A 57,671-nucleotide genomic window follows, 5' to 3' on the forward strand; every position below is an offset into this window, starting at 1 on the left:
GGCCTGAACGTGGATGCGGCAACGATCGCCTCTCCGCCAGCATGTGCGACAAGGATTTCGTGGCCGTTCAGTTTCAGGAGCGCGGCGAGGCTGTAGGCCGCATCGACGTTATCGTCGACGATCAGGATCCGATGCGTGCCAACCGCGGAACGCGCTGCCACGTCCATCGGGCCGGGACTCTCGCGCAAGGAGGCGGTGCCGAGCGGCAGCCGGACCGTGAAGGTACAGCCCTTCCCTTCCCCTTCGCTGGCCGCGATAACCGATCCGCCGTGCAGCGTCACCAGCTGGCGCACCAGCGCCAAACCGATGCCAAGGCCGCCTTGCGACTGGCCCAGGCTACGCTCGACCTGGCTGAACATGTTGAATACGTTGTCGAGTGCTTCTTTTGGTATGCCGATGCCGTTGTCGGTCACCGTCACCACGGCATCGCTTCCCTCTTTTCCGATCACGACCGAAATTTTCCCGCCCTTCGGCGTGTACTTCGCTGCATTCGTCAGCAGGTTGCTGATGACCTGGCCGACACGTACCGCGTCCGCCTCCACGTGCAACGGTTCATCGTACACGCGCAGGTGCAGCTCGTGCCGCGCCGCCTCGACCGCGGGCAAGCTGGTCTCGACGGCGTTGGCGACGCTGTCGTTCAGGTCGATCACCGCTTTCTTGAGCTCGATTTTGCCGGTGGTGATGCGCGCGATGTCCAGCAGGTCGTCGATCAGGTGGATCATGTGGTTCGTCTGGCGCGCGATCATGTCGTGTATGTGCAGGACCGTTGCCGGACTGTCCGCCCGCATCCGGATGATTTCCAGGCCCGTGCGGATCGGCGCCAGCGGATTGCGCAGCTCATGTGCCAACACCGCCAGGAATTCGCTCTTGCGCCGGCTTTCCCGGTCCAGGTCCTCGGCCAAACGGCGGGTGTTTTCCTCGTCCTTCTTGCGAATCGTCGTATCCTTGAAGATCACGGCGACCTTGTTCTCTCCGGGCTCGCCGATCAGGAATACGTTGACGTCGAACCATTTGCCAAGCGGTGGAGTATAGCGTTCGAACTGTTCCGACCTGCCTGTGCGTACCACCCTGCCATATACGTCGAACCATTCAGGGGGAATATCCGGCAGCAGCGCCCGGACCGTCTTTCCAACCACGTCGGACATGCCGGTCTGGCGTTGGAATACCGGATTTGTCTCCAGGTATCGGCAGTCGGACACCACGCCTGCCGCATCGAACAGCACCTCGAGAATGCAGAAGCCGGATTCCATTTCGTTGAACAGCGCGCGGTACTTCTCGTCGGATGAAACCAGCGCGGCTTCGGTACGCTTGAGTGCATCGACATTCGTGATCACCACGACACATCCGGAAACGGCACCGTCGCCGTCGAGGATTGGTACAGCCGCGACCTGGGTCCAGACGTCGACACCGTCGGCCCGGGTGTACAACGCCTCCATGCCGGGAACGGTGCGCTCTCCCCGCAATGCGCGCATTGCCGGGCTGTCGTTGGGCTCCACCGGTCTTCCGTCCGGATACACCGCGTGCCATCGGCTCATGCAGGCAGAGTCCATCGCCGGAAGCTTACGCGTGGGGAAATAGCGCAGCATTTCCTGATTACCCAGCACGATGTCGCCAGCCTGGTCTGCCACCCCGACACCGACCGGAAGGCTCTCGAATATCGCCAGCAGCCGGGCTTCGCTTTCTTGCAGTGCCGACTGCGCGCGCGCCGCATCCACTGCCAGCCAGGTGCGTTCGGCGACGTCCCGCACCAGGGCGACGTCGGAGGCGTGCCAGGTGCGGGGTTCGGCGCTATGCACAGTCAGCACCGTTTCCAGCCTCCCGGCGCGCACCAGCGGCACAGCCAGGTTGGCGCGGACGCCAATGTGGGCGTAGTTGTGCGCCACCGGCGCCGTCAGCGGGTGCTGTTCGATATCGTGGACCACCATCGCCTCATCGCGCCGCAGCAGGTCGATAATGCCGGGCCCGAAGTCGTTGAGGATACGGGTTTCGCCAGCCAGGCTTGCTACGCCGGGCGCATTCCATCCGCGGCGAATGATGAAACGGCCGTTCGCATCGTCGACTTCCGCGTACAGCACGCGCGACACGCCCAGCTGGCGACCGAGCATCTCGCTGGCGGCGGTGACGATATCGTCCGGAGTCGACAGGGTGCGGAAGCGGTCGGCCAGGGCGAGCTCGAATGTGACGCGGCGTTCGTCGGCCACGCGCGTAGTGGTTTCGAAGCCGGCGTTGAACATGCCGAGCACCCTGCCGCTGCGATCCCTGACCGGCGAAAACGACAAAGTGAAGTAGCGCTGCTCCGGCACGCCATCCGGCGAGGTGGTGAACGGTACGTTTTCGAAATAGGCCGGGATGCCGGCCATTGCGTTTTCGATGATGGGGCCTGTTTCGGGCCAGAGTTCGGGCCATGTCTCGCGAAACGGTTGCCCCAGCGCGGCGGGATGGCGCCCGCCCAGCAGGTAGATGTAGGCGTCGTTGTACCAGTACGAGTGATCGGCGCCCCATAGCACGACCGCGGGATATTGAACCTGCAGTATCAGGTCCATCATCGTATGCAGTTCCGGCGCCCATTGGGCCGGCGGCCCGACGGAAGAGGAAGCCCAGTCGAAATTGCGGAGCAGCTGCCGTACCTGACCTTCGCCAGTGAAAAAATCGCTTTGCATTGAGATCGTTCGGCGCTGGCGGGTCCTGGTTGTAAATACGGACCAGGTGACCGGCCCCTGAAAAAGTTGGGATAGTACCAGTTTTCGCCGCCCGCATAGCGAGCGGCCGAATCGGGGGCTGCCCTGTTGACGTTATGTTTCGATACCGTCAAAAACCGATTTCGATCACCAGAAACGAAAAACCCGCGATCTCACAGGGAGTTTCGCGGGTTTATCAACATCCTTGGGACATCACACTACTTGTTCTTGGCGGAGAGAGGGGGATTCGAACCCCCGATAGGCTATGAACCTATACACGCTTTCCAGGCGTGCGACTTCAACCACTCATCCATCTCTCCTGCATCTTGCAGTCCCCACGCGGATACGGCTGGGCGGGGAGCCGCAGATTATAGCAAAGGATTTGGGGCTTACCAAGGGGTTTGATGTGGAGGGGCAAATTCTGGAGCCTCCGCCAGCGCAGTATGCGTCCCCGGGAAGGGGACGCCATCTGGCCGCTACCACCGTCGTTACCTCGGAGCGGGGCAAAGATCGGGGGACGGTACTGCCGCCTTGGCGCCTGCGGGGACAGTCCCCGTCCCTTTGCTTACGCGGTTTGCTTCAGCTGCTCGAGGATGGCGGGGTTTTCCAGCGTCGAGATGTCCTGGCTGATCTCTTCGCCTTTCGCCAGTACGCGCAGGAGGCGGCGCATGATCTTGCCCGAGCGCGTCTTCGGGAGGTTGTCGCCGAAGCGGATTTCCTTGGGCTTGGCGATCGGGCCGATCTCCTTGGCGACCCAGTTGCGCAGGTCGGCGGCGACCTTCTTGGCATCCTCGCCGGTCGGGCGCGCGCCCTTCAGGACGACGAAGGCGCAGATGGATTCGCCGGTGGTGTCGTCCGGCTTGCCGACAACTGCTGCCTCGGCCACCAGCGGATTCGCGACCAGTGCCGATTCGATTTCCATCGTACCCATGCGGTGGCCGGAGACGTTCAGGACATCATCGATGCGGCCGGTGATGGTGAAGTAGCCCGTCTCGCGGTTGCGCACGGCGCCGTCGCCGGCCAGGTACATGGTGCCGCCCAGTTCAGCCGGGAAGTAGCTGTTCTTGAAGCGCTCCGGGTTGTTCCAGATGGTGCGGATCATGGATGGCCATGGGCGCTTGACGACCAGGATGCCGCCCTGCCCGTTCGGTACGTCCTGGCCCGCTTCGTCGACGATGGCGGTCATGATGCCCGGCAGCGGCAGCGTGCACGAACCCGGCACCATCGGCGTGGCGCCCGGCAGCGGGGTGATCATGTGGCCGCCGGTCTCGGTCTGCCAGAAGGTGTCGACGATCGGCGCTTTTTCGCGGCCGACGTTCTTGTAGTACCACATCCATGCTTCCGGGTTGATCGGCTCGCCCACGGTGCCCAGCAGGCGCAGCGATGCGAGGCTGAAGTTCTTCGGATGCACCGACGGATCGACGTCGGACGCCTTGATCAGTGAGCGGATCGCGGTCGGCGCAGTGTAGAAGATGGTGACCTTGTGCTTGTCGATGGTCTGCCAGAAGCGGCCGGCATTCGGGTAGGTCGGCACGCCTTCGAACACGAGTTCGGTCGCGCCCACGGCCAGCGGACCATACACGATGTAGGCGTGGCCGGTGACCCAGCCGATGTCGGCGGTGCACCAGAACACGTCGTCGGGCTTGATGTCGAAGGTCCACTTCATGGTCAGCACGGACCACAGCAGGAAGCCGCCGGTCGAGTGCTGCACGCCTTTCGGGGTGCCGGTGGAGCCGGAGGTGTACAGGATGAACAGCGGATGCTCGGCATCAACCCATTCAGGTTCGCAGGTGTCCGACTGCTTGTCGGCCAGTTCGTGCAGCCACTGGTCGCGCCCTTCGGTCCAGGCGACGTTGCCGCCGGTGCGGCGGTAGACGATGACGTTCTTGATGGTCTCGCAGCCGCCCAGCGCCAGCGCTTCGTCCACGATGGATTTGAGGGGCAGCGATTTGCCGCCCCGCACCTGCTCGTCGGCCGTGATGACGGCGACCGCGCCGGCGTCGATGATGCGCTCCTGCAGCGATTTGGCGGAGAAGCCGCCAAACACCACGGAGTGCGTCGCGCCGATACGCGCGCAGGCCTGCATGGCGGCCACGCCTTCCACCGACATCGGCATGTAGATGATGACGCGGTCGCCCTTCTTGACGCCGCGCTCCTTCAGGCCGTTGGCGATGCGGCACACGCGCGACAGCAGCTCGCGGTAGCTGATGCGCACGTCCTTGCCGTCGTCGGACTCGAAGATCAGGGCGGTCTTGTCGCCCTTCCCTGCCAGCACGTGGCGGTCCAGGCAGTTGTAGGAGGCGTTCAGCTCGCCGTCGGCGAACCATTTGTAGAACGGGACGTTCGATTCGTCCAGCACCTGGGTGAACGGCTTGTGCCATTCGATGTGCTCGCGCGCCAGTCGGGCCCAGAAGCCTTCGTAGTCGGCTTCGGCCTCGGCGCACAGCTTGCGGTAGGCGTCCATGCCCGAGATCGTCGCGTTGCGCACAAACTCTTCAGGCGGGTTGAACACGCGGTTTTCGATCAATCCTTCTTGCTGCGTGGTGTCGGCGGCCATATCTCTGTCTCCGTTGTGTTCTCGTTGCGATAAAAGATTCGAATTATGACAACCATACTTCAGGTGGCTTACGAAGCGCTTACAGAGCAGGTCGCCCTTTCAGGAGGGATGATTCTACCAATGTTATCGGGTTGACAGGGGTCGGCGGCCGGGGCTGGTCGCGTGTAAAATGGTAGGGTTGATTAATCTCAAAACGGCTTCCTTCATGCACGATCCAGTAGACTCCCCGAAACTACGCCCCCTCCCCAACCTGATCTTCATGAGCCGCTGGCTCCAGCTGCCGCTGTACCTGGGCCTGATCCTGGCGCAGTGCGTGTACGTCTTCCATTTCTGGGTCGAGCTGGTGGACCTGGTCGGCGCAGCGATGGGCAACCAGGCGGCGCTGGAACATATCCTCAATGCGGTCACCGTCGATGGCGGCGTCCGCCCGACCAAGCTAAATGAAACCACCATCATGCTGGTGGTGCTGGGCCTGATCGATGTGGTGATGATCTCGAACCTGTTGATCATGGTGATCGTGGGCGGCTACGAGACCTTTGTCTCTCGCCTAGGCCTGGAAGGCCATCGCGACCAGCCGGAGTGGCTGTCGCACGTGAACGCCTCGGTCCTCAAGACCAAGCTGGCGATGGCGATCATCGGCATCTCGTCGATCCACCTGCTCAAGACCTTTATTAACGCGGCATCCTATCCGGAGATGGTCGTGTTCCAGCAGACCATGATCCACGTGGTGTTCCTGCTGTCGGCCATCGCGATTGCGTACACCGACCGCATCACCTCGCTCACGCAGGCACAGATCGCGCATCCTCCAAAACACTAAGTCCTTTCAAGAGAATCACATGACCGTCATTAAGCAAGACGACCTGATCGAATCGGTCGCAGCCGCACTGCAGTACATCAGCTACTACCACCCTGCCGACTACATCGAGCACCTGGCGCGCGCCTACGAGGCGGAGCAGAGCCCGGCGGCCAAGGATGCGATCGCGCAGATCCTGACCAACTCGCGCATGTGCGCCGAGGGCAAGCGCCCGATCTGCCAGGACACCGGCATGGTCAACGTGTTCCTCAAGATCGGCATGGGCGTGCGCTTCGAAGGCTTCAGCGGTACCGTGACCGATGCGGTCAACGAAGGCGTGCGCCGCGCGTACAACTTCGCAGACAACAAGCTGCGCGCGTCGATCGTGGCGGACCCGCACTTCGAGCGCAAGAACACCAAGGACAACACCCCGGCCGTGGTGCACATGGAGCTGGTGGAAGGCGACAAGCTGGACGTGTCGGTCGCGGCCAAGGGCGGCGGCTCGGAGAACAAGACCAAGTTCGTGATGCTCAACCCGTCCGACTCGCTGGTCGACTGGGTGCTCAAGACCGTGCCGCTGATGGGCGCCGGATGGTGCCCGCCAGGCATGCTGGGCATCGGCATCGGCGGCAGCGCCGAGAAGGCCATGCTGCTGGCGAAAGAGTCGCTGATGGAAGACATCGACATGTATGAGCTCAAGAAGCGCGGCCCGCAGAACAAGGTCGAAGAGCTGCGTATCGAGCTGTGCGACAAGATCAATGCGCTGGGCATCGGCGCGCAGGGCCTGGGCGGCCTGACCACGGTGCTGGACGTGAAGATCAACATGTACCCGACCCACGCCGCATCCAAGCCGGTCGCGATGATCCCGAACTGCGCCGCGACGCGCCACGCGCACTTCGTGCTGGATGGCTCCGGTCCGTCGTACATCGAGCCGCCTGCGCTGTCCTCCTGGCCGAACGTCAGCTGGGCCGCGGATACGGAGAAGTCCAAGCGGGTCGACCTGAATACGCTCACCAAAGAGGAAGTCGCGTCGTGGAAGCCGGGCCAGACCCTGCTTCTGAACGGCAAGATGCTGACCGGCCGCGACGCCGCGCACAAGCGCATCCAGGACATGCTGTCGAAAGGCGAGAAGCTGCCGGTCGACTTTACCAACCGCGTGATCTACTACGTCGGCCCGGTCGACCCGGTCGGCGAAGAAGCGGTCGGCCCGGCAGGTCCTACCACGGCAACGCGAATGGACAAGTTCACCGAGATGATGCTGGCGCAGACCGGCCTGATCTCGATGGTGGGCAAGGCCGAGCGCGGCCCGGCGGCGATCGAATCGATCAAGCAGCACCAGTCGGCCTACCTGATGGCGGTCGGCGGCGCAGCCTACCTGGTGTCGAAGGCGATCAAGACCGCGAAAGTGGTCGGCTTCGAAGACCTGGGCATGGAAGCGATCTACGAGTTCGACGTGGTCGACATGCCGGTGACGGTAGCCGTCGATTCGCAAGGCACTTCGGTCCACAACACCGGTCCGAAAGAGTGGCAAGTCAAGATCGAGTCGCTAAAAGCCACCGCCGCCACCGCCGCCTGATCCCTCCCCACCGTCATCCCAGCTTAGGCTGGAATCCATACTGAGCCGGCACAACGCCGGCTCAGTATGGCCCTCCCCGCACCAAAGCCCTCATTCCGCACGTCTTGCCGTGCGCCAGCGTTCGACGCTACCATGACCGCATGATTTCTTCCTCCTCGTCCGCCGACGCACCGGTCGGCATTTTCGATTCCGGTGTCGGCGGCTTGTCCGTGCTGCGGCACATCCGGTCGCTGCTGCCGAACGAGCACCTCCTGTACTTTGCGGACTCGGGCTTCGCGCCTTACGGCGACAAGCCGGAACAGGTTGTGGCCGAGCGGTCGCTCGCGATCGCCCGCTTCCTGGTGGCGCATGGCGCCAAGGCGCTGGTCGTGGCGTGCAATACCGCGACCGTGGCCGCGATCCGGCTGCTGCGCGAACACTATCCGGACATGCCCATCGTGGGCGTCGAACCCGGCCTCAAGCCGGCGGCCGCGGTCTCGCGCAACGGCAAGGTCGGCGTGCTGGCGACCGACGGCACCCTGTGCGGCGAAAAGTTCCGGCTGCTGATGGAACAGGTATCGGCGTCCAGCAGCGCCGAATTCCTGCTGCGCGGCTGCACGGGCCTGGCCGACCAGATCGAGCTGGGCGAACTCGGTTCGGAGGCAACGATTTCCCTGCTGGAGCGTTACGTGGCGCCGCTGCTGGACCAGGGCGCGGACACGCTGGTGCTCGGCTGCACGCACTATCCTTTCGTGCAGTCGGCCATCGAGGACATCGTGCGGCGCCATGCGGGACGTGAGGTCGCGCTCATCGACACCGGCGACGCCGTCGCACGCCAGCTGGAGCGCCTGCTGGCGGCGGCGTCGCTGCTGCGCGCGCCGGACGGCGCCGCGTCGCTCACCGGCTACACCAGCGCCAGCGCCGCTACCTTGCGTGCAGCGTTCGACAATCTTTTGGGCTACGCTGGCGCCGTGGAAGAAGCCGAACTGCCGTAAAAACCGGCAGTGGACGATTACTCTTCAGTTTATTTGCCAGTTCGCGCAGACCTTTGTATAATAGCTAGCTGTCCCGCAAGCATTGCGGGAAATAAGTAGTTCAGTGGTGGCTGTAGCTCAGTTGGTAGAGTCCAGGATTGTGATTCCTGTTGTCGTGGGTTCGAGTCCCATCAGCCACCCCAAAACATTCAAGCACTAGCCCAGCTCTCCGGACCTGGGCTTTTTGTTTTCCGCCTCCAGTTGGAAAATAGCAGCCCCCTGCATCGTCCAGAGCGGCGCCGTGCTCAGAAGACTTGCACGTTTCCTGCCGCGATTACGGCGAATACTCATCGATGTTCTTGCCGTCGTCCAGCCCCGTATCGAGCTTCAACGTTTCGGTCATCCGCAGTGCCGCAATCACGCCGGAACCAAACGTGAGCGCAGCCACCAGCCATACAGCCGCATGCAGCCCCAGGAGGTCGGCAGTGAAGCCGGCCACCACCGCTCCTCCCGCATAGCCGAGGTCGCGCCACAGCCGGTAGTCCGACCGGGCGCGGGAGGTGGGGCGCCGCACCGGTTCGTTCGCCATGCCGACGACGCTTTTCTACGGCAAAGATGGGCGCCTGGTCCTCCGCCACATGGGTGAACTCGACCGTGAAGGTCTGGACAAGCGCCTGCGGATGCTCGAAGGGCCTGGCACAGGGTTCAAGCGCTGACGAGTGGCCGGCGGATCCCGCTGCGACCGATTACCCCGCCATCGACGGCAGGGCGAGACGCGTCGTTTGCGAAGCCCGGCCGTCCAGGCGCAGCGAATGCGCAGCCGGCTCCGGCGCGAGCTTGAAGGTGCCGACAACCGCCAGCAATTCCTGAGCCTGCACTTGCATCGAGTCGGCCGCCGCGGCGGCTTCTTCGACGAGCGCCGCATTCTGCTGCGTGACCTGGTCCATTTGTGCGATGGCCTGGTTGACCTGCGCGATTCCTGCGCTCTGCTCCTGTCCGGCGAGTGTGATCTCGGCCATGATGTCGGTGACGCGCTTCACGCTGGCGACAACCTCGGTCATGGTATCGCCCGCTACATTGACAAGCTTGCTACCGGCATCAACCTTCCCAACCGAGTCGCCGATCAGCGTCTTGATTTCCTTGGCCGCCGCCGCGCTGCGCTGCGCCAGGTTGCGGACCTCGGATGCGACGACCGCGAATCCGCGGCCCTGCTCGCCCGCGCGCGCGGCTTCCACCGCCGCATTCAGCGCCAGGATATTGGTTTGGAATGCGATCCCGTCGATCACCCCGATGATGTCGGCAATGCGCTTGGCGGCCTCGTTGATCGCTCCCATTGTGCCGACTACCTCCCCCACCACCTGACCGCCCTTCAGCGCGACTTCCGACGCCGTCGTGGCCAGTTCGTTGGCATGTCGGACGCTCTCGGTGTTCTGCTGCACTGTGCTGGTGAGTTCCTCCATTGAAGCCGCCGTCTCCTCGAGCGAGCTGGCCTGCTCTTCGGTGCGCGCCGACAGGTCCAGGTTACCCGCCGCGATCTCGCCTGACGCAGTCGTAATTGTGTCTGTACCGTCGCGAACCTTTTGTACGAGGGTCGTCAGGCTGTTCTGCATCTGGCGCATGGCGTACATCAGACTCGTCCGGTTGCGCTCGTCATCAAGGGCAATTTGCACGGTCAGGTCACCGGCCGCGATCGAATCCGCGATGCTCGCGGCATAGTCCGGCTCGCCGCCAAGCTGGCGGGTGATGCTACGGGTGAGCCAGAACGCCACGGCGCCGCCAACGACGATGGCGAAGGCGGCAAGTGCCAGGCTGGCGGCAAACATGGTCTGGGTACGCGTGAACAGTTCGGTCTTGACCTGCTCTGCCGCCGCGTTCTTTTGCTTCAGGATCTTCAGCAGTTCGCCACGCATTTCGCGCCACACCGGGGTTTCCTCGCCATTCAGGATGACGACGCTGGATGCGGCATCGCTTTTTACCAGCCCAAGGATGCGGTCCTGTACCGCTGCGCGCTGCTGATGCAGGGTTTCCAGCCTGGTGAGCGCGGCACCTGCAGCGGCATCGGCCCGCGCCAGCGCGCGAGCGGATTTCAGGGCGCTATCGAAGTCCTTGCGCGCAGCCGCCAGGTTCTTGTAGCCAGTTTCGTTATCCGGTGCGAGGACAACATTGCGCAGCGCTTGCCCCATCTGCAGGCCTTGCGCGTACATCGCGTTTGACTCGGCCAGGAAAGCCTGGTCCTGGTCCACAAAGTTGCCAAAGCGCGCTGTCGCATCGCGCATCCCGGCGATAGCGACGGCCAATGCGATCGCGAACAACACAAAAACAATGGCCATGCATAGGGCCATCTTGTTCCGAAGTTTCATCCGTTCCTCTTGTAATTTCTGGTCAGCTGCTTGCACAGCGGAAAGGAAAAATTATCAGAGGAAACAGAAGATTCCGGAAGGAAATTATGATGAATGGCGGCTTCTTTTCTGTCGGTGACGCGACCGCGCAACAACGCTTTGCAAACAACTAACCTGCGCGTTCAGCCCGCCCGAGCAGCTGCTCAGTCTTGCGGTCGACCGCCTCCAGTGCCGCAATGCCCTGAATCGTCTTGCACGCGATCCCGCGTATCGGCCCAGAGCGTCTCGGCGCGATTGCCGGTGCGACAGAATCCAAACACGGGCTTGGGCGCAGCTGCATAGAGGGCGGCAAAGGCGTCGCGGTCAGCAGGCGTGATCTTGCCCGGTACGACCGGGAGATGCAGCGCCTGGATACCGTGCTTTTGCGCTTCGGCGGCGATCTCCTCGAACGCTGGCTGGTCACTGCCCTCGCCGTCGGGTCGATTGCAGACCAATGTTGCGAATCCCTTCTCCTTCAAATGGGCGACATCTGCTGGCAATAGTTGTGGGCCCACTGCATAGTCCTTGCTGAGGTAACGGATAGTCATGGTGCTCTCCTGGCGTCGGTCAAAAACACATTATATTGAAAAATATATTGTATGTCGATATAATGTGTTCCAGTAGATTAACCGAGGTAGCTATGCCGGACACACAAGAACTCAACTTGCAAGACATGCAGGCTGCTGCGGCGCAGGCGTGCGCTCTCCTGAAAGTACTGGGCAATCCCGACCGGTTGATGCTGTTGTGCCAGCTGACCCAAGGTGAATATTGCGTCAGCGAGCTGGAGACCATGCTAGGAATCGCCCAGCCGACGCTGTCCCAGCAGCTCGGCATATTGCGCGAGGAAGACCTGGTCAGTACGCGCCGCGAAGGAAAGCAGATTTTCTACCGCATCGACAGCAACGAAGCGCTGGCAGTAATGCAGGTCCTGTACCAGCAGTTCTGCCTGCCTGCTAAAGGAGTACGACCATGAACATCGACTGGGGCAACTTGGGAACCTGTGAGAGGCAGCTTGATATTGTCCGCACCGCACCCCGGCATCGGAGTTCGCCATGCTGACGGCCACCCTGCTCGGTCTCGTCGTTGGGCTGATTCTGGCACTGACCGGGGCCGGAGGCGGCATCCTTGCCGTGCCCCTGCTGGTGTTCGGTACCGGAATCGGCGTTGCCGACGCTGGACCGATCGGCCTGCTGGCGGTAGGGATGGCGGCAGCCTTGGGGGCGATCCTCGGCTTACGGGACGGACAAGTGCGCTACCGGGCCGCCCTGCTGATCGCTGCGGCTGGCATGCTGCTGTCGCCGCTCGGCCTTTGGGCAGCGCGCCTGGTCGATGGCCGCTGGCTGGGCCTGCTGTTCTCCATGACACTGCTTTACGTGGCTTTCCGGACCTGGCGGCAGGCTGCCGGGCCGGCAGCCGCTCGCGGACCGGCCAAGCTTGTCTGCGTGCGCGGGGAACAGACTGGCCGCTTTATCTGGACCCTGCCGTGCATGCGGGCGCTCGGCCTGTCAGGCGCCCTTGCCGGCCTGCTCTCCGGCTTGCTTGGCGTCGGCGGGGGCTTCGTCATGGTGCCGGCCCTGCAACGCTACACCGACCTGACGGTGAAATCGGCTGTCGCGACATCCCTTGGCGTCATTGCCATCATTTCCATGGCGGGGGTCGCCACCTCGGCGGCGCAGGGAGGTATTGATTGGTCGACTGCGGCGCCATTTGCGGGAGGTGCCCTCGCCGGGATGCTGGGCGGCCGTTCGCTTGCAGCAAGGGTCGCGGGCCCGGCTTTGCAAAAGGCGTTCGCCGTGGTCTCGGCCTTGGTCGCGCTCGGCATGGCCGCCAAGGCCCTGCTCTTTTGATTGCAGTACATGGTATTTTTTGGAGAACAAAATGAACCTGAGTCCTATCCAGCTGTTCGATACTGAATCGTCCACCTTCACCTACCTCCTGGTCGCGCCGGGCGAAAAGGAAGCGGTCATCATTGACCCGGTGGAGCGCCACTGGGAACGCGACCTCCAGCATCTCCAGCGCCTGGGCTTGACGCTGCGTTACGTGCTCGAGACGCACGCGCATGCTGATCATGTTACCTCTGCCGGCAGGCTGTGCAAGCTGACTGGCGCGGTCGCTGCGGTCCCAAGCGGTTGCGGGATCGCCCCCGCCGAGATACAGCTGAAGGACGGCGAGGCGATCTTCTTCGGGACAAGCGAAGAGATCCGGGTCCTGCATACGCCGGGCCATACTGCCGGCAGCATGAGCTACGTCTGGCGCGGCAATGTCTTTACAGGCGATACACTACTCATCGACGGCTGCGGACGAACCGACTTCCAGAGCGGCAGCGCGGAAGCCCTGTACGACAGCGTCAACAATAAGCTGTTCACGCTGCCGGACGACACTCTCATGTGGCCGGGCCATGACTACAAGGGCCAGGCGGTGTCGACGATCGGCTGGGAAAAGCGTCATAACGCACGCCTGGCCAACCGGAGCCGGGCTGATTTCGTTCAACTGATGGGTGAGCTCAACTTGCCCAAGCCGAAGCTGATCGACTTGGCCGTGCCCGCGAATCAAAACCTCGGCTTGCCCCATGGTGGCTAGGGAAGCCGCCAGTCGACCTATCGGGTGAGGGAAGAAATCCGCTAGTTGGTTCGGACCCGTCGGTCCGTCCCACACATAGGACGGTTACAAGCGCAAGCCTGCAGCCGCTTCTGGTTTTCGGGACGGCTGCCCGGCAAGGCCGGGCAGGCTCGGCGGAATCGTCGATCAGGCAGCGGCGGACATCGCACGGCACGCGTCCGCGCAGCGGCGGCACGCTGCGGCGCACTCCTGGCAGTGGTCCATCTGGTGCTTACCGCATTCGTCGCCGCACGCCGCGCAGACGTCGGCGCACTGGCGGCACAGGGCTGCGGCAAACTCACTGCCGCGCGCCATGCAGGCAGACGCCAGGCGGCACAGCTGGGCGCAGTCCATGTCCAGCGCGATGCAGCGCGCCATCATCTTGACGTCGTTTTCGCCCAGGCAGGCTGCCGCACAGTGGTCGCATGCCGCCGCGCAGGCATCGCACGCATCGATACATTCCTGAAATTTTTCATGGGACATCGCAGCTCCTCCGTTGTATGGGTGGGAACCCTTGAGTCTACGGCTGCGCGCCTGACCCCGACACACGTTTCGTTTCGTTAAAGTGACCGCTTCCGCTGACGTCTTCCACCTGTAATGCAACAATTGCGCCCCTGTGCTACATTGGCCGCCTTCCAACAATGGCACGGCGCCAGGCCCGTGTCCCCATCCAGACAGATCCGACGATGAGCAGTCCCCTTTCGCACGCCAGCCGCGACGCCACTACCACCCTGCCCGCTGGCGACAGCCGCTACGAAGACCTGCTGCGCCTGTTCGAACAGGCGCCCGGCTTCGTCACCTTCTTCCGCGGTCCGCACCACGTGTACGAGTTGCAGAATGCAGCGCACGCGCGGCTGGCCGAGTACCGGGACATCATCGGCAAGCCAGTGCGCGAGGCACTGCCCGAACTGGAAGGACAGGGTTTTTTCGAACTGCTCGACCAGGTGTACCAGTCCGGCGTGCCCTACGTCGGCCGCGCCCTTCCAATCACCGTCAAGCCGGAGGGCGGCGCGCCAGCGGAAGAACGCTTCCTCGACCTTGTATACCAGCCGATCGTTGACGACAACGCCGCCGTGATCGGCATCATCTCGCAGGGGAACGACGTCACCGAACAGGTGCAGGCCCAGGCAGAAGTCCGGCGCAAGCAGGCAGAGCTTGAGGCGCTGGTCGAAGAGCGCACCCGTACGTTGGAAGACACGCGCTCTGCCCTGATGCTGGCGCGCCAGCTCCAAACCGACAAGAACAACCTGTTGCAGCTGTTCGGACAGGCGCCCGGCTTCATTGCCGTGCTGCGCGGCCCGGATCACGTGTTCGAATTGACCAACGAGTCATACGACCGCCTGATTGCCCATCGCGAGGTGATCGGCAAGACCGTACGCGGGGCGCTACCGGAACTGCGCGGCCAGGGTTTCTTCGAACTGCTGGACAAGGTGTACGAGACCGGGGAACCGTTCATCGGCTTCGACATGGAAGTCCAGGTGGGCGATCCGCTGGAAACGACTTACCTCGACTTCATCTATCAGCCACTGTTTGGCCCGGATAACAAGCCGAACGGCATTTTCGTGCACGGCAACGACGTCACGGAGCGCAAGCTCGCGCGGGACGAAGTCAAGCGCTACCAGAATACGCTGGAGACGCTGGTGGCCGAACGCACGCAGGCACTGGAAGAAACCCGCGCAGCGCTACTGCAATCGCAAAAGCTCGAGTCCATCGGCAAGCTGACCGGCGGAGTGGCGCACGACTTCAACAATGTGCTGCAGATTGTAGGCGGCAACCTGCAGTTGCTGGAGTCCTGCCTGGGCGGCAACCGGCAGGCCCAGGCTCGCCTGCAGGCGGCCGTCGACGCCGTGCAGCGCGGCGCCACGCTGGCCTCGCAACTGCTCGCTTTCGCACGGCGCCAGCCGCTGCGCCCCCGCGTGCTGGACCTGGGGCGCAGCCTGGCCACCTTTGAAGGCCTGCTGCACCAGGCAATCGGCGAAGGCGTCGAGGTGCACTCCACGGTGAGCGATGGGCTGTGGCGCGCGCTGGTGGACCCGCACCTGCTCGAGAACGCGGTGCTCAACCTGGTGCTGAACGCGTCCGACGCCATGCAGGAAGACGGCCGCCTGTTCATCGAGATCGCCAACGCGACGCTGGACCAGCAATATGTGGCCACACACCCCGATGCTGCGGCCGGCGAGTACGTGATGCTGGCGGTGACCGACAACGGCAGCGGCATGGACCCGGCCATCAAGGAACGCGCGATCGAGCCGTTCTTCACGACCAAGCCCGAACACCAGGGCACCGGCCTTGGCCTGTCGATGGTGTACGGCTTCGTCAAGCAGAGCGGCGGCCACCTGCATATCGACAGCGAACCAGACTGCGGCACCACGGTGCGGATGTACTTCCCGCGCTCGTTTGCGGCGGAGACCGAGATGCCGCTGCCCGACAGCGGCCCCGCGGTGGGCGGCAGCGAAACCATCCTGGTGGTGGAAGACGACAAGGCGGTGCAGGCAACCGTGGTGGCAATGCTGACCGACCTGGGCTACAGCGTGCTCAAGGCCGACAATGGCGAAAGCGCGCTGGCGATCCTGCGCTCGGGCGTCTCGCTGGACCTGCTGTTCACCGACGTTGTGATGCCGGGCGTTCCGCGCAGCCCGGAGCTGGCGCAGATGGCGCGCGAGCTGGCGCCCGGTATCCGGGTGCTGTTCACGTCCGGCTATACCCAGGATGTGATCAGCCAGGGCGGACGCCTCGATCCCGGCGTGCAGCTGCTCAGCAAGCCGTACGGCCGCGAGCAGCTGGCGCGCAAGCTGCGCGAGGTGCTGGCGGACCATGCACCGGCGGCGCAGGCGGCCGGCGCGCCGGCGGTGCCGGATGTACCCGCGCCGGCGCCGCAAGCCTCCGCCGGCACAGCCGCAGCGCGGCCCGCCGGCCCGCGCCGGGTGCTGGTGGTCGAGGACAATGCCGACGCGCGCGAGATGGTATGCGATGTGCTCGCGGCCTTCGGCTACGACCGCGACGCGGTGGCCACAGCCGAGGAAGCGCTCGCCCGCCTCGAAGCCAGCCCGTTCGACGTGGTCTTCAGCGACTACATCCTGCCGGGCATGAACGGCGTCGAACTGGCCAGGGAAACGCGGCGCCGCTTCCCGCATGTGAAAGTGGTGCTGACCTCGGGCTACGGCGAATCGCTCGCCGACGCGCACCCGGGCCAGTTCACCGTCCTGCCCAAACCGTACGAACTCGACGCCCTCCAGGCCCTGCTCGACGCCTGATACGGCTGCGCCCCCGCCACCGGCTGCGGGGCGCCCACGCCGTGGCGGAATCGGCCCATTCATGGCCGATTCCGCCATGCCGCCCTCCCATCGCGGCGCTCTATTATTTACACGGCGCAATTTCCTCCAATTGTGTGTATGCACTTGGCCGATATGGCATAAAATCGGCCGGCTTAGCACTCAATAATTACATTTGGTTAACTTCCACCGGAGCCTGAATGAGCACGACTACTACCGGCCACCTGGCCAACGTACTGAAGACCCATGAAAACGCCCTGCTGGACGGCTGGCTGAACGGCATGCTGTCGCGCATGGTCCGCCGCGACAAGAACGCGGAAACGGAACTGCGCGCAGTCGCATCGCGCTTCCTGCCGCTGGTTGCCGCCGCCGCCGCCAAAGGCAACAGCTATGACATCGACACCCCGGCCTGGAGCGAAGTGCGCCAGCAGCTGGCCGACCTGTCGGCCACCCGCGTGCGCCAGGGCTACACCCCGATCGAGACCGCCACCTTCGTGTTCTCGCTGAAGGAGCCGGTGTTCGCGCTGCTGCGCGATTCGGTCGACGATTCGCGCGAACTGGTCGACGAGACTTCGTCGGTCGGCGCGCTGTTCGACCAGCTCGGCCTGTACACCATCGAAGAATTCACCAAGTCGCGCGAGCAGGTCATCATGCGCCAGCAGCAGGAGCTGCTGGAGCTGTCCACCCCGGTGGTGCAGCTGTGGCGCGACGTGCTGGCCCTGCCGCTGATTGGCACGCTCGACAGCGCGCGCACGCAGGTGGTCATGGAGAACCTGCTGCAAAAGATTATCGAGACCGGCGCCTCGATCGCGATCATCGACATCACCGGCGTGCCGACCGTGGACACCCTGGTGGCCCAGCACCTGCTCAAGACGGTGGCGGCCGCGCGCCTGATGGGCGCCGACTGCATCATCTCCGGCATCCGTCCGCAGATCGCACAGACCATCGTGCACCTGGGCGTCAACCTGGAGGATGTGATCACCAAGGCCAGCCTGGCCGACGCGTTCCTCGTCGCGCTCAAGCGCGTCGGCGCGAACGTGACGTATTCGCAGGAACTGGCGTAAAGGTTGGCTTCCATGGAACGCATCCCCATTCTCAAGATGGGCAACCTGCTGCTGGTCACGATCCAAGTGGACATGCATGACCGCCTGGCGATGACGCTGCAGGATGACCTCACCTCCCGCATCGTGCGCGACCGCGCGCGCGGTGTCCTGATCGACATCTCGGCGCTGGACATCGTCGACTCGTTCATCGGCCGCATGATCAGTAACACCGCCGCCATGGCGCGCATCCTGGATGCGCACACGGTGCTGGTCGGGATGCAGCCTGCGGTGGCGATCACCCTGGTCGAACTCGGACTCACGCTGCATGGCGTGAAGACGGCGCTCAACGTCGAGCAAGGCATGAAGATGCTGCAACGGGACTCATAAGGACGGCATGGCCAACGAGGCAGATGTGAAAATAATGCCGTTGCGCTCGGACGAGGACGTGGTGCGCCTGCGCCAGCTGGTGCGCGAACAGATGGTCGCGGCCGGGTTCTCGCTGATCGACCAGACCAAGATCGTCACCGCGTCGAGCGAGCTGGCGCGCAACACGCTGCGCTATGGCGGCGGCGGCGAGGCGCGCGTGATCGCGGTCACCAACGGCATGCGGCGCGGACTGGCGCTGGAGTTCATCGACGAGGGTCCGGGCATCCCGGATATCGCGCTCGCGCTCAAGGATGGCTACACCACAGGCGGCGGCATGGGCCTCGGTCTGTCCGGAGCCAAGCGTCTGTCCGACGAATTTGAAATCGAATCGGCGCCCGGCGCCGGCACTACTGTAAAGATCCGCAAATGGAAACCGTTTTAAGTGCGGATTGCCGCCAGCAGGCGTTCGCGCTGGCGGAAGGCACGCAGGTGGCATCGACCCGGCGCGCGGCGCTGGAACTGGCCGCCGCCGCGGGCTTTGGCGAGATCACCGCGGGCCAGCTGGCGCTGCTGGTGACCGAATCGGCCACCAATATCCTCAAGCACGCCGGCCACGGCGAAATCCTGCTCCGTCCCACCGCGCGCGCGGGCGTGCAAGGCGTGGAAGTGATCGCGCTCGACCACGGGGCGGGCATCCGCGACCTGGCCGGCAGCATGGCAGACGGCACCTCCACCGCCGGAAGCTATGGCGTGGGCCTGGGCGCGATCGAACGCATGGCCTCCGAGTTCGACATCTACACCGCGCCCGGCAAGGGCACGGTGCTGTACATGGTCCTGTGGGCGGGCGATACGCCGCCGCAGGACAGTTTCCAGGTCGGCGTGGTGTGCCAGCCGATCGCCGGCGAATCGGCCTGCGGCGACAGCTGGAGCGTGTCGTGCGCGCCGACCCAGGCCACCCTCGTGGTGGCCGATGGGCTGGGCCATGGCCCGCTGGCGGCGCAGGCGTCCGGCGCGGCTGCCGCTGCCATCGCGCGCGAACCGGGCCTGCCCCCGTCCACGCTGCTGGAACACGCGCATGGCATGCTGCGCTCGACGCGCGGCGCCGCCGTGTCGGTGGCGCAGGTGGACACCCATGAGGAGGAGGTGCGTTTCGCCGGCGTCGGCAACGTCGCGGCGCACCTGTTCAATGCCGGTGAACGCAAGCAGCTGGTGTCGCACAACGGCATCGTGGGCAGCAATATGCGCAAGGTGCAGCAATTCTCGATGCCGTGGAACCCCGGCGCGATGATCGTGATGCACTCGGACGGCCTGGCCTCGCGCTGGGACCTGGACCAGTACCCCGGCCTGGTGTCGCGCCATCCGGCTTTGATCGCCGCGGTCCTGTACCGCGATTTTTCCCGCAAACGCGACGACGTCGCAGTGCTGGTCGTGCGCGACCGGCAAGGCCAGCACCAATGAGCTTTCGCATCCTCACCCTCGCGATCCACTCCGAACTGGACGTGGTCGCGTCGCGCCAGCGCGCGCGCCAGGTCGCCTCGCTGTGCGGCTTCGGCATGCAGGACCAGGCGCGCCTGGCGACGGCCGTGTCGGAACTGGCGCGCAACGTCTACAACTACGCCGGCAGCGGCCGCGCCGAATTCTCGATCGAAGGCGAAACCTCGCCCCAGCTGCTGGTGATCCGCATCGAGGACAAGGGCCGCGGCATCGCCAACCTGGACCTTGTGCTGTCGGGGCGCTACCAGTCGCCCACCGGCATGGGCCTGGGCATCATCGGCGCGCGCCGCCTGGTCGACCAGTTCGACATCCAGAGCGCGCCGGGCATGGGCACCACCATCACGCTGAAAAAGCTGCTGCCGGCCGATGCGCCGCGCATGACGAATAGCCTGCTGGGGGACATCGGTTCGCGCCTGGCCAGCCTGCCGGTGGACGTCACGCTGGCCGAGGTGCAGCAGCAGAACCGCGAGCTGCTCGGCACCCTGGCCGAACTGAAGACGCGCCAGGAAGAGCTGATGCAGCTCACGCGCGAGCTGGAAGACACCAACCGCGGCGTGGTCGCGCTGTACGCGGAGCTGGACGAGAAAGCCGACCACCTGCGCCGCGCGGACGAGATGAAGTCGCGCTTCCTGTCCAACATGAGCCACGAGTTCCGCACCCCGCTCTCGTCGATCCGGGCGCTCTCGCGCCTGCTGCTGGAGCGGGTCGACGGCGATCTCACGCCGGAGCAGGAAAAGCAGGTCCGCTTCATCCTCAAGGGCGCCGAGTCGCTCAGCGAACTGGTGGACGACCTGCTCGACCTGGCCAAGATCGAGGCCGGCAAGATCGAGATCCGCCCCGTGGAATTCGAGGTGGACGACCTGTTCTCGGCGCTGCGCGGCATGCTGCGCCCGCTGCTGGTGGCCACCACCGTGGAGCTGGTGTTCGATCCGGTCGAGCCGGGCCTGGTGATGTACACGGACGAGGCCAAGCTGTCGCAGATCCTGCGCAATTTCATCTCGAACGCGCTCAAGTTCACCGAGGCCGGCGAAGTGCGCATCAGCGCCCGCCGCACCCGCGACGGACTGGTGGCGTTTTCGGTGCGCGATACCGGGGTGGGCATCGCGGCCGAGCACCAGCAGCTCGTGTTCGAGGAATTCAGCCAGGTGGAGAACCGCCTGCAGCGGCGCGTCAAGGGCACGGGCCTGGGCCTGCCGCTGTGCCGCAAGCTGGCCGGCCTGCTGGGCGGACGGGTCGAACTGGTCAGCAGCCTGGGCGCAGGCTCGACCTTCACCGCGCTGCTGCCGCAGCAGTACCGCGACGGCGACGAGCCGGCCGCGCTGCCGGACGAGGAGCCGCGCACCGAGCGCGGCATTCCGGTGCTGGTGGTGGAAGACGACAAAGGCACGGCCCAGCTGTACAAGCGCTATTTCGCCGACAGCCCGTACCGGGCGGTGCTCGCGCGCAGCGTGTACGAAGCCGAGCAGATGTGGCAAACTGCCGCCCCGGCTGCAGTGCTGCTAGACTTGTACCTGAATGGCGAGGATTCGTGGCGCTGGCTCGCCCGCGTCAAAAATAGCGAACAGCGCCGCGAGGTCCCGGTCATCATCGTGTCCGAGGTGGCGGACCAGGAAAAGGGCTTTGCCCTCGGTGCGGATGCGTACTTCGTCAAGCCGGTCGCGCGCGAGGAACTGCTCGCCGCCATCGACCGGCTGGTCGCGGCAACGCCGGAATCAAAGGGCTGACATGAACACCAAGTCAAAGGACAACCTGATCCTCAACGTGGACGACACGGACGCGGCGCGCTACGCCAAGACGCGCATCCTGTCGCGCGCGGGCTTCGACGTGATCGAGGCGGCCAGCGGCCTTGAAGCGCTGCAGCGCGCCTCCGTCGAGAAGCCCGCGCTGGTGCTGCTCGACACCCGCCTGCCCGACATCAACGGATTCGAGGTGTGCCGCCAGCTCAAGGAGGACACCTCCACCCGCCACATCCTGATCCTGCAGACCTCGGCGTCCTACATCGGCATTACCGACAAGGTGCGCGCGCTCGATACCGGCGCCGACAACTACCTGTTCGAACCGATCGAGCCGGAAGAACTGCTGGCCAACGTGCGCGCCCTGCTGCGCCTGGGCCGCGTGGAGCGCGAGCTGCGCGAAGTGGACCGCCGCAAGGACGAATTCCTGGCCATCCTGGCGCACGAGCTGCGCAACCCGCTCGGCCCGATCCGCAGCGCGGTGGAGCTGCTGCGCCACCTCGATCCGTACGCGCCGCCGGCGCAGGAGAACGCGCGCCAGATGATCATCCGCCAGACCGACCACATGGTGCGGCTGGTGGAGGACTTGCTGGACGTGTCGCGCATCTCGCAAGGCAAGATCACGGTGCGCAAGGAAAAGCTGTTGCTCAACAAGGTAGTGGCAGCGGCGATCGAGACGGCCGACCCGGCCATCCAGCGCGGCCGCCATACGCTGTCCGTGTCGATGCCGGCGCACGACATCTGCGTGGAAGGCGACGAGGTGCGGCTGGCGCAGGCGGTCGGCAACCTGCTGAACAACGCAGCCAAGTTCACCCCGGCAGGTGGCGCCATCTCGATCGGCGTGCACGACGACGGCGGCGACGCCGTCGTCTGCGTTACCGACAACGGCATCGGGATCGAACCCAAGGATGCAGACGTAATCTTCAAGCTGTTCGAGCAGGGCCGCCACACCGATGAACGGGTCCAGGACGGGCTGGGCATCGGGCTGTCGCTGGTGCACAAACTGGTGGAACTGCACGGCGGCGCCGTGGCCGTGCGCAGCGAAGGCGCCGGCAAGGGCAGCACCTTCGAGATCCGCATTCCCAGGAGCTCGCCGTGCGAGCCGGCGCAAGCGCAGCCGGAACAACAGCAGCCGGCATTCCACAAGCGCCGCATCCTGGTGGTGGACGACAACAGCGACTCGGCCGACATGCTGGCGTCGCTGCTGGAGTACGCCGGCCACGAGATCGTCACCGCCAACGACGGCGCCAGCGCCCTGCAGGCGGCGCGCGAGTTCCGGCCGGACCTGGCGTTCCTCGACATCGGCTTGCCCGACATGAGCGGCTACCAGCTGGCCGGCGCCGTGCGCGCCCTGCCCGGCATCGGCCATCCCGCGCTGGTCGCACTGACCGGCTACGGCCAGCAGAAAGACCGCGACACTGCGCTGGCAGGCGGCTTCGACCATCACCTGACCAAACCGGTCACGTACGAAACGCTGGTCCAGGTCATCGAGCGGCTCGCGCCGGAACGCGCCTGAACACGCGCACAGCAGCCCTGTTTGAAGCTAGAATTGCGTTTTACCGTTCTCCTGCCGAATGACGACGTCCCCTGTACTTACCGCCTTGCGCAATGCGACCGCGCGCTCCCACGCAGCCCTGGAGCAGCATCTCGCGGTCGCGTCGGACGGCGCCACCCGCACTGACTACCTGCACTACCTGGAAGACATGCATGGCTGGCTGCGCGCATTCGAGCAAGCGCTCTGGGACGCCGAATGGCCGAACGAGCTGCAGGCGCCGGCGCGCGCCGGCAAGCTGGCCTGGATCGAACAAGACCTGAACAGCGCGGGGATGTCGCGCAGCGAAATCGGCGCCCTGCCCGCCAGCGTGTTCGCGCCCGACCTGTCATCGGAGGCCAGCCGCTTCGGCCTGGCCTATGTGATCGAGGGCGCGCAGCTGGGCACCAAGCAGTTGCGCCAGCGGCTGGACCAGGCGCTGGACGGATGGGAACCGCGCTGGCTGGAAGGCTATGGCGAGCAGAATGGCGAACGGTGGCGCGGATTCCTGCACGCGCTGGCCGGGCATGTCCACACACCGCAGGAAATCAGCGCTGCGTGCGACGCGGCAGCCGCCGGCTTCGATTCCCTGGCCGGCTGGTTCGAACAACGTCGCGGCGAGCGCGCCGAACTTGCGATGGTGAAATAACGTGACACAAGCACTGAGCGAACACATTACCCGAGCACTGACCGGCTGCGACCAGGAGCCGATCAGCTTCCCTGGCGCGATTCAGCCCCATGGTTTCCTGCTTGCGCTGCACGGCGGCGCGGTGGTGCAGGCCAGCGCCAATTTCGAACGGCAGGCCGGGCGCCCGCTGGCGGGCGTCCTTGACCGCCCACTGGCCGATGCGGTAGGCGCCGAAGCGGCAACGCTGCTGGCGCCGGAGCTGGAGCCTGACCGGCTGCGCGAGCGTCCCAGCTACGCCGGCACCGTCGCGCTGGATGGGCGCCACTACGATGTGCTCGCGCATGCCTGCGACCAGCTGGTGCTGCTCGAATTCGAGGAGGTACACGGCCGGCCGCCGGCGCAGTTCCGCCACCTCTATTCGACCATCGCCGACTTCATGCTCAAGCTGAACGACGTGGATTCGATCGAGGCGATGAGTACGGTGGCCGCCTCCGAGATGCGGCGCGTGACCGGTTTCGGCCGCGTGCTGGTGTACCGCTTCGACGCCGAGGGCCACGGCCACGTGCTGGCCGAATGCCGCGACGAGCATCACCCGTCCTACCTGGGGCACCGCTTCCCCGCCGCCGACATCCCACAGCAGGCGCGGGCGCTGTACGCGCGCAACCATATCCGGCTGATCCGCGATGCGGCCTACGAGCCGTCGCCGCTGGTGCCGCCGATGAACCCGGTTACGGGCAAGGCCAACGACCTGTCGTTCGCGGCACTGCGCTCGGTCTCGCCGGTACACCTGCAGTACATGCGCAACATGGGCACCTACGCATCGATGTCGGTGTCGCTAATGGTCCAGGGCCAGCTGTGGGGACTGATCTCGTGCCACAACGAGCAACCCTGCGACGTCCCGTTCGACAAGCGCACCGCCTGCGAACAGATCGGCCAGCTGCTGGCCTTGCGCATCGAATCGCGCGAGGTGGCCGAGGACCTGCAGTTCCGCCTCGAGGTGCGCCGCTCGATGGTGTCGATGCTGGCCAGCCTGACCAAGGGCGAAGACTTCCTCGACAATATGCGCGGGATCTTCCCGGAGCTGCTGCGCTTCGCGCGCGCCGATGGCGTCGCGATCGTGATGGGCGACCGGGAAGCATGCAGCGGCAACACGCCGTCGGCGGCCCAGGTGCGCGAGCTGGTGCAATGGCTGGACGCCAACGGCCACCAGGACATCTTCCATACCGACCGGCTGTCGGAGGTCTATCCGCCGGCCGCGCAATTCACCGCACAGGCAAGCGGCGTGCTGGCGATGCCGGTCTCGCGCATCCACAAGCACTACCTGCTGTGGTTCCGCCCCGAACGGATCAGCACCATCGAATGGGCCGGCAATCCGCATGCCAAGGCAGGCGCCGGCGGCCAGCTGTCGCCCCGCACCAGCTTCGAGACCTGGCGCGAAACCGTGCGCGCGACCAGCGCGCCATGGCATCCGGCCGAACTGGAACTGGCGCTCGAATTCCGCACCGCCCTGCTGGGCATCGCGCTGGAACGCGCCGAGCAGATGGCGGAACTGGCGACCGAACTGGGACGCGCCAACAAGGAGCTGGAAGCGTTCTCGTACTCGGTGTCGCACGACCTGCGCGCGCCGCTGCGCCACATTGTCGGCTTCTCGGACCTGCTGCTGGAAACCGGCGACCAGGCCGACCCGGCGCGGCGCGCGCGCTTCCTCAACAACATCAAGGATTCCGCCCGCCTGGCCGGCAAGCTGGTCGACGACCTGCTGAGTTTTTCGCAGATGGGCCGCGCGGCGCTGCGGCCGGTGCGCATCGAGATGGGCGAACTGGTGCGCGGCTGCATCGAGCGCATGGGCCCCGACCTGCAGGGACGTGCGATCGAATGGCAGGTCGAGCCGCTGCCGGCGGTCGAGGCCGACCCTTCCTTCCTGCACCTGGCCGTGTACAATCTGCTCGCCAACGCCGTCAAGTTCACGGCGCGGCGCGAACCGGCCCGGATCCGGGTCTGGTCCGAACAGGATGGCGCGAATTTCATCTTCCATGTCGCCGACAACGGCGTCGGCTTCAATATGGACTACGCGCACAAGCTGTTCGGGGTGTTCCAGCGCCTGCACCGGATGGAAGACTTCGGCGGCACCGGCATCGGCCTGGCCAATGTGCGCCGCATCGTCGAGCGGCACGGCGGCACGGTGCGCGCCGTGGGCGCCCCCGACCGGGGCGCGACCTTCAGCTTCACGATTCCAAAACAATTACCCCTGTAGGGACAGCAATGCTCAAACCAATCCTGCTGGTCGAGGACAATCCCAACGACCTGGAACTTACGCTGATCGCGCTTGAGAAGAGCCAGCTTGCGAACGAGGTAATCGTGGTGCGCGACGGCGCCGAGGCGCTCGACTACCTCCTGGCACGCGGAGACTGGGAGGGCCGCACCGCCGGCAACCCGGCCGTGATGCTGCTCGACCTGAAGCTGCCCAAGGTGGACGGCATCGAAGTGCTGCGCGAGGTGCGCGGCTCGGAGAAGCTGCGCAGCATGCCGGTGGTGATGCTGACCTCATCGCGCGAGGAACAGGACCTGCTGCGCAGCTATTCGCTGGGCGTGAACGCCTACGTGGTCAAGCCGGTGGACTTCAAGGAATTCGTGCGCGCGATCGCGGACCTGGGCGTGTTCTGGGCGGTGCTGAACGAGCCGCCTCCGGGCTCGGCGCGCTACGTGCGTCCGCCACAGACCTGAGCGGCTTACGCCGCCGCTTTCGTTGCGCGCCGGCGCAGCAGGTGGCGGATCCGCGCCGACAAGGCTTCGGCGTTATACGGCTTGTGCAGCAGGCTGACCGACGGATCGAGCTTTCCTTCGTGCGCCAGCACCCCTTCCGCGTAACCTGAGGTGAACAGGATCTGCGCATCCGGCAGCTTGCGCTTGACGATCTGCCCCAGGTCGTAGCTGGTCAGCCGCCCCGGCATTACCACGTCGGAGAACACCAGGTCCACCTGCAGGCCCGATTCGATCATGGCCGCCGCGCTGTCCGCATCGGGCGCTTCCATCACGCGATAGCCCAGCGCGGACAGCAGCGCCACCGTGGTGGTACGCACATCCTCTTCGTCTTCCACCACCAGGATCGTGCACACGCCGTCGGCGCCGTGGCAGCTGACCTGCGGCTCCTGCTGCACTGGTTCGCCATCGCTGCGGGGCAGGAAAATGCGCACCGTGGTGCCGCGTCCCGGCTGGCTGTCCAGCTGGATCTCGCCGCCGGACTGCTTGACGAAGCCGTAGGCCATCGACAAGCCCAGGCCGGTGCCCTGGCCGGTGGGCTTGGTGGTGTAGAAGGGTTCGAACGCGCGCTGCATGACTTCCGGCGGCATGCCCACGCCCTCGTCCTGCACTTCGATCAGCACGTGATCGCCGTTGCCCACTTCGGACAGCGCCGCCGAGCCGGACGGCACGTTGGTCGCGCGGATCAGCAGGCGCCCGCCCTTGGGCATGGCGTCGCGCGCATTGATCGAGAGGTTCAGGATCACGTTGTGCAGCTGGCCCGGGTCGACGGCGGTGAGCCAGAGCCCGGGCGCGATGTCGGCCGTGATGTCGATGCGCATGCCCAGCACGCGCTGCATCATCTCGCGCATCTCGCCGATCACTTCACCGGCGTCCACCACCACCGATTGCAGCGGCTGCCTGCGCGCGAACGCGAGCAGGTGGGCAGCCAGGCGCGCGCCGCGTTCCACGCCCGAGAGCGCGGTATCGATGCGCGCGCGGACGCTGTCGCTGACCCCGCCCACCAGCTTGATCAGCTGGAGGTTGCCGCCGATGATCTGCAGGACGTTGTTGAAATCGTGCGCCACGCCGCCGGTAAGCTGGCCGATCGCTTCCATCTTCTGCGACTGGTGCAGCGCGGCCTGGCTCTGCGCCAGCTCGATTTGGCTGCGCCTTAGCGCATTGAAGGCCTCGTCGCGCTGCTGCAACGCCCGGTAGGCGGCGCTGTGGTAGCGGATGCGCGCCACCAGCTCGCGCGAATCGGGCCACTTGACCAGGTAGTCGTTGGCGCCGCTCGCGAACGCGCGCGACTTGATATCGGGGTCTTCCTGCGAGGACAGCAGGATCACGGGAATATGCTCGGTGCCCGGCGTGGAACGCAGCAGCTGGGTGACGCCGAATCCGTCCATGCCGGGCATGCGCAGATCGGCCACCACCACCGATGCCTGCACCTCCAATGCGACGGCAGCGGCGCGCGCCGGGTCGTTGAGGTAGTGGAGCGCGATGCCGCAGTCCTGGATGCTGTGCCTGACAAAATCTTCGGCCAGGCTTTCGTCGTCAATCAGTAATACTGAAAAATTGCGGGAATCAGGAGCGTTCATGTAGCGATCATCGGGCCAAGCACGGGCAATCAATAATTTTACACAAAAATAATTCAACAGCGACAAGGCTGCGGGTCAATCGTGCGCGGGATGGGAAGCAGGGAGGGGCAACGCCTGGGGGCGGCGCGGAGGGGATGCGGTGGCGGCGCCGTAAAGACACCGCCACGCGGGAGAAACGTTTAAGCGGAACGCGGGATCAGTCCAGCTTCCAGGCGTAATCGACCTTGGTCCAGGTTTGCGCCGGCGCGCCGTTCTTGATGCCCGGCTTGAACTTGCACGCGGAGAGCGCCTTCAGCGCCGCCTTGTCCAGGTTCTTGAAGCCGCTGCTCTTTTCCAGCTTCGACTCGACCACCGAGCCATCGGCCGCGACCAGGAAGGACATCGAGACCGTGCCCTGTTCCTCGTTCATCAGCGATGCCTTCGGATAGTCGGCCTTGCACACGGCAGGATCGAAGCTGGCATCCTTGTCGGCCGCCATGGCCGATCCAGCGAAAGCAGCGAAAACAATAGCAGCGACACCCATCGAACGCGTTTTCATAAACGTCTCCTGTTGTACTACATAGTCAATTGATAGTGCGTTGGCCGGTGCGCTCGCGCAGCCGGCCGCGGTTTGTTACAGCGACCAGGCGTAATCGACCTTCGCCCATGCCTGGGTCGGTGCGCCGTCCTTGGTGCCCGGCTTGAACTTGCAGCTGCTGATTGCCTTGATCGCGGCCTTGTCCAGGGTGCGCGAGCCGGACGACTTCTCCAGCTTGGAGTCTTCCACGCGGCCGTCGGCCGAGACCAGGAACGACGCAGTGACGGTGCCCTGCTCTTCGTTCAGCAGCGCCGATTTCGGGTATTCGGCCTTGCAGTTGCGTGCGTCGAACTGTGGTGCGGATTCTGCTGCGAAAGCGTTTGCGGACAGGATCGCGCATGCTGCGATGATGCTAATCTTCTTCATTATTACTGTTCTCACTTCGTTATGCAGGAGGGCGCTGATGCCGCCCCGGGTTTTTAAAACTCTTCCCACTCGTCGCTGACTGGTGCAACGGCGGCTTTCTTCTGTTTGGCGCCGGCTGCCTTGGCCGCGGCGTCCGGACGCTTGAGGGCTGGCTTGGCGGCGGCCTTCGGGGCCGGACGCGCTGCCGGCTGGGCGGCGATCGCCGGCGCGGCCGGCGCTGCGGCCACTGGTGCCGGCGCTGCGAAGCGTTCGCCTTCGGTCAGCTTAAAGATGCTGACCACGCGCGCCAGTTCGCCCGCCTGGTCCTGCAGCGACTGGGCTGCGGCGGCGGCTTCTTCCACCAGCGCGGCGTTCTGCTGGGTCATGCTGTCCATCTCGATGATCGACATGTTGACCTGCTCGATGCCGCGGCTCTGTTCCTGCGAGGCGTCGGCGATCTCGGACATGATGTCGGTCACGCGCTTCACGGAAGACACCACTTCGTCCATCGTCACGCCGGCCTGGCCGACCAGCTTGCTGCCGCGCTCGACTTTCTCAACCGAGTCGCCGATCAGGGTCTTGATCTCTTTTGCCGCAGCGGCCGAGCGCTGCGCCAGGTTGCGCACTTCCGACGCCACCACCGCGAAGCCGCGGCCCTGTTCGCCGGCGCGCGCCGCTTCCACTGCCGCGTTCAGCGCCAGGATGTTGGTCTGGAACGCAATGCCGTCGATGACGCCGATGATGTCGACGATCTTGTTGGCCGATGCGTTGATCGAACCCATGGTGTCCACCACCTGCGACACCACGTCGCCGCCCTTGCGCGCCACGTCGGAGGCTTGCGCCGCCAGCTGGTTCGCTTCACGTGCGTTGTCCGCGTTCTGCTTGACGGTCGAAGTCAGTTCTTCCATTGCCGACGCGGTCTTTTCCAGCGCGCTGGCCTGCATTTCGGTACGCGAGGACAGGTCGATGTTACCGGCCGCGATTTCACGCGATGCGGTGCCAATGGTCTCGGTGCCGTTGCGGACCTGGGCCACGATGTCGACCAGGCTGTCGCGCATTTCCTTCATCTCGACCAGCAGGCTGTCCTTGTCCGAATCTTCGGTGTCGATCACGATCGACAGGTCGCCGTTGGCGATCGAACCGGCGATGCGGGCGGTGTAGTCAGGCTCGGCGCCCAGCTGCTTGCGCAGGCTGCGGGTGATCGCCCACGCTGCCAGGATACCGGCCAGCACGGCGGCCAGGCCCAGCACGACCATGAAATTACGGGCGTTCTTGAAGGCGTCTTCCGCTTCTGCCTGAACCTTTGCGTTCAGCTTTTCTTCCATCGTCGCCAGCTGCTGCAGGGCTGCCAGCCACTTGCGCTGCGGCGGACGCACTTCGCGGATCATCACGCGGGTCGCTTCCTCGGCGTTGGCTGCGAGGTACAGTTCGGACGCCTTGGCGATCGCCGGCATGGTCTGCGCTTCGAATTCGCGGATCTGGGCCAGCAGGGCCTTCTCTTCCGCGGAGCCGACGGCGGCGAACTTGTCCGACAGCGCCTTCATCGCCACGCCATACTTGTTGGTCTGCTCGCGGATCTTGAGCATCTCCGGTTCCATGTCGGCCGGATCGGACAGCAGGGTCAGGATGCGCAGGCGGGTTTCACGGTCGCTGACGTTATCGCGCATCTCGCTCACCAGGCGCGATACCACGCTGTTGACGGTCACCACACGGTCCAGGCGGTCCTGGATCTGCGCCATACGCACCAGGCCCAGCACGGTCACGATTGCCAGCAGCGCCAGCACGAGTGCAAAACCGAGGGCCAGGCGCGTCCGGACCTTCATCTCATTCAAATTCATTTTGTCTCTTTTATAGTGAAACACTCATTGATCGAAAATCGCCCGCAGGTGCGGGGCGAAGCGCAGTCAAGCGGGCTGGTCAAACATATGCACAAATTCTTGCCACCCGATAATAACCGTCAGGATAAATCAAAAAATGACTGCGGATGCAAAAATATTGCTCTGCGGCCAGAATGTTTCGACACAACAACAAACAGGCTTGTCTTTGCTTGTGGTGCCGTTGGATGGTGAGAGTATGAATCACCGATTACCCCACAGCAACCTAACTTGTTGAATACGCAAGGAAAATGTCGGGTTAACCCCACACTGTCACAGTGCTAACATGGGGTGGGGGTCTGGCGGCGTGGATATTCACGCCAAGCCGGCGGGGACAGACCCGGCGGGATCGGTCCCCATTGGCATTGCTAGCGCAGGTGTGCGGCCGCTTCGAGCAGCAGCGCAGGGTCGCCGGAAGCGAGCTTCTTCGTGTCGGAGAGAGTCTGGCGGAACGCGCGCGCGCCCGGAAGGCCAGCCATCAGGCCGAGCATGTGGCGGGTGATGGAGTTGAGCTTGAGGCCATGCGAGGCATGGCGCTCCAGTTCCGCCGCGATGTAAGGGATCATCGCCTCGAGGATCTCGCCGCGCGTCTTGACGGGGCTGGCGTCGCCGTAGAAGCGCGCATCCCAGTCGGCCATCACGTAGGGGTTGTGGTAGGCCTCGCGGCCCAGCATGACGCCGTCGACGTGCTCGAGGTGCAGCGCCACTTCGTCGCTGGTCTTGATGCCGCCGTTGATGATGATTTCCAGCTGCGGGAAGTCGCGCTTGAGCTGGTAGGCCACCTCATAGCGCAGCGGCGGGATCTCGCGGTTCTCTTTCGGCGACAGGCCCTTGAGGATCGCGTTGCGGGCGTGGACGATGAAGGTCTCGCAGCCCGCTTCTGCGATGGTGCCGACGAAGTCGCGCACGAAACCGTACTCCTCGACCTTGTCGATGCCGATGCGGTGCTTGACGGTGACGTCGATCGACACCGCATCGCGCATCGCCTTGACGCAGTCGGCCACCAGCTTCGGCTCGGCCATCAGGCAGGCGCCGAACGCGCCCTTCTGCACGCGCTCGGACGGGCAGCCGCAGTTCAGGTTGATCTCGTCATAGCCCCACTGCTCGCCCTTCTTCGCCGAGATGGCCAGGTCGGCCGGATCGCTGCCGCCCAGCTGCAGCGCCACCGGATGCTCTTCTTCGTGAAAGCGCAGGTGGCGCTCGACGTCGCCGTACACCAGCGCCCCGGTGGTCACCATCTCGGTGTACAGCCAGGTGTGGCGCGTGATCTGCCGGTGGAACACGCGGCAGTGGCGGTCGGTCCAGTCCATCATCGGTGCGACAGAGAGGCGGCGGGATGGCAGGTCTTTTTTCGTGCTCATATATGCAAAGGGGCGCTTGCGCGCCCCCTGGAGAATTCCGCTAGCGCGGGATTGTCATTACACCGCTTCGCGCGATGCCTTCTTGCGCTCGTGCTCTTTCAGGAAGCGCTTGCGCAGGCGGATCGATTTCGGCGTGATCTCGACCAGCTCGTCGTCGTCGATGAATTCGACCGCGTATTCGAGCGACATCTGGATCGGCGGCACCAGGCGCACTGCCTCGTCGGTACCCGACGAACGCACGTTGGTCAGCTGCTTGCCCTTGATCGGGTTGACGACCAGGTCGTTGTCGCGAGAGTGGATGCCGATGATCATGCCTTCGTAGACCGGGTCGTTGTGGACCACGAACATGCGGCCGCGGTCCTGCAGCTTCCAGATCGCGTAGGCCACGGCGGCGCCGTCGTCCTGCGAGATCAGCACGCCGTTGCGGCGGCCGCCCAGTTCACCCTTGCTGTTGTCGACCGGTGCGTATTCGTCGAACACGTGCGACATCAGGCCGGTACCGCGGGTCAGGGTCATGAATTCACCCTGGAAGCCGATCAGGCCACGCGCAGGAATGCGGTACTCGAGGCGCACGCGGCCCTTGCCGTCCGATTCCATGTTCTGCAGGTCGCCGCGGCGGCGGCCCAGTTCTTCCATCACGCCGCCCTGGTTTGCTTCTTCCACGTCCACCGACAGCATCTCGTACGGCTCATGGCGCACGCCGTCGATCATCTTGAAGACCACGCGCGGACGCGATACGGCCAGCTCGAAGCCTTCGCGGCGCATGTTTTCGATCAGGATGGTCAGGTGCAGTTCGCCGCGGCCCGACACTTCGAACACGGTGTCGTCGTCGGTCGGCGCGACGCGCAGCGCCACGTTCGACTTCAGTTCGCGCTCGAGGCGGTCGCGCAGCTGGCGGCTGGTGACGAACTTGCCTTCGCGGCCGGCCAGCGGCGAGCTGTTGACCATGAAGTTCATGGTCAGGGTCGGCTCGTCGACCGTCAGCATCGGCAGCGCTTCAGGCGCTTCCGGTGCGCACACGGTCGAACCGATGCCGATGTCTTCGATACCGTTGATCAGCACGATGTCGCCGGCCACAGCCTGGTCGACCAGCACGCGCTCGAGGCCCTTGAAGTTCAGCACCTGGTTGATGCGGCCCTTGATCGGGGTCGAATCAGGGCCGTTCAGCACGACCACGTCCTGGCCGGTCTTGACGCGGCCACGGTTGATGCGGCCGATGCCGATCTTGCCGACGTAGGACGAGTAGTCCAGCGAGGTGATTTGCATCTGCAGCGGGCCGTCCGGATTGTCGTCACGGACTGGCACGTACTTCAGGATCGCTTCGAACAGCGGCTTCATGTCGCCGCCACGGACGCTTTCGTCCAGGCCGGCGTAGCCGTTCAGGCCCGACGCGTACACGATCGGGAAGTCCAGCTGCTCGTCGGTTGCGCCCAGCTTGTCGAACAGTTCGAAGGTCTGGTTGATCGCCCAGTCGGCGCGCGCGCCCGGACGGTCGATCTTGTTGACCACGACGATCGGCTTCAGGCCCAGCGCCAGCGCCTTGCGGGTGACGAAGCGGGTCTGTGGCATCGGGCCTTCCTGCGCATCGACCAGCAGCAGCACGGAGTCGACCATCGACAGCACGCGCTCGACCTCACCGCCGAAGTCGGCGTGGCCTGGGGTGTCGACGATGTTGATGTGGGTGCCTTCGTACTCGACCGCGCAGTTCTTCGACAGAATCGTGATGCCGCGTTCCTTTTCGAGGTCGTTCGAGTCCATCACGCGGGTGTCAACCTGCTGGTTCTCGCGGAAGGTGCCCGACTGGCGCAGCAGTTGGTCAACCAGGGTCGTTTTGCCGTGGTCAACGTGGGCGATGATTGCGATATTACGAATCGCGCGTTTGGTGTCTGACATTGTCTATCCAGCGTGAGAATTGTTGCGGTCGATGGTACGAAGTGTACGGTGCTGCCAATTTCGGAAACCCACGACTATAGCACGACCAGCGCCATTCTGCGGCGCAGCATCGAGAAAAGCCGTGGATATTCAAAGAGTTGCCTGTTTTTAAGGCGAATAATGTTGTTTCATCACAAATCGGGGACACCCCCCAAAATGGGGACAGACCCCATTTCCCACGCTCCCGGGGTAGGCCGGCATCTGGCGCCACCTATGGCGGAATCGCACCATTTATGACGGAATCCGCCAAATCAGGGGCGAGGAAATGGGGTCTGTCCCCATTTTCGAAATGGGGTCTGTCCCCATTTTCAGGGGGCGGTGGAGATGAGGCGCTCGGGGGCGAGGATGCTGTACTCGCCGAGGACGCCAGTGCCGAGCAGGCGGCCGCCATGGTAGACGCGTACCCTGCCCTGCTCCGCAGGCACGGCTACCGACGGTTCCTTGCCGAGCGCGAGGCGCTGGCCGTGCAGGAAGCGCTTGGCCAGGTCGTCGTTCAGTTCGACCGACGGGAAGGTGGAGAGCAATGCATCGACCGGCGCGAGCAGCGACAACGGCGCCGCGTGCTGCGACAGGTCGTCGAGCGTGATCATGCCGTCGGCCGTCAGCGCGCCCACGCCGGTGCGGCGCAGGGCGTTCAGGTGTGCGCCGCAACCGAGCGCTTCGCCGATGTCTTCGCCCAGCACGCGGATGTAGGTGCCCTTGCTGCAGGTGACGGACAATTTGAGGAACGGCGCATCGTAGCCGAGCAGCTCGAGGCGGTGGATCGTCACCGGGCGCGCTTCGCGCTCCAGCGTGATGCCTTCGCGCGCGTATTCGTAGTAGGCCTTGCCGTCGCGCTTGAGCGCGGAGTACATCGGCGGCACTTGCAGGATCGGGCCGCGGAAACGCTCCAGCACCGCCTCGATCTGCCCGATCGTCACGTCGACCGGACGCGTCTCGATGGCCTCGCCTTCGGTGTCGCCGGTGTTGGTCTTGATGCCCAGGTGGACCAGCGTCTCGTAGGTCTTGTCCGCTTCCAGCAGGTCCTGCGAGAACTTGGTCGCTTCGCCGAAGCACAGCGGCAGCAGGCCGGTGGCGAACGGGTCGAGCGTGCCGGTGTGGCCAGCCTTCTTTGCGTTGAGGATGCGCTTGGCTTTGATCAGCGCGTCGTTGGACGACAGTCCAACCGGTTTGTCGAGCAGCAGGACGCCGTCGACCAGGTCACGTACTTTCTTCACTCGTCGTTCGCGCCGTCGTCGTTGCGTTCAGCAGGCGCTTCGTCGCTTTCGAAGTCGGCGGCGCGGGTGGCGTTGGCCTGGTCGATCAGGGCCGACATTTCCAGGCCGCGCGAGGTCGAGGTGTCGTGCACGAAATGCAGTTGCGGCAGCGTGTGGATGTGCAGGCGCTTGCCCAGCAGGTTGCGCAGGAAGCCGGAGGCTTTTTGCAGGCCGGCCAGCGTGTTCTTGATCGACTCGGGGTCGTCCTTGAACGTCGTGAAGAAGACCTTGGCGTGCGCGTAGTCCGGCGTCAGCTTGACTTCCGACAGCGTGATCATGCCGACGCGCGGATCCTTCAGCTCCAGCATGATGATCTCGGACAGGTCGCGCTGGATCTGGTCGGCCACGCGGATGCCGCGCTGGGGGATGTTTTTGCTGTGTTTTGCCATTGTTGAGTATGTGTTCTTGAAAGCGTCATCCCCGCGAAAAGCTGGGGACGGTCCCCGCTGGGGACAGTCCCCAGCCTGACGCGGGGATGACGGGTACTGCTAATCTTACAGGGTACGTGCGATTTCCTGGATTTCGAACGCTTCAAGCGTGTCGCCAACCTGGATCTCGTTGTAGTTCTTGAGCGAGAGGCCGCACTCGAAACCGGCACGCACTTCCTTGACGTCGTCCTTGAAGCGCTTGAGCGATTCGATCTCGCCAGTCCACACCACGATGTTGTTGCGCAGCAGGCGGACCGAGGAGGTACGCTTGATGACGCCGTCGGTGACCAGGCAGCCTGCCACCGCGCCGACCTTCGAAACCAGGATGACCTGGCGGATCTCGACGGTACCGGTGACGTGCTCGCGCTTCTCCGGCGCCAGCATGCCCGACAGCGCCGCTTTGACTTCTTCGATCGCGTCGTAAATGATGTTGTAGTAGCGGATGTCCACGCCGTTGGCTTCCGCCAGCTTGCGCGCCTGGCCGTCGGCACGGGCGTTGAAGCCGATGATGACCGCCTTCGACGCGACCGCGAGGTTGACGTCCGATTCGGAGATGCCGCCCACCGCCGCGTGCACGATCTGCACGCGCACTTCGGAGGTCGACAACTTCTGCAGCGAGCCAACCAGCGCTTCCTGCGAACCTTGCACGTCGGTCTTGACGATGAGCGGCAGGTTCTTGACTTCGCCTTCGGCCATCTGGTCGAACATGTTCTCCAGTTTCGCGGCCTGCTGGCGTGCCAGTTTGACGTCGCGGAATTTACCCTGGCGGAACAGGCCGATTTCGCGCGCCTTGCGCTCGTCCGCCATCACCATGACTTCTTCGCCGGCGACCGGCACTTCGGTCAGGCCCTGGATTTCGACCGGAATCGACGGACCCGCTTCGGTGATCGGCTTGCCGTTCTCGTCGAGCATTGCACGCACGCGGCCAAACGACGAACCCGCGAGGATCACGTCGCCGCGCTTGAGCGTACCTGCCTGGACCAGGATGGTCGCGACCGGGCCGCGGCCCTTGTCCAGGCGGCCTTCCACCACCAGGCCGCGCGCTGGCGCGTCGACCGGAGCTTTCAGTTCCAGGACTTCGGCCTGCAGCAGCACCTGCTCCAGCAGCGCGTCGATACCGGTACCCATTTTTGCGGACACCGGGACGAATGGCGAATCGCCACCGTATTCTTCAGGCACCACGCCTTCGGCAACCAGTTCCTGCGTCACGCGGTCGGTGTTGGCGCCCTGCTTGTCGATCTTGTTGATCGCGACAACCAGCGGCACGCCGGCAGCTTTCGCGTGGGCGATCGCTTCCTTCGTCTGCGGCATTACGCCGTCGTCGGCTGCCACCACCAGGATGACGATGTCGGTCGCTTTCGCGCCACGGGCACGCATCGCGGTAAACGCTTCGTGGCCCGGGGTGTCGAGGAAGGTGACCATGCCGCGCGGCGTATCGACGTGGTAGGCGCCGATGTGCTGCGTAATGCCGCCCGCTTCGCCTGCCGCCACTTTGGCGCGGCGGATGTAGTCCAGCAGCGAGGTCTTGCCGTGGTCGACGTGGCCCATGACGGTCACGACCGGCGCACGCGGCATCGATTCGGCGTGGGCGTGCTCGCCCTGGTCGGCCAGCAGCGCTTCCGGATCGTCCAGCTGCGCGGCGAATGCCTTGTGGCCCATTTCTTCCACGACGATCATCGCGGTTTCCTGGTCCAGCACCTGGTTGATGGTGCACATCTGGCCCAGCTTCATCAGCTGCTTGATGACTTCCGACGCCTTCACGGACATCTTGTGCGCCAGCTCGGCGACGGTGATCGTCTCCGGCACGTGCACGTCCTTGATGACCGGCTCGGTCGGCGCCTGGAAGGTCGATTCGCGGTCGTCGTGGTGCGAGTTGCGGCGGCCCTTGCCACCGGCACGCCAGCCGTCACGGCCGCCGCTCGGCGCCGCGCCACGGGTCTTCGATCCCGGAGGCGCGCCGCGCTTCTTGTCGTCCGACCAGGTCGAGGAGACATTGGCCGACTTGATCGACTTCTTGTCGCCCGGCTTCTTGTCGGCGCCGCCCACGGCTGGCTTCTTGTCGGCCGGCTTGTGCAGCGTGCCTTCGGCAGCCTTCGGCTTCGGTGCTTCCACCGGGGCCGGTTCAGGCGCCTTCATCACGCGGCGCGGCTGGCTCATCATGGCCTTGATCTGCGCCACTTCGTCGGCCACGGCCTTGCGTGCTTTTTCGTTGGCTTCGGCGCGTGCGGCAGCTTCCTTCGCTGCCTCATCGGCCTTGCGCTTGGCTTCGTCGGCGACCGCCTTCTTGGCGTCGTCGGTGGCGGCGCTGGCCATCGCTTCGGCAGCGCGCTTGGCGTCTTCTTCCTGCTGGCGGCGCGCGTCTTCGGCGGCCTGCTTGGCCTGGGCTTCCTTCTCGGCGTCCAGCTTGGCCAGGCGCTCCTGCTTTTCGCGCAGCTCGGCTTCCTGGCGGGCGATCAGCTCGGACTGGCGGCGCGCTTCTTCTTCGCGGCGCGCGAGTTCGGCCGCGTCCACGACCGGCGCTGCCGGAGCGGCTTCGGTGGTGGTCGCAGGCAGGTCGTCGCGCTGCACGAAGGTGCGCTTCTTGCGCACTTCGACCTGGATCGTGCGGCTCTTGCCGCTCGAATCGGCCTGCTTGATCTCGGTCGTTTCCTTGCGGGTGAGCGTGATCTTCTTTTTCTCGGTTGGTTCCGTTGCGCCGTGCGAGCGGCGCAGGTGATTCAGCAGCTTGTCCTTATCATCTTTCGACAACGGATCTGACGCCGAACTCTTTTCGACGCCGGCCGAACGCAACTGCGTCAGCAGCACGTCTGCGGGCATCTTCAGTTCGGTGGCAAATTGGGCTACGTTGTTACTCGCCATTCAGTCCTCTTTTCTATACTTTTGTCGCGACAGATGATCTACAAACCGTGAATCAAGCCTTGGCCGTTTCGGCTTGCGCCCAGGCTTTTTCCTGCAAGGCTTTCGCGCGCTCGTCGTACTTCGCGTCCACCATCTTCATCTCGTCGTCGGTCACATCATTAAATTCATTGTCGATCAGTTCGCGCGCGCGCTCGGTCGACAGGGCAAGGATGGCGCCGAACTCGTCGTACGCCAGGCCTGCGAACTGCGCCAGCGTCTTGATGCCCGCCAGGCCCAGCTTGCCCGCAGTGGTGCGGTCCATGCCTTCCAGGTTGACCAGCGCTTCTTCCATGCCTTCCAGGCCTTCTTCGGAAGCGATCGCCTCGGTCACCAGCGCGTCGCGGGCGCGGGTGCGCAGCTCGTTCACGGTGTCTTCGTCGAACGCTTCGATTTCCAGCATCTCGGAGATCGGCACGTAGGCGATTTCTTCCAGGCTGGAGAAGCCTTCGTCCACCAGGATGTCGGCCACTTCCTGGTCCACGTCCAGCTTGGCCATGAACAGGGCGCGCACGATCGCGGTTTCCGCGGCCAGCTTGTCGGCCGATTCCTCGGCCGTCATGATGTTGATCTTCCAGCCGGTCAGTTCGGACGCCAGGCGCACGTTCTGGCCGGAGCGGCCGATCGCGATTGCCAGGTTCTCTTCGTCCACCACCACGTCCATCGCGTGCTTCTCTTCGTCGACCATGATCGACGAGACGTTCGCCGGCGCCAGCGCGCCGATCACGAACTGCGCCGGGTCCGCGGACCACAGCACGATGTCCACGCGCTCGCCGCCCAGTTCACCGGTCACGGCCTGCACGCGCGAACCGCGCATGCCGACGCAGGTGCCGATCGGGTCGATGCGCTTGTCGGCCGTGTACACGGCGATCTTGGCGCGCACGCCAGCGTCGCGCGCTGCCGATTTGATCTCCAGCAGGCCCTGCTCGATCTCAGGCACTTCGAGTTCGAACAGCTTCATGATGAATTCCGGCGCGGTGCGCGACAGGATCACCTGCGGGCCGCGCATGTTGCGGTCCACGCGCAGGATGTAGGCGCGCACGCGGTCGCCGATACGCAGGTTCTCTTTCGGGATCATCTGGTCGCGCGGCAGGCGCGCTTCGATCTTGCCCGATTCGACGATCGCATCGCCGCGTTCCATGCGCTTGATGGTGCCGGTGACCAGCGAGTCGCCGCGCTCCAGGAAGTCGGCCAGGATCTGCTCGCGCTCGGCGTCGCGCACGCGCTGCAGGACCACCTGCTTGGTGTCCTGGGCGAAGCGGCGGCCGAAGTCGACCGATTCCACCGGCTCTTCGATGTACTCGTCCACTTCGATATCGGGGATCTGTTCGACCGCTTCGAAGTGCAGGATTTCCTGGTCTGGCAGCTGCAGGCCGGCGTCGTCAGGCACCACGTGCCAGCGGCGGAAGGTCTCGAACTCGCCGGTTTCGCGGTCGATCGAGACGCGGATGTCCACTTCGCCTTCGTAGCGCTTCTTCGTAGCCTGCGCCAGTGCGAACTCGAGCGCACCAAAGACGACATCTTTGTCGACGTTCTTTTCGCGCGCCAGCGCATCTACCAATAACAATACTTCGCGACTCATGCTTTGCGGCTCCTAAAATCCACCTGCGGCACCAAGCGTGCCTTATCGAGATCGGCCAGGGTAAATTCCAACATGGCCGGTCCATCCTTGCTTTCAAATTCCAACCCGATTTTGTCGCCTTCCGGTGCGTGCAGCACGCCCGTGAAGGTTTTCCGGTTCGCGGTACCCGGCATTGCCACGCGCAGCTTGACCGTTGCCTCATGGCCGGCAAAGCGCGTGAAGTCGGCCAGCGTGCGGATCGGGCGGTCGAGGCCCGGCGACGACACTTCCAGCCGTTCGTAATCGATGTTCTCCACCGTCAGCACGTGCGAGAGCTGGTGGCTGACCGTTGCGCAGTCTTCCACGTCGAGCGGGCCGCGTTCGGCCGCATCGGCTTCCGTGCGGTCGATATAGACGCGCAGGATCCCGCGCTCGCCCCGCTCCACATCCACGAGGTCGTAGCCCAGGCCGGTTACGGTTGTTGCGATCAGGTCAAACAGCTGCAAACGTCAATCTCCAGGGTGCTATAAACGGTTCAACAAAAAAAAAATGGGCATCTGCCCATCTTCTTATTCCCAACCAAACTTGCTCGTTCATGCGCCGGAAATATCGGGTAGAACGTTGATTAGGTTGAGAATTATAACGCTTTCACGGCTTTGCCGCAATCGCAGTCAGGACCTGTGGACATCCAAACAACACATTTTAAGTATAAATAAGGCTGAATTCACCAAGTTCTGTGCAGCAAGATCGGGGACTGTCCCCGGAGGCGCCAAGGCGGCAGTACCGTCCCCTGATCTTTGACATGCAAGCCAAAAAATTGCTTCCTTTGGCAGCACACAAAAGATCCGGGGACGGTCCCCTTACGGGGACAGTCCCCTTCCGCTTTTAGCCGCGGCGGCCGCGGCGGGGCATGCCGGCGTCGTGGCGGCCGGGACCCGCCGGCCCCTGAGGGCGGCGGCTGCCGCGCGCGGTGGCGCCGGCAAAGCCGAACGTGGTCTGCAGCGGATCGGGCTGGCGCGGGCCTTTCGGACCGGGCTTGCCTTCGCCGCCACGGCCCGCACCAAACGCACGGCCCTGGCCTTGCGGCTGGCCCATGCCGGCGCCGGCGCCGCGCGGGCCACGGCCTGCGCCCCGAGGACCTTTCGGGAACGGGTCGGCATTGCGGTTGGCGTCGGCGCGGTCGATGCGGTTGCCGTCAGCCTCACGAGGAGCCTGCGGACGCTTGCCGCCCTTGACTGCCGGCTTCTGCTCGCCTGCGCCCTTCTTCTCGACGCCGAACGCCTTCAGCAGGTCGCGCACGCTGTTTTCTTCCAGCTCTTCCCAGCGGCCGCGCTTCAGGTTGCTCGGCAGGGTCATCACGCCATAGCGGGTGCGGATCAGGCGCGAGACGGTCAGGCCGACCGCTTCGAACATGCGGCGCACTTCGCGGTTGCGGCCTTCGCCGATCACCACGCGGTACCAGCGGTTGACGCCTTCGCCGCCGCCATCGGCGATCTTGGTGAAGTTGGCCATGCCGTCTTCCAGCTCGACGCCGGCCAGCAGCTTCTGGCGCATGCCTTCTTCCAGCTCGCCCAGCGTGCGCACCGCGTACTCGCGGTCGATGTTGTAGCGCGGGTGCATCAGGCGATTGGCGAGGTCGCCGGAGGTGGTAAACAGCAGCAGGCCTTCGGTGTTGAAGTCCAGGCGGCCGACGGCCAGCCATTTACCGGCCTTCATGGTCGGCAGGCGGTCGAACACCGATGGGCGGCCTTCCGGGTCGTCATGGCTGACGATCTCGCCGGCAGGCTTGTGATAGATGAGCACGCGCGGCGGCTTGTTCGACACGCGCCGCTGGATCAGCTTGCCGTTGATGCGCACGGCATCGGTCGGCAGGATGCGCTGGCCGATGTGGGCCGGCTCGCCGTTCACCGACACGCGGCCGGCGATGATCAGTTCTTCCATGTCGCGGCGCGAGCCCATGCCCGCTTCGGCCAGCACCTTGTGCAGCTTCGGCGCGTCGTCTTCGGCGGTCAGTTCGCGGCGCACCGGCTTGGGCTGGCCACGGCCGCCTTCGTTGGCGTCGAACGCGTCCGAGGTGACGAAGGAGAAGATGTCGTCGGCTTCATTGCCGCCGCGCGGGCGGTTGCCCTGCTGTTCGCGTGGCGCGCCCTGCCCGCCTTTTTTCTTCTTCTTGTTGCGGCCATTGGCGGCGCGGTCACCGCGCGCTTCCTGGCGCGGCTTCTGGCCCTGGCCCTGGCTTGCAGGCTGCTGCCCGGCGCCGGCTTCCTGCGGCGCTGCTTCGGCGGCCGGCTGCTGCGGCTTGCGTTCTTCGCGGTGCTTGCGCTGTTCGCGCATCGCGCGCGGACCGCGCACCCGGGACTGGCGCTCCGCGCCCTGCGTCTCGGCGGATGGCGCGGCGTCCTGCGCCTCGCGCGCAGGCGCCGGCGCTTCCGCCGGAGCGGATGCTGCCGCTGGCGCTTCGGCAGCAACTGCCTTCTTCGCGCGCGGCTTTTTCGGTGCGGGCGCGTCGCCCTCTGCCGGCGCGGCCTTGGCGGCGCGCTTGCGTGGGGCCGGCGCGATGCCCGCCGCCTGGTCGGCTTCGATCTGCGCCTTGGTGCGGCGCTTTGGCTTGGCCGGCTGCTCGGAGCCCTCGGCCTGTGTCTCTTTATTGTCGGTTACGTTATTCATTGTTCAGTTTTTGTATCCCGCACTTCGTGTGCGTGCTGTGTTTCGTCCTCGGCCTTCGCGGCCGCGATGGCATCCGGGAATTCATCTTCAATCGCGGCTTCGATCACCGCTTCGGCCAGCGCTTCGTTGCTGACCAGTTCCTGGCCGGACGGCTCCGCATCCTGATCGCCCGGTACGGCCGCGTGCGCGGGCTGTGCTGCCGCGTCCTTCTCGAAATTCTGCTGCAGCGCTTCTTCGAGCACCTGCAGCTTGTCTTCGGCCTGCATGTCCGCCACCGTTTGCAGCGGCGGCAGTTCGGACAGCGAAGCCAGGCCGAGGTCGTCGAGGAACTGCCTGGTCGTACCCAGCAGCGCCGGGCGCCCCACCACCTCGCGGTGGCCGACCACGTCGATCCAGCCGCGGTCTTCCAGCATCTTGATGGTCTGCGAATTGACCGCCACCCCGCGGATTTCCTCGATATCGCCGCGCGTAACCGGCTGGCGGTAGGCGATGATCGCAAGCGTCTCGAGCGTGGCGCGCGAATATTTCGGCGGCTTCTCGGGACTCAGGCGGTCCAGGTACACCTTCATCTCGGGCCGGCTCTGGAAGCGCCAGCCGGAGGCGAGCGCCACCAGTTCGACGCCGCGCCCGTCCCAGTCGCGCCGCAACTCCTCCAGCAGGATCTTGATCGTATCGGAACCCACGCCGGCGCCCATGGGCCGCCCGGCGCTGTCTACGTCCACGAACAGCTTCTTCATGCCGTGGATCGACATCGGTTCACGGGCACACAGCAGCGCGGTTTCGAGGACTCGCTTAGCCTCATCAGTATTCATATCGATGTCGAGAAACGTCAAGAACGTTAACTACAACCCATATCAACGAATAGCAGCCGTCATCACGGATGACGCCGCCTGGAAAACACAATGCGTTGAAACTGGAATCCGTCGCCGAGGCAGGCTTGCCAGGGGCGGTGAAATACGGGCGGCGCGGGGAGAGCCACCTTGTTTGAGCGGCATGAAACCTGCCAATCTGCGGCCATTGTACCTGATAAAACTACGCGGTGGCGAAAACGCAGGTGCGGGGCTTATGCGGCGCGGACGGCGGCCAGCCGCTCGGCCAGCATGGCCGACACGCCGAGGAAGGCCGGATATTCGGCGGTGATGACGTAGGTCGGCACGCGCGCCAGGTAGTCGACGAAGCGCCCCTTGTGTTCGAAGCGCGCGCGGAACGATGAGCGCACGAAGCGCTCGCCCAGGCGTGGCACGATGCCGCCACCTATATAGATACCGCCCTGCGCGCCCAGCGTGATGGCCAGGTTGCCGGCCACGGTGCCGAGCATGCCGCAGAAGGCTTCCACGGTGGCGTCGCACAGCGCGCATTCGCCCGCCAGCGCGCGGCGCGCGATCTCGGGTGCGTCGAGCCGCGCATCCGGCTGGCCGGCTGCGTCGGCGAGCGCGCGGAACACCAGCTCGATGCCGGAGCCGGACATCAGGCGTTCGGCCGACACGTGTTCGTATTCGCGCCACGCGTACTGCAGGATCGCCACTTCCTGCTGGTTGGCCGGCGAGAACGTGACGTGGCCGCCTTCGCTGTTCAGCGCAGTCCAGCCGCCGCCGTTCGGGACCAGGCCGGATACACCCAGGCCGGTGCCGGCGCCGAGCAAGCCAAGCGGCGTGTGCGCGACCGGCGAGCCGCCGCCCACCTGCACCTTCTGGTTCGCGGCCAGGTGCGGCAGCGCGCAGGCCAGCGCGGCAAAGTCGTTGACCACCAGGAGCGTGTCGAAGCCGCATTCGGTGCGCATCGCCTCGATCGAGAATTCCCAGTGGTGATTGGTCATGCGCACGCGGTCGCCGTCCACCGGATTGGCGATGGCTACGCCGGCGTGACGGATCGCGGGCAAGTTCGCTGCGGCGACTGCCGGCGACGCCAGGTAGGCGCGCAGCGCATCGGCCAGCGTGGCGTAGCCCGAGCAGGGCAGCACGGCCACGTAGTCCACCTGCCCCGGCGCCACTTCAAGGGCGAAGCGCGCGTTCGTGCCGCCGATGTCCGCAAGCAGGCGCGGACCGTCCGCAAAAGCGGCAGGCGCGTGAGGCTGGGACGGCTGGGACGAAAGCTGGACGGTCATGACGGCGGGCTCGATATGGACGTCAAAGCTTAAAGATTAATTGGCGTCAGCGCAAGTGAAGTTTTGTAGTTTAGGTACAACCGCGTGCATACCGCAGGGCGAAATTTCGCATGAAAAACTACGTAGTCACGCTACGGCGGGGACTGTCCCCGCAGGGGACCATCCCCTGATCTTCAGCCTGCGGGGCTGATAGCAAGGCTATAGGGTCGCGGACTAAAGATCAGGGGACAGTACTGCCCGCTCAGCGGCGCAGGGACAGTTCCTATGCCAGCGACGGAACGGCTGAGAGCAAGGTGCGGGTGTAGGGGTGCTGGGGATTCGCATACAGCGCATCCGAATTCCCCAGCTCGACCACTTCGCCATGGTGCATCACCATCACCTGGTCGGCCATGTAGCGCACCACCGACAGGTCGTGCGAGATGAAGATATAGGAGAGCTTGTATTCGTCCTGCAAGTCCTGCAGCAGGTTGAGCACCTGCGCCTGCACCGAGACGTCGAGCGCGGACACCGATTCGTCGCACACCAGGATCTCCGGCTTCATGGTCAGGCAGCGCGCGATGGCGATGCGCTGCCGCTGCCCGCCCGAGAACTCGTGCGGGTAGCGGTGGAAGGCGGCGGCCGGCAGCCCGACACGCTCGAGCAGCTGGTATGCCGCCTGCTCGCGCTCCTGCTCGTTGGCCCCGATCCTGTGGATGCGCATCGGCTCGAGCAGGATCTGCCCCACCGTAAAGCGCGGATTCAGCGACGCGTAGGGATTCTGGAAAATGATCTGGATGCGCCGCTTGTAGGGCTGGTACTCGGCATCGGACATCGACACCAGGTCGCGCCCTTCGAACAGTGCGCTGCCGCCGGTCGCGCGGTGCAGCCGCAGCAGCGTCAACCCGACGGTCGTCTTGCCCGAGCCGGATTCGCCGACGATACCGAGCGTCTTGCCGCGCGGGAGATCGAAAGACACCCCCTTGACGGCCTTGAACTCGCGCCGCCCGAACAGTCCTTCGCGCGTATAGAAGCTCTTGGCCAGGCTGCGCACGACCAGGATGTTCTCGTCGCCCTCCACGTAGCCTCGCTCGCGCTGCTCGGTGACCGGGGGCCGGCCCTGCATGTAGTCCTCGATCACAGGCAGGCGCATCGGGCGCGCGTTGAGCGGCGGCCGGCAATGCAGCAGCGCGCGCGTGTAAGTGTCGGACGGATTGGACAGCACCTGGGCGGCGGCGCCCTCCTCCCTCACCTCGCCGTGGCGCATCACGATTACGCGGTCGGCGATCTCGCTCACCAGGCCCAGGTCGTGCGTGATGAACAGGACCGACATGCGGCGCCGGGCCTGCAGCCGCGCAAGCAGCTCCACGATCTGCTTCTGGATGGTCACGTCGAGCGCGGTGGTCGGCTCGTCGGCGATCAGCAGGCGCGGCTCGCAGGCGATCGCCATCGCGATCATCACGCGCTGCTGCTGCCCGCCCGACATCTGCCCGGGGTAGGCGTCGATCTTGCGTTCGGGGTCGGGAATGCCGACTTCGTCCAGCAGTTCCAGCGTGCGCGCGCGCGCCTGCTTGCCGTTCATGCCCATGTGCCGGCGCAGCACTTCGCCGATCTGGAAGCCGACCGTAAAGACCGGGTTCAGCGACGACATCGGTTCCTGGAAGATCATCGAGATCTCCTTGCCGCACAGCGCGCGCCGCTCCGCCGGGCTGGCCTTGAGCAGGTCACGCCCGCCGAACAGGATGCTGCTGCCGGCATCGATCTCGGTCGTGTGCGCGGGCAGCAGTCCCATCACCGCGAGCGAGCTGACCGACTTGCCGCTGCCCGATTCGCCGACCAGCGCCACCGTGCAGTCTTCCGGCACGTCGAACGAAATACCCTTGACCGCTTCGACCGTGCTGGTCTTGTCGACCCGGAAGCGCACGCGCAGATCGCGCACCTGGAGGAGCATGTTCGGGCTGCTCATTTGAGTTTCGGATCCAGCGCGTCTCGCAGCGCATCGGTAAACAGGGAGAACGCGGTGACCAGCACCGCCATCACGCCGGCCGCGGCGGCCAGCTGCCACCACTTGCCGAGAATGAGTTCGTTCTGCGCCTCGCCCAGCATCGAGCCCCAGGACACCACCCCCACCGGCACGCCAAAGCCGAGGAAGGACAGGATCACCTCGGCCTTGATGAAGCCGACCACCAGGATCGACAGCTGCACCAGCGCGATGTGCGAGACGTTCGGCAAGATGTGCGAGAACATCTTGCGCAAGTGCGAGGCGCCGATGGCGTCGGCCGCCATCACGTACTCGCGCGCCTTGTGCTTCATGTACTCGGCGCGGATCAGGCGGTATGGCCCGGTCCATCCGGTCAGGCCCAGGATCAGCACGATGGTCAGCACGCCCTTGGCCTGCAGCACCGCGGCCACGGTCAGGATCATCAGGATCGACGGAATGGACGTGAAGATCGAATAGAACCAGGTAAAGAAGTCGTCCACCAGCCCGCCGAAATAGCCGGCGAAGGCGCCGAACAGCGTGCCCAGCGCCACCGCCAGCGTGGCCGCGACCAGGCCCACCACGATCGAGGTTTCCGCGCCCTTGATAGTCTTCTTGAGGATGTCGTGGCCCCACTTGTCGGCGCCGAACGGCAGCGTCTCGCTGCGCACCGTTTCGGCGCGCGCGCCGCTCCTGTCCAGTTGCTCGCGCAGCTGCGCGATGTCCTCCGCCAGCGGGTCGAAGGCGTTGGCGGGCGGCGGCCCGGCTTCCAGCACGTCCGCTTCGCGCGCGGCCAGATCCGGCCCGATGAAGGTGGGCGGCGCATAGCTCACGCCTGCCTCCCGCTCCCAGTCTGAAGCTACCAGCCCGAGGCTGGACAGCACCAGCGTGGCCAGGAACAGCGCCACCACCGCCAGCGACACCATCGCCACGCGGTCCGCGCGCAGGCGCTTCCACGCGAGCGCCCACAGGCCGGGCGAAGCCCTGAATTCGTTCGCTGCCATCATTTGAGCTGCACGCGCGGATCCACCGCCTGGTACAGCAGGTCGGTGAGCAGGTTAAAGAGCATGGTCGCTGCGGCCACATACACGGTGATCGCCTTGATGACCGGGAAATCGCTGCGCTCGACCGCCAGGATCACCTCGCGCCCGATGCCGGGAATGCCGAAGAAGCGCTCCAGCAGGAAGGCCCCGATCAGCAGCGCGGGCAGGCTCGCCATCACATGCGTGATGATCGGGATGGCCGCGTTGCGCAGCACATGCACCCACATCACGCGCCGTTCGCCCAGGCCCTTGGCGCGCGCGGTGCGCACATAGTCCTGGTTCACTTCGTCCAGCACGAAGGTGCGGTACAGGCGCAGCGTGGGCGCCAGCGACACGGCCAGGCCGATGATGATCGGCAGCAGCGCGTAATGCAGCAGGTTCTCGCCGAGCGTCTCGCCCCAGCCCTGCACGGGGAACAGCCCGAGCTTGTAGGCCAGCCCGTACTGGAACACGATGATGTACACCAGGATGCTGACCGACATGCCGATCGTGCAGGCAACCATCACCGCGCGGTCGGTGAGCGAGCCGCGCACGAAGGCGATGGCCAGCGCCAGCGCGATGCCCAGCACGGTTTCCAGGATGGTGAGCGGCACCAGCACCGTGAGCGACGGCCCCAGGCGGCTGGAGATGATGTGGGAAACCGGCTCGCCCGTGCTCCAGGCGTTGCCGAAGTCAAAGGTGACGATCTGCTTGACGAAGATCCACAGCTGGGTGGCATACGGCTGGTCGATGCCGAGCTGGCGCCGGATGTTCTCGATCGCCGCCGGATCGGCCATCTTGCCTGCCAACAGGTAAGCCGGATCGCCACCCACCCAGTTGAACAGGAAGAACACGAGCAGGACCACGCCGGCCATGGTGGGCACCATCTGGGCCAAGCGCCGCACTACATACGCTAGCACGCCGCGCCCCTTGCGCAGCCTTCGAATCGATCCGCCATTTTGCTGCCGAGAAAAGCCACAACAATAGCGCAAAAGCCTGCCCGAAGGGTAGGCCACGGTTTGCCAGCGCACCTCCGAACAAATTCCCGACAAAAAAAGTGTTGTTTCCACATCGCGTCGTATTGACAAGACTCAAAGCGAAGTGCTCTGATGGGGGCGCTTGAAAATGCTCGCAGAAGTCACTTTCAGCGCACGCTAGCGTGCATATCTCCGATTGTTGGGAACAAGCGTTCCCGCCATCAAGCATATGCATGGAGAAAATTTGTTTTTAGAAGAAGAAGTACTTACATTGGAGGATTCATGATCAAGAAGACAGCACTTGCCCAGGCCATCACGATGGCAGTGGCGACCATGGCAGTGGGTATGGCCCACGCGCAGGACGCCGCCGCACCGATCCAGCGTGTGGAAATCACCGGCTCGAGCATCAAGCGTGCCCAGGCCGAGACCGCATCGCCGATCCAGGTGATCAGCAAGGACGACCTGCAAAAGTCGGGCAAGGCCACTGTGGCCGAATACCTGCAAACGCTGACCGCCGACGGCGCCGGTTCCCTGCCGACCGGCTTCGGCAACGGCTTCGCCGCCGGCTCGACCGCGATCTCGCTGCGCGGCCTCGGCGCCACCTCCACCCTGGTGCTGCTGAACGGCCGCCGCATGGCGCCGTTTGCGCGTGCAGACGACGGCCAGAAGACCTTCACCGACCTGTCCACCGTGCCGATGGAAGCGGTCGAGCGCATCGAGATCCTGAAGGACGGCGCATCGTCGACCTACGGCGCTGACGCGATCGCGGGCGTGGTCAACATCATCCTGCGCAAGGACTTCACCGGCACCACCATCAAGGCCGAATACGGCCAGTCGCGCTACAGCGACAACGACCAGGCCAAGGCCTCCTTGACCTGGGGCCTGGGCACGCTGGACAACGAAGGCTGGAACGTCCTGGTCAACGCCGAGGTGTACAAGTCCGACGAAGTCATGAACAAGGACCGCAAGGACCGCGCCTGGATCGGCAAGGGCGACCTGCGTCCATGGGGCTACCCGCTCGCGACCCAGTTCGCGGCAGGCGACGTGCGCGGCGGCGTGGCCGGCGCGACCCCGACCGGCGCGATCCGCAACCCGACCACCCTGGCCTACGAATACCTGCCAGGCTGCTCGACCTTCTCCGTCTCCCCACAGCCAGTACCGGCCAACGGCTGCGTATGGCATCAGGACCAGTTCCGCTCGATGCAGCCGGACATCGACGGCGTTAACCTGTACACCCGCGGCACCCTGAACATCAACCAGGACCTGCAGGCCTATGCCGAAGCCGGCTACTCGAAGCGCGATACGCATTTCACGCTGGTGCCGCCATCGATCACCCCGACCGTGGCGTTCCCGCCTAACGCGACCTACCCGACCGGCGTGATCAACTACGGCTCGGGCGCGGGCACCACCATGGTGCTGGGCGCGACCCACCCGCAGAACCCGTACGGCGTGCCAGTGCGCGTGCGCTACTCCGCGTTCGACGTCGGCCCATCGACCCGCTACGCCGACAACAAGTTCAGCCGCTTCGTGGCCGGCTTGCGCGGCAACATGGCGGGCTGGGACTTCGACACCGGCATCACCCACTCCCAGTCGGAACTGGAACTGCGCTACACCAACATGCTGAACATGGCAGTGGTGCGCGACGCGCTGGGCAACCCGGCCAGCCCGCACTTCCCGTACCTCATCGGCGCCCGCGCCGGCGAGAACCCGGCATCGCTGTACGCGGCGATGGTGCGCACCGCCACCTCGAACTCGACCACCAAGCTGGACACCATCGACTTCAAGGCATCGCGCGAACTGATGGAACTGCAGGGCGGCATGCTCGGCCTGGCCGTCGGCGCGGAATACCGCCGCGAGCGCGTCGACAACCCATCCCTGTCGGGTACCCAGAACGGCGAGATCAACGCCAGCTACGTCGCAGCACGCGGCGACAGCAAGGTGAAGGCAGTCTTCGTCGAAGTCGCAGCGCCGATCCTCAAGGGCGTGGAACTGTCGGCAGCGGCACGCTACGACAAGTACGACGCGTTCAGCTCGACCACGCCGAAACTCGGCGCCAAGTGGACCCCGACCAACACGTTCGCCCTGCGCGCAACGTACTCGGAAGGCTTCCGCGCTCCAGGCCCTGCCGAATCGGGCGCCGACTCGCAGTCGACCGGTACCGCCACCGCGCGTGACCCGATCCGCTGCCCGGGCGGCACGCCGGCTCCTGGCGCATCGTCGAACGACTGCGCGGCATCGGTTGCCGCAGTCAAGATCGGCGATCCTAACCTGCAGCCTGAAACCTCCAAGGGCTACACCGTGGGCGCGGTCTGGGATCCGATCCCTGGCATGTCCGCATCGATCGACGCATGGCAGATCAAGCGTGAAAACGAGATCAACCCGATGCCGTACAACGAAGCTGCCGCCCTGCCGACCGCAGTGCGCGCGGATAACAACCTGATCGGCGCGAACGGCCAGCCAATCCCGAACAGCGGCACGCTGCTGATCTCGAAGGCTCCGTACCGCAACTCGAGCTTCACCGAGATCAAGGGCGTTGACTTCGACATCCGTCACCGCATGAGCCTGGGCGACTACGGCCGTGCGACCGTCGGCCTGACCTGGACCCACATCAACTCGTGGATGCGCGCCGAATCGGCAACCACCCGCTACGAGTATGCTGGCACCCACGGCAACTGCGACACCTCGAACTGCGCCGGCACGCCTAAGAACAAGGCATCGCTGTCCGCATCGTGGGACCTGGGCTCGTTCGGCCTGTCGACCAACGTCAACTACCGCGACAGCATGAAGAACGTGCAGTTCGAAGGCGACCTGTGCGCCTCCTCGCTGGTGGGCGGCGCTCCGGCACCGAACGCAGAGTGCAAACTGGCTTCGTTCACCACCGTCGACATGTCGGCGCGCTGGAACGTGACCAAGCAGCTGCAGATCTACGGCTCGGTCAACAACCTGTTCGACAAGATCGCACCGCTCGACCCGCTGACCTACGGCGGCATGAGCTACAACCCGATGGACGCATCGGGCGCGATCGGCCGCTACTTCAAGATCGGCGCGCGTTACTCGTTCTGATGACGTAAGGGGACCGTCCCGCAAGCCGCTGAGCAGGCAGTTCGGTTCCCCGGTCGTCACCAAGAAAGCCCCTGGATCGCTCCAGGGGCTTTTTTCATTCCTGCCGCAGCTGCGTCCTCGTAGGTCAGTGGCGGAAACCGCCATGATTTAGCCGATTCCGCCAAGCCCGGGGATTGGCGGAATCGGTCAAAACATGGCCGATTCCGCCAAACTGCCCCGCAGCTGCACAAGGAGCCCAGGCTCGGCGCGTGCCGTGCCGCAGCCTGATTCCGGCTTGGCTACACTGGAGGCTTCAGCGCCGCTGAGCGCACAAGGGAACGAACATGTCCGGATCCGATTTCTCCACCGATGCCGACGGGCGCCTGCGCGGCAGCGGCATCCACGACGCCGTCGTCAGGGAGTTTCACTTTGCCGATTCGGGAGAATTCAATCTCCGGATGCGCGGCACGGACGGCGAGGACCGGCTGGTCGCCTTGCGCGGCGTGGCGCGGCTCGGCATGCGCGACCTGATCAACGGCACCATCATTTCGGACATCTACTGCTGGAAGCTCGACCAGGGCGACCTCGAAGGCTACGCGGTCGACGCGGCCTGGCGCGCGATCGTTGCGGACGCATTCCGCGAACCTGAACTTCCGCAGCTTGCAGCGCGGCTGGCGCAGGAACATGCGGACTGCTATCTCGTGTACTTCGAATCGTCGTATGGCGGCGAGATCGCTGCGGTGTGCCGCGAAGTGCGCGGCCCGCGCGTCGTGCAGGTGTAGCGGAGACGCAGCGCATGGCGACCAGTCTAAGGAATTAGGACTGGAATCTAAACCAGGCTAAAGGTTGCCCCGAGAGCGCGATTCCAGTCTAAGTCTAAGTATTTTCCGGCCGTGCACGCAGTTTTTAGAAAAGAACCGCATTAAAGAGCGGCCTCCGGGGGGGCGGCCCCGCATCAGTCGAGCTGCAGGCGGCGCTGGCGCACGGCCGCGGCCAGCGTCTCGAGCACGCCGACGCTCGCGTCCCAGTCGATGCAGCCATCGGTGATCGACTGCCCATACACCAGCTCGCGGCCCGGCACCAGGTCCTGCCGGCCGCCCACGAGGTGCGACTCGACCATCACGCCGACGATGCGGCTTTCGCCCGCGGCCACCTGCGCCGCGATGTCGGCGCACACCGGCACCTGGTTCTGCGGATTCTTCGAGCTGTTCGCGTGCGACGCGTCGATCATCAGGCGCGCGGCCAGCCCCTGCTCCGCGATCTGGCGGCAGGCCGTATCCACGCTGGCCGCATCGTAGTTCGGCGTCTTGCCGCCGCGCAGGATGATGTGGCAATCCTCGTTGCCATTGGTCGAGACGATCGCCGAGTGGCCGCCCTTGGTCACCGACAGGAAGTGGTGCGGCTGCGAGGCCGCCTTGATCGCATCCACCGCGATCTTGATGTTGCCGTCGGTGCCGTTCTTGAAGCCGACCGGGCACGACAGGCCCGACGCCAGCTCGCGGTGCACCTGCGATTCGGTGGTGCGCGCGCCGATCGCGCCCCAGCTGATCAGGTCCGCGATGTACTGCGGGCTGATCACGTCGAGGAATTCGGTCCCGCACGGCAGGCCCAGCTCGTTGATGTCGCGCAGCAGTTCGCGCGCCATGCGCAGGCCGTCGTTGATGCGGAAGCTGTTGTCCATGTAAGGGTCGTTGATCAGCCCCTTCCAGCCCACCGTGGTGCGCGGTTTTTCGAAGTAGACGCGCATGACGATCTCGAGGTCGGCGGCGAAGCGCTGGCGCTGCCCGGCCAGGCGCTCGGCATATTCCATCGCGGCGCGCGTGTCGTGGATGGAGCACGGGCCGACCACCACCATCAGGCGGTCGTCCTGGCGGTGCAGGATGCGGTGCAGCGCCTGGCGCGCCCCGGCCGCGGTCTGCTCGGCCTTGTCGCCAGCTGCGAACTCACGGATCAGGTGAGCCGGCGGCGTCAGTTCCTTCATTTCGCGGATGCGTAAATCGTCGGTACGGGGCATGTGTTCTCCACTTCGGGTAAAAAAAAACCGCCATCGCTGGCGGTTTCTCGGATTCTTGCGTGTTTCGACTGGGTTCAGTCTGGCCGCTAGTCCACCGCCACGGGGCTGGAGCAGCAAAAATACCAGAAGAAATAAAAAGTCGAGTTACGCATGAGAAATCCGTATGTGTGTGAACCACTATAGCAATCGGTGGCGCGGCTTGGCAAGCGTTTTTGTTGCGGTGCAGTGGAAAGCTGAAACTGGGTCAGGTTTCGCCGCACCGCCAACGGATCAGGCGGTGCCGCCGACCGTCATGCCTTCGATGCGCAGGGTCGGCTGGCCGACGCCCACGGGGACCGACTGCCCTTCCTTGCCGCACACGCCCACGCCCGAATCGAGCTTCATGTCGTTGCCGATCATGGTGACCTTGTTCATCACGTCCGGGCCGTTGCCGATCAGCGTGGCGCCCTTGACCGGATAGGTCACCTTGCCGTTCTCGATCATGTAGGCTTCGCTCGCGGAGAACACGAAGCGGCCGTTGGTGATGTCGACCTGGCCACCGCCGAAGTTCACCGCGTACAGGCCGTTCTTGACCGACTCGATGATTTCCTGCGGGTCCTTGTCGCCAGCCAGCATGTAGGTGTTGGTCATGCGCGGCATCGGCAGGTGCGCGAACGATTCGCGGCGCGCGTTGCCGGTGACCGGCATTTTCATCAGGCGCGCGTTCATGGTGTCCTGGATGTAGCCCTTCAGGATGCCGTCCTCGATCAGCGTGGTGCACTGGGTCGGGTTGCCCTCGTCGTCCATGTTGAGCGAGCCGCGGCGATCCTTCAGCGTGCCGTCGTCGACCACGGTGACGCCCTTGGCCGCCACGCGCTCGCCGATGCGGCCGGCGTACGAGGACGAGCCCTTGCGATTGAAGTCGCCCTCCAGGCCGTGGCCGACCGCCTCGTGCAGCAGCACGCCGGGCCAGCCGGGACCGCACACAATGGTCATGGAACCGGCCGGCGCCGGGCGCGCGTCCAGGTTGACGATGGCCGACTTGACCGCCTCGCTCGCATACTGCTCGAGGATCTCGTCGGTGAAGTAATCATAGGAATAGCGCCCGCCGCCGCCGGACGAACCGGTCTCGCGGCGGCCGTTCTGCTCGGCGATCACGGTGATCGACACGCGCACCAGCGGGCGGATGTCTGCCGCCAGCACGCCGTCGCTGCGCGCCACCAGCACAACATCGTATTCGCCGGCCAGCCCGGCCATGACCTGCTTTACGCGCGGGTCCTTGGCGCGCGCCATCTTCTCCACGCGTTCGAGCAGCTTGACCTTGGCGGTCGCGTCGAGCGATGCGAGCGGATCGTTCGGGAGGTACAGCGAGCGCGTGCCCTGCTGGCTCATGCCGGTGGCCACCTTGACCTTGCCGCTGCCCACGCGCGCGATGGTGCGGGTCGCTTCGGCAGCGTCCATCAGCGCCAGCGGCGAGATCTCGTCGGAGTACGAGAACGCGGTCTTGTCGCCGGAAATCGCGCGCACGCCCACGCCCTGGTCGATCGAGAAGCTGCCGGTCTTGACGATGCCTTCCTCCAGGCTCCAGCCTTCGCTCTTCGTGTACTGGAAATACAGGTCGGCGTAGTCCACCTTGTGCGTGAACATATGGCCGAGCGTCGACAGCAGCTTGCTCTCGTCCAGGCCGAATGGGGTCAGCAGGATGTCGCGCGCAGCGGCCAGTGCGGAGAGGTTCGGATCGAATGGCTTCATGGTGCGGGGTCTTTCATTTGTTCGGTTTGCGGCCATTGTGCCATATCAGAGTGTGCGGTGCTTCAAGGCGGGCAGGCTCTCGCGTACCCGCGCCAGCACGCCGGGATCGACGTTCCCGAGAACAATGCCTTCGCCTTCGCGCAACAGCGATTTCACTTCGCCCCACGGGTCGACCAGCATGCTGTGGCCGAAGGTGCGTCGGCCGTTTCGGTGGACACCGCCTTGCGCCGACGCCAGCACGTAGCACTGGTTCTCGATCGCGCGGGCACGCAGCAGCACCTCCCAGTGCGCCATGCCGGTGGTGTGCGTGAACGCGGCCGGCACCACGATCAGCGTGCACTCGCCCATCGCGCGGTACAGCTCGGGAAAGCGCAAGTCATAGCACACCGACAGTCCCACGCGGCCGAACGGCGCCTCGAATGTGCCGACCGCGCTGCCGGGGACGATGGTCTTCGACTCGTTGTACGACTCCTCGCCGCGGGTAAAGCCGAACAGGTGGATCTTGTCGTAACGGGATACGGCCTGGCCGTCCGGGCCATACACCAGCAGGGTGTTGAGCACCTTGCCCTCCTGTCCCGACACCAGCGGCAGGGTGCCGCCCACCAGCCAGATGCGGTGGCGCGCGGCCAGGGCGGACATGAACTGCTGGATCGGCCCGTCGCCCGCCTGCTCCGCGTGCGCGATCTTGTCGGCGTCCGTCATGCCCATGATCGGCCAGTATTCGGGCAGGGTCACCAGTTGCGCGCCCTGCTGCGCCGCCTCGGCCACCAGCCGGGCGGCGGTGTCGAAGTTTTCCGCCACATCGGGCGTGGATACCATCTGCACTGCCGCTACCAGCGTCATGACGCGCACCTCCGCTATTGTTTCGCCGCCGCGGCAGCCTGCCGGTTCGGGTTGGCGATCTTGGTGATGACCGGCTCCTTCCAAGGGCCGCTCACCTTCATCTCATAGGTCAGCGCGCGCATCACCGGCGCGCGCAGGAACAGCTGGGCCAGGAAGCCGCCGATGCCCACCACCGGATTCACGGCCAGCGCATACACCAGCGGTCCGGTGCCCAGGTTGAATTCGGGGATCACCACCACATGCAGGTCGGCCGTCTCGCGCGCGATGTCGGCGGTGCCGTCCATCAGCACCGTGGCCGCCACCCCGTGCATGCGCAGGTTGTCGGTCTTGAGCACGCCGCGGTTGATGACCGCGCTGGCGGTGATGCCGTCAAAGGCCAGGCCTTCCGAGAACACGTCGCGGAAGTCCAGCTTGAGCATGCGCGGCAGCATCTGCAGGCTCAGCACGCCGAGCAGTTTTGCCGCGCCCGGGTCCTGCTTGAGGAACTGGCCCGCTCCCAGGTCCAGGTGGATGCTGCCCGACAGCGTCGGCGTATCGAGCTTGTACGGCAGGCCGTGCCACGACACTTCGCCGGAGAGCTTGCCCTTGCCGCGCTTGAGCGTATCGGGGAAGCCGAGGCGGTCCAGCAGCTTGCCCGCATCGTGCACGCCGAGCTGGAAGTCCAGCGCGGTGATGCTGTTGCCGTCCTTGCTGACCCAGCGCCCGGTCGCATCCAGGTCGCCGTCCGGATTGGAGATCGCCAGCTTGCTGATCTTCCATTCCTTGCCCACCGCGACCTGCGAGTTGTTGGCGACCAGTTCGATCTTGCCGAACTCCTTGCCGAACAGGACGAAGCGCTCGGCCACCACATCCAGCGCGGGGATGGTGGCGCTGCGGTCGTTGTCGCCTTCCAGCAGGTTCTTCACTTCGTCCTGGGCCGACTCCGGGATCACCAGCGAGGACAGGCGCGCGGTGACCTTGCCGAGGTTCTGGCCGCCGCCGGCGTCGTCCCAGGTCAGGTAGCCGCCGATCTGGCGCGAGTCGATACTGGCCTGCCAGGTGCCCTTCGTGTGCGTCGCACCGACCACCACTTCGTCCAGCTTGCGCCCGCCGATCACCAGTTCGGTCGCGCGCGCCGCGGTCACGTCCGGCACCACGTACTGCGCCAG

Annotated in this window: 45 protein-coding genes and 2 tRNA genes (2 of these 47 cut by a window edge); 19 read left to right on the forward strand and 28 right to left on the reverse strand. The window is 64.9% G+C overall.

The features are described from left to right. The 3 genes from ACFSQR_RS07145 to acs all read right to left on the reverse strand — a co-directional run. Nucleotides 1-2,546, reverse strand: the 5' portion of a protein-coding gene (locus tag ACFSQR_RS07145) for an ATP-binding protein (protein WP_377728963.1). Its footprint begins 235 nt before the window's first position; the window shows 2,546 of its 2,781 coding nt (coding positions 1-2,546); the start codon lies at nt 2,544-2,546; its stop codon lies beyond the left edge, outside the window. 361 nt (nt 2,547-2,907) lie between these two features. After that, nucleotides 2,908-2,998 (reverse strand) — tRNA-Ser (locus tag ACFSQR_RS07150). 245 nt (nt 2,999-3,243) lie between these two features. Continuing rightward, nucleotides 3,244-5,235: an acetate--CoA ligase gene (gene acs, locus ACFSQR_RS07155; RefSeq protein WP_377728964.1), complete on the reverse strand. Its 1,992-nt coding sequence runs from the start codon at nt 5,233-5,235 to the stop codon at nt 3,244-3,246. Nucleotides 5,236-5,440: 205 nt separating this feature from the next. On the opposite strand from acs, the gene ACFSQR_RS07160 reads away from it, so the two are divergent. The 4 genes from ACFSQR_RS07160 to ACFSQR_RS07175 all read left to right on the forward strand — a co-directional run bounded on the left by ACFSQR_RS07160 (nt 5,441) and on the right by ACFSQR_RS07175 (nt 8,760). Beyond that, nucleotides 5,441-6,052: a TIGR00645 family protein gene (locus ACFSQR_RS07160; RefSeq protein ID WP_377728965.1), complete on the forward strand. Its 612-nt coding sequence runs from the start codon at nt 5,441-5,443 to the stop codon at nt 6,050-6,052. Nucleotides 6,053-6,071: 19 nt separating this feature from the next. Further along, entirely contained in the window at nt 6,072-7,604 is a 1,533-nt protein-coding gene (locus tag ACFSQR_RS07165) for a fumarate hydratase (RefSeq protein WP_377728966.1), read from the forward strand. A gap of 140 nt (nt 7,605-7,744) precedes the next feature. Further along, nucleotides 7,745-8,578 carry a glutamate racemase gene (murI, locus tag ACFSQR_RS07170; protein WP_377728968.1) on the forward strand — a complete coding sequence of 278 codons (834 nt, stop codon included), beginning with the start codon at nt 7,745-7,747 and terminating at the stop codon, nt 8,576-8,578. Nucleotides 8,579-8,684: 106 nt separating this feature from the next. Continuing rightward, a tRNA-His gene (locus tag ACFSQR_RS07175) sits at nt 8,685-8,760 on the forward strand. 131 nt (nt 8,761-8,891) lie between these two features. Here ACFSQR_RS07175 and ACFSQR_RS07180 read toward each other — a convergent pair. The 3 genes from ACFSQR_RS07180 to ACFSQR_RS07190 form a co-directional block, all read right to left on the reverse strand. Continuing rightward, nucleotides 8,892-9,146 (reverse strand): hypothetical protein, encoded by a 255-nt coding sequence (locus tag ACFSQR_RS07180; RefSeq protein WP_377728969.1) that lies wholly within the window; start codon nt 9,144-9,146, stop codon nt 8,892-8,894. Nucleotides 9,147-9,303: 157 nt separating this feature from the next. Then, nucleotides 9,304-10,917 carry a methyl-accepting chemotaxis protein gene (locus tag ACFSQR_RS07185; RefSeq protein ID WP_377728970.1) on the reverse strand — a complete coding sequence of 538 codons (1,614 nt, stop codon included), beginning with the start codon at nt 10,915-10,917 and terminating at the stop codon, nt 9,304-9,306. Between the two features lie 182 nt (nt 10,918-11,099). Then, a complete protein-coding gene (locus ACFSQR_RS07190) occupies nt 11,100-11,483 on the reverse strand; it encodes a TIGR01244 family sulfur transferase (RefSeq protein ID WP_377728971.1) in 384 nt (127 codons plus the stop codon). 92 nt (nt 11,484-11,575) lie between these two features. On the opposite strand from ACFSQR_RS07190, the gene ACFSQR_RS07195 reads away from it, so the two are divergent. The 3 genes from ACFSQR_RS07195 to ACFSQR_RS07205 all read left to right on the forward strand — a co-directional run bounded on the left by ACFSQR_RS07195 (nt 11,576) and on the right by ACFSQR_RS07205 (nt 13,515). Further along, nucleotides 11,576-11,908 carry a metalloregulator ArsR/SmtB family transcription factor gene (locus tag ACFSQR_RS07195; protein WP_377728973.1) on the forward strand — a complete coding sequence of 111 codons (333 nt, stop codon included), beginning with the start codon at nt 11,576-11,578 and terminating at the stop codon, nt 11,906-11,908. Between the two features lie 79 nt (nt 11,909-11,987). Next, a complete protein-coding gene (locus tag ACFSQR_RS07200) occupies nt 11,988-12,782 on the forward strand; it encodes a sulfite exporter TauE/SafE family protein (protein WP_377728974.1) in 795 nt (264 codons plus the stop codon). Nucleotides 12,783-12,813: 31 nt separating this feature from the next. After that, nucleotides 12,814-13,515: an MBL fold metallo-hydrolase gene (locus ACFSQR_RS07205; RefSeq protein ID WP_377728975.1), complete on the forward strand. Its 702-nt coding sequence runs from the start codon at nt 12,814-12,816 to the stop codon at nt 13,513-13,515. A 165-nt stretch (nt 13,516-13,680) separates the two neighbouring features. Here the strand turns inward: ACFSQR_RS07205 and ACFSQR_RS07210 are convergent, their stop codons facing one another. Next, nucleotides 13,681-14,016, reverse strand: coding sequence for a four-helix bundle copper-binding protein (locus tag ACFSQR_RS07210; RefSeq protein WP_377728976.1), 336 nt, complete (start codon nt 14,014-14,016; stop codon nt 13,681-13,683). A gap of 203 nt (nt 14,017-14,219) precedes the next feature. On the opposite strand from ACFSQR_RS07210, the gene ACFSQR_RS07215 reads away from it, so the two are divergent. From ACFSQR_RS07215 to ACFSQR_RS07260, 10 genes are all read left to right on the forward strand, one after another. Continuing rightward, nucleotides 14,220-16,787: a response regulator gene (locus tag ACFSQR_RS07215; RefSeq protein WP_377728977.1), complete on the forward strand. Its 2,568-nt coding sequence runs from the start codon at nt 14,220-14,222 to the stop codon at nt 16,785-16,787. A gap of 218 nt (nt 16,788-17,005) precedes the next feature. Then, a complete protein-coding gene (locus ACFSQR_RS07220; protein ID WP_377728978.1) occupies nt 17,006-17,869 on the forward strand; it encodes an STAS domain-containing protein in 864 nt (287 codons plus the stop codon). A 12-nt stretch (nt 17,870-17,881) separates the two neighbouring features. Beyond that, nucleotides 17,882-18,235, forward strand: coding sequence for an STAS domain-containing protein (locus ACFSQR_RS07225; RefSeq protein ID WP_377728979.1), 354 nt, complete (start codon nt 17,882-17,884; stop codon nt 18,233-18,235). Between the two features lie 7 nt (nt 18,236-18,242). Then, nucleotides 18,243-18,656 (forward strand): anti-sigma regulatory factor, encoded by a 414-nt coding sequence (locus tag ACFSQR_RS07230; RefSeq protein WP_377728980.1) that lies wholly within the window; start codon nt 18,243-18,245, stop codon nt 18,654-18,656. Next, nucleotides 18,641-19,672 (forward strand): SpoIIE family protein phosphatase, encoded by a 1,032-nt coding sequence (locus ACFSQR_RS07235; RefSeq protein WP_377728981.1) that lies wholly within the window; start codon nt 18,641-18,643, stop codon nt 19,670-19,672. The genes ACFSQR_RS07230 and ACFSQR_RS07235 overlap by 16 nt, the downstream gene beginning before the upstream one ends. Next, a complete protein-coding gene (locus ACFSQR_RS07240; RefSeq protein WP_377728982.1) occupies nt 19,669-21,432 on the forward strand; it encodes an ATP-binding protein in 1,764 nt (587 codons plus the stop codon). The genes ACFSQR_RS07235 and ACFSQR_RS07240 overlap by 4 nt, the downstream gene beginning before the upstream one ends. Nucleotide 21,433: 1 nt before the next feature. Continuing rightward, entirely contained in the window at nt 21,434-22,957 is a 1,524-nt protein-coding gene (locus tag ACFSQR_RS07245; RefSeq protein WP_377728983.1) for a response regulator, read from the forward strand. A 58-nt stretch (nt 22,958-23,015) separates the two neighbouring features. After that, complete coding sequence (locus tag ACFSQR_RS07250; protein ID WP_377728984.1) at nt 23,016-23,621, forward strand: biliverdin-producing heme oxygenase; 606 nt, start codon at nt 23,016-23,018, stop codon at nt 23,619-23,621. Nucleotide 23,622: 1 nt separating this feature from the next. Beyond that, entirely contained in the window at nt 23,623-25,854 is a 2,232-nt protein-coding gene (locus ACFSQR_RS07255) for an ATP-binding protein (RefSeq protein ID WP_377728985.1), read from the forward strand. A gap of 8 nt (nt 25,855-25,862) precedes the next feature. Beyond that, nucleotides 25,863-26,324 carry a response regulator gene (locus ACFSQR_RS07260; RefSeq protein WP_377728986.1) on the forward strand — a complete coding sequence of 154 codons (462 nt, stop codon included), beginning with the start codon at nt 25,863-25,865 and terminating at the stop codon, nt 26,322-26,324. A gap of 5 nt (nt 26,325-26,329) precedes the next feature. On the opposite strand, the gene ACFSQR_RS07265 is transcribed toward ACFSQR_RS07260, so the two are convergent. The 17 genes from ACFSQR_RS07265 to ACFSQR_RS07345 all read right to left on the reverse strand — a co-directional run bounded on the left by ACFSQR_RS07265 (nt 26,330) and on the right by ACFSQR_RS07345 (nt 48,836). Continuing rightward, nucleotides 26,330-27,940 carry a response regulator gene (locus ACFSQR_RS07265; RefSeq protein WP_377728987.1) on the reverse strand — a complete coding sequence of 537 codons (1,611 nt, stop codon included), beginning with the start codon at nt 27,938-27,940 and terminating at the stop codon, nt 26,330-26,332. A gap of 196 nt (nt 27,941-28,136) precedes the next feature. Then, the gene (locus ACFSQR_RS07270; RefSeq protein ID WP_377728989.1) at nt 28,137-28,478 is read right to left on the reverse strand and encodes an energy transducer TonB; all 342 of its coding nucleotides are present in this window, start codon (nt 28,476-28,478) and stop codon (nt 28,137-28,139) included. A 75-nt stretch (nt 28,479-28,553) separates the two neighbouring features. Beyond that, nucleotides 28,554-28,883, reverse strand: a complete 330-nt coding sequence (locus tag ACFSQR_RS07275) for an energy transducer TonB (protein WP_377728990.1) — start codon at nt 28,881-28,883, stop codon at nt 28,554-28,556. 53 nt (nt 28,884-28,936) lie between these two features. After that, the gene (locus ACFSQR_RS07280) at nt 28,937-30,700 is read right to left on the reverse strand and encodes a methyl-accepting chemotaxis protein (protein WP_377728991.1); all 1,764 of its coding nucleotides are present in this window, start codon (nt 30,698-30,700) and stop codon (nt 28,937-28,939) included. A 404-nt stretch (nt 30,701-31,104) separates the two neighbouring features. Beyond that, nucleotides 31,105-32,097, reverse strand: coding sequence for a tRNA dihydrouridine(20/20a) synthase DusA (gene dusA / locus ACFSQR_RS07285; protein ID WP_377728992.1), 993 nt, complete (start codon nt 32,095-32,097; stop codon nt 31,105-31,107). Nucleotides 32,098-32,154: 57 nt separating this feature from the next. Beyond that, nucleotides 32,155-33,990, reverse strand: coding sequence for a translational GTPase TypA (gene typA / locus ACFSQR_RS07290; protein ID WP_377728993.1), 1,836 nt, complete (start codon nt 33,988-33,990; stop codon nt 32,155-32,157). 347 nt (nt 33,991-34,337) lie between these two features. After that, nucleotides 34,338-35,246: a tRNA pseudouridine(55) synthase TruB gene (truB, locus tag ACFSQR_RS07295; RefSeq protein WP_377728994.1), complete on the reverse strand. Its 909-nt coding sequence runs from the start codon at nt 35,244-35,246 to the stop codon at nt 34,338-34,340. Continuing rightward, entirely contained in the window at nt 35,243-35,674 is a 432-nt protein-coding gene (gene rbfA, locus ACFSQR_RS07300; RefSeq protein ID WP_377728995.1) for a 30S ribosome-binding factor RbfA, read from the reverse strand. Before rbfA ends, truB begins: the two co-directional genes overlap by 4 nt. 105 nt (nt 35,675-35,779) lie before the next feature. Further along, nucleotides 35,780-38,572 (reverse strand): translation initiation factor IF-2, encoded by a 2,793-nt coding sequence (infB, locus tag ACFSQR_RS07305; protein WP_377728996.1) that lies wholly within the window; start codon nt 38,570-38,572, stop codon nt 35,780-35,782. Nucleotides 38,573-38,624: 52 nt separating this feature from the next. Continuing rightward, nucleotides 38,625-40,190 (reverse strand): transcription termination factor NusA, encoded by a 1,566-nt coding sequence (gene nusA / locus ACFSQR_RS07310; protein WP_377728997.1) that lies wholly within the window; start codon nt 40,188-40,190, stop codon nt 38,625-38,627. Continuing rightward, nucleotides 40,187-40,675 carry a ribosome maturation factor RimP gene (gene rimP, locus ACFSQR_RS07315; RefSeq protein WP_377728998.1) on the reverse strand — a complete coding sequence of 163 codons (489 nt, stop codon included), beginning with the start codon at nt 40,673-40,675 and terminating at the stop codon, nt 40,187-40,189. The genes nusA and rimP overlap by 4 nt, the downstream gene beginning before the upstream one ends. A 379-nt stretch (nt 40,676-41,054) precedes the next feature. Then, complete coding sequence (gene rluB, locus ACFSQR_RS07320; RefSeq protein ID WP_377728999.1) at nt 41,055-42,836, reverse strand: 23S rRNA pseudouridine(2605) synthase RluB; 1,782 nt, start codon at nt 42,834-42,836, stop codon at nt 41,055-41,057. Further along, the gene (gene scpB, locus ACFSQR_RS07325; RefSeq protein ID WP_377729000.1) at nt 42,833-43,648 is read right to left on the reverse strand and encodes an SMC-Scp complex subunit ScpB; all 816 of its coding nucleotides are present in this window, start codon (nt 43,646-43,648) and stop codon (nt 42,833-42,835) included. The genes rluB and scpB overlap by 4 nt, the downstream gene beginning before the upstream one ends. A 251-nt stretch (nt 43,649-43,899) precedes the next feature. Beyond that, entirely contained in the window at nt 43,900-44,940 is a 1,041-nt protein-coding gene (locus tag ACFSQR_RS07330; RefSeq protein ID WP_377729001.1) for a glucokinase, read from the reverse strand. A gap of 262 nt (nt 44,941-45,202) precedes the next feature. After that, the gene (locus tag ACFSQR_RS07335) at nt 45,203-46,882 is read right to left on the reverse strand and encodes an ABC transporter ATP-binding protein (RefSeq protein WP_377729002.1); all 1,680 of its coding nucleotides are present in this window, start codon (nt 46,880-46,882) and stop codon (nt 45,203-45,205) included. Beyond that, nucleotides 46,879-47,898, reverse strand: coding sequence for an ABC transporter permease (locus ACFSQR_RS07340; RefSeq protein WP_377729037.1), 1,020 nt, complete (start codon nt 47,896-47,898; stop codon nt 46,879-46,881). Before ACFSQR_RS07340 ends, ACFSQR_RS07335 begins: the two co-directional genes overlap by 4 nt. Further along, nucleotides 47,898-48,836 (reverse strand): ABC transporter permease, encoded by a 939-nt coding sequence (locus ACFSQR_RS07345; RefSeq protein ID WP_377729003.1) that lies wholly within the window; start codon nt 48,834-48,836, stop codon nt 47,898-47,900. Before ACFSQR_RS07345 ends, ACFSQR_RS07340 begins: the two co-directional genes overlap by 1 nt. 339 nt (nt 48,837-49,175) lie before the next feature. On the opposite strand from ACFSQR_RS07345, the gene ACFSQR_RS07350 reads away from it, so the two are divergent. Further along, entirely contained in the window at nt 49,176-51,956 is a 2,781-nt protein-coding gene (locus ACFSQR_RS07350) for a TonB-dependent receptor (protein WP_377729004.1), read from the forward strand. 323 nt (nt 51,957-52,279) lie between these two features. Continuing rightward, the gene (locus tag ACFSQR_RS07355; protein ID WP_377729005.1) at nt 52,280-52,717 is read left to right on the forward strand and encodes a hypothetical protein; all 438 of its coding nucleotides are present in this window, start codon (nt 52,280-52,282) and stop codon (nt 52,715-52,717) included. 173 nt (nt 52,718-52,890) lie between these two features. Here ACFSQR_RS07355 and aroG read toward each other — a convergent pair whose 3' ends face one another. The 4 genes from aroG to ACFSQR_RS07375 all read right to left on the reverse strand — a co-directional run. After that, on the reverse strand, nt 52,891-53,949 hold the full coding sequence (gene aroG, locus ACFSQR_RS07360) for a 3-deoxy-7-phosphoheptulonate synthase AroG (protein WP_377729006.1): 1,059 nt from the start codon (nt 53,947-53,949) through the stop codon (nt 52,891-52,893). Between the two features lie 270 nt (nt 53,950-54,219). Beyond that, the gene (gene tldD / locus ACFSQR_RS07365) at nt 54,220-55,680 is read right to left on the reverse strand and encodes a metalloprotease TldD (RefSeq protein WP_377729007.1); all 1,461 of its coding nucleotides are present in this window, start codon (nt 55,678-55,680) and stop codon (nt 54,220-54,222) included. A gap of 45 nt (nt 55,681-55,725) precedes the next feature. Beyond that, on the reverse strand, nt 55,726-56,523 hold the full coding sequence (locus tag ACFSQR_RS07370; protein WP_377729008.1) for a carbon-nitrogen hydrolase family protein: 798 nt from the start codon (nt 56,521-56,523) through the stop codon (nt 55,726-55,728). Nucleotides 56,524-56,537: 14 nt separating this feature from the next. Continuing rightward, a protein-coding gene (locus ACFSQR_RS07375; RefSeq protein ID WP_377729009.1) for a YhdP family protein crosses the window boundary here: on the reverse strand, nt 56,538-57,671 show its 3' portion. The gene runs 3,024 nt beyond the window's last position; the window shows 1,134 of its 4,158 coding nt (coding positions 3,025-4,158); its start codon lies off the right edge, out of view; its stop codon occupies nt 56,538-56,540.

This window comes from Pseudoduganella sp. GCM10020061 (assembly GCF_042683405.1).
Taxonomy (GTDB): Bacteria; Pseudomonadota; Gammaproteobacteria; order Burkholderiales; family Burkholderiaceae_D; genus Telluria.

Bases quoted from the DNA above. Each gene is read 5' to 3' on its own strand.
- ACFSQR_RS07330 (WP_377729001.1), bottom strand. From the start codon at position 44,940: ATGACCGTCCAGCTTTCGTCCCAGCCGTCCCAGCCTCACGCGCCTGCC.
- ACFSQR_RS07340 (WP_377729037.1), bottom strand. From the start codon at position 47,898: ATGGCAGCGAACGAATTCAGGGCTTCGCCCGGCCTGTGGGCGCTCGCG.
- ACFSQR_RS07260 (WP_377728986.1), top strand. From the start codon at position 25,863: ATGCTCAAACCAATCCTGCTGGTCGAGGACAATCCCAACGACCTGGAA.
- ACFSQR_RS07355 (WP_377729005.1), top strand. From the start codon at position 52,280: ATGTCCGGATCCGATTTCTCCACCGATGCCGACGGGCGCCTGCGCGGC.
- ACFSQR_RS07335 (WP_377729002.1), bottom strand. From the start codon at position 46,882: ATGAGCAGCCCGAACATGCTCCTCCAGGTGCGCGATCTGCGCGTGCGC.
- dusA (WP_377728992.1), bottom strand. From the start codon at position 32,097: ATGAGCACGAAAAAAGACCTGCCATCCCGCCGCCTCTCTGTCGCACCG.
- ACFSQR_RS07350 (WP_377729004.1), top strand. From the start codon at position 49,176: ATGATCAAGAAGACAGCACTTGCCCAGGCCATCACGATGGCAGTGGCG.
- ACFSQR_RS07270 (WP_377728989.1), bottom strand. From the start codon at position 28,478: ATGAAAACGCGTTCGATGGGTGTCGCTGCTATTGTTTTCGCTGCTTTC.
- ACFSQR_RS07235 (WP_377728981.1), top strand. From the start codon at position 18,641: ATGGAAACCGTTTTAAGTGCGGATTGCCGCCAGCAGGCGTTCGCGCTG.
- ACFSQR_RS07165 (WP_377728966.1), top strand. From the start codon at position 6,072: ATGACCGTCATTAAGCAAGACGACCTGATCGAATCGGTCGCAGCCGCA.
- ACFSQR_RS07230 (WP_377728980.1), top strand. From the start codon at position 18,243: ATGGCCAACGAGGCAGATGTGAAAATAATGCCGTTGCGCTCGGACGAG.
- acs (WP_377728964.1), bottom strand. From the start codon at position 5,235: ATGGCCGCCGACACCACGCAGCAAGAAGGATTGATCGAAAACCGCGTG.
- nusA (WP_377728997.1), bottom strand. From the start codon at position 40,190: ATGAGTCGCGAAGTATTGTTATTGGTAGATGCGCTGGCGCGCGAAAAG.
- ACFSQR_RS07200 (WP_377728974.1), top strand. From the start codon at position 11,988: ATGCTGACGGCCACCCTGCTCGGTCTCGTCGTTGGGCTGATTCTGGCA.
- rluB (WP_377728999.1), bottom strand. From the start codon at position 42,836: ATGAATAACGTAACCGACAATAAAGAGACACAGGCCGAGGGCTCCGAG.
- typA (WP_377728993.1), bottom strand. From the start codon at position 33,990: ATGTCAGACACCAAACGCGCGATTCGTAATATCGCAATCATCGCCCAC.
- ACFSQR_RS07265 (WP_377728987.1), bottom strand. From the start codon at position 27,940: ATGAACGCTCCTGATTCCCGCAATTTTTCAGTATTACTGATTGACGAC.
- ACFSQR_RS07180 (WP_377728969.1), bottom strand. From the start codon at position 9,146: ATGGCGAACGAACCGGTGCGGCGCCCCACCTCCCGCGCCCGGTCGGAC.
- ACFSQR_RS07280 (WP_377728991.1), bottom strand. From the start codon at position 30,700: ATGAATTTGAATGAGATGAAGGTCCGGACGCGCCTGGCCCTCGGTTTT.
- ACFSQR_RS07240 (WP_377728982.1), top strand. From the start codon at position 19,669: ATGAGCTTTCGCATCCTCACCCTCGCGATCCACTCCGAACTGGACGTG.
- ACFSQR_RS07220 (WP_377728978.1), top strand. From the start codon at position 17,006: ATGAGCACGACTACTACCGGCCACCTGGCCAACGTACTGAAGACCCAT.
- ACFSQR_RS07275 (WP_377728990.1), bottom strand. From the start codon at position 28,883: ATGAAGAAGATTAGCATCATCGCAGCATGCGCGATCCTGTCCGCAAAC.
- ACFSQR_RS07250 (WP_377728984.1), top strand. From the start codon at position 23,016: ATGACGACGTCCCCTGTACTTACCGCCTTGCGCAATGCGACCGCGCGC.
- ACFSQR_RS07370 (WP_377729008.1), bottom strand. From the start codon at position 56,523: ATGACGCTGGTAGCGGCAGTGCAGATGGTATCCACGCCCGATGTGGCG.
- aroG (WP_377729006.1), bottom strand. From the start codon at position 53,949: ATGCCCCGTACCGACGATTTACGCATCCGCGAAATGAAGGAACTGACG.
- ACFSQR_RS07160 (WP_377728965.1), top strand. From the start codon at position 5,441: ATGCACGATCCAGTAGACTCCCCGAAACTACGCCCCCTCCCCAACCTG.
- scpB (WP_377729000.1), bottom strand. From the start codon at position 43,648: ATGAATACTGATGAGGCTAAGCGAGTCCTCGAAACCGCGCTGCTGTGT.
- ACFSQR_RS07225 (WP_377728979.1), top strand. From the start codon at position 17,882: ATGGAACGCATCCCCATTCTCAAGATGGGCAACCTGCTGCTGGTCACG.
- ACFSQR_RS07195 (WP_377728973.1), top strand. From the start codon at position 11,576: ATGCCGGACACACAAGAACTCAACTTGCAAGACATGCAGGCTGCTGCG.
- murI (WP_377728968.1), top strand. From the start codon at position 7,745: ATGATTTCTTCCTCCTCGTCCGCCGACGCACCGGTCGGCATTTTCGAT.
- ACFSQR_RS07185 (WP_377728970.1), bottom strand. From the start codon at position 10,917: ATGAAACTTCGGAACAAGATGGCCCTATGCATGGCCATTGTTTTTGTG.
- ACFSQR_RS07210 (WP_377728976.1), bottom strand. From the start codon at position 14,016: ATGTCCCATGAAAAATTTCAGGAATGTATCGATGCGTGCGATGCCTGC.
- ACFSQR_RS07245 (WP_377728983.1), top strand. From the start codon at position 21,434: ATGAACACCAAGTCAAAGGACAACCTGATCCTCAACGTGGACGACACG.
- ACFSQR_RS07190 (WP_377728971.1), bottom strand. From the start codon at position 11,483: ATGACTATCCGTTACCTCAGCAAGGACTATGCAGTGGGCCCACAACTA.
- infB (WP_377728996.1), bottom strand. From the start codon at position 38,572: ATGGCGAGTAACAACGTAGCCCAATTTGCCACCGAACTGAAGATGCCC.
- tldD (WP_377729007.1), bottom strand. From the start codon at position 55,680: ATGAAGCCATTCGATCCGAACCTCTCCGCACTGGCCGCTGCGCGCGAC.
- ACFSQR_RS07215 (WP_377728977.1), top strand. From the start codon at position 14,220: ATGAGCAGTCCCCTTTCGCACGCCAGCCGCGACGCCACTACCACCCTG.
- rbfA (WP_377728995.1), bottom strand. From the start codon at position 35,674: ATGGCAAAACACAGCAAAAACATCCCCCAGCGCGGCATCCGCGTGGCC.
- ACFSQR_RS07205 (WP_377728975.1), top strand. From the start codon at position 12,814: ATGAACCTGAGTCCTATCCAGCTGTTCGATACTGAATCGTCCACCTTC.